The organism is Serratia sp. NPDC087055 (genome assembly GCF_044900985.1).
In the GTDB taxonomy this organism is placed as follows: Bacteria; Pseudomonadota; Gammaproteobacteria; order Enterobacterales; family Enterobacteriaceae; genus Serratia.
On the sequence record NZ_JBJDOG010000007.1, the window covers coordinates 173,015 to 215,294 of the forward strand.

The window sequence follows — 42,280 nt, forward strand, 5'->3', positions numbered from 1 at the left end:
TGGCGTGGTACGGGATATAGCCTGTTCTATAACTAAAACGCCTTCCTATTAAGACCCTAGGTCAAGGCGTTACATACTCAATGGATTTCAAGTTGCCGCGAGGCGGCCAGTTTGCTTATCCCCAGTGGCTTACTTTAGTCAGCTACTGGGGTAAGCATGTGCAGATAACAACGCTGCAGCTTGAAAGACGAAGAGTATGCCGATTACTCGTCGATAGAGGCCTGGTAAGCACCGGCATCAAGCAGGTTAGCCAGTTCACTTTCGTCTGACGCTTTAATCTGGAACAGGAAACCTTCACCGTAAGGCTCGCTGTTCACCAGCTCCGGGGAACCTTCCAGTTCAACGTTTACCGCAACGATTTCACCGCTGATTGGCGAATAAATGTCCGAGGCCGCTTTGACAGATTCAGCCACGGCGCAATCTTCGCCGGCGGCCACAACACGGCCCACTTCTGGCAAATCAACAAACACCATATCGCCCAGCAGTTCCTGCGCGTGTTCGGTGATACCTACAGTGTAAACGCCGTTACCTTCTGAACGAACCCACTCGTGTGAGGACGCATATTTCAATTCTGTTGGCACATTGCTCATAGCCAGCTACTCCTTCGAAGAAATAATTTCCCTGCGTCTTTCACACCGCAGCGTTGTTGGCCGCAGCGCAAAATCCATGGGGAATAACCAATAAAAAATTAATGAGTCAGGGGCTTACCGGCACGCACAAACCCAGGTTTGGTGACCTTAACCGGCATTTCGCGGTTGCGGATCTGTACGATGGCCTGTTCGCCGATGCCAGCAGGGACGCGGGCCAGGGCAATACTGAAGCCCAGGGTCGGCGAGAATGAGCCACTGGTGATCACCCCTTCGTGCGTCTGGCCTGCCGCATCGGTGAAACGCACCGGCAGCTCATTACGTAATACGCCTTTTTCCGTCATGATCAAGCCGACCAGTTGCTCGGTGCCCAATTCACGCTGTTTTTCCAGCGCGTCGCGGCCGATGAACTGACGATCTTCCGGCTGCCAGGCAATGGTCCAGCCCATGTTGGCGGCCAATGGCGAAATGCCTTCGTCCATCTCTTGCCCGTACAGATTCATGCCGGCTTCCAGACGCAGCGTGTCGCGTGCGCCCAGGCCCGCCGGCTTAACGCCAGCCGCCAGCAGTTTCTGCCAGAAGTCCACAACCTGCTCTTTTGGCAGCGCAATTTCATAACCCGCTTCGCCGGTATAACCGGTGGTCGCGATAAACAGATCCCCGGCCTGTACGCCGAAGAACGGCTTCATGCCTTCAACGGCGTTTTTTTGTTCTGGGGTAAATAAGGTGCCGGCACGCTCTTTGGCCTGTGGGCCTTGCACCGCAACCAGCGCCAAATCGTCACGCACCGTCAGGGCTACGCCGTACGGAGCGGCATGCTCTTCGATCCAGGCCAGGTCTTTGTCGCGCGTGGCGGAGTTCACCACCAGGCGGAAATAATCTTCAGTAAGGAAGTAAACGATCAGGTCGTCGATCACGCCGCCGGACGCATTCAACATGCCGGTGTACAGCGCTTTACCCGGTTGGGTGAGCTTGGCAACATCGTTTGCCAACAGGTAACGCAGGAACTCGCGGGTACGGGCACCGCGCAGATCTACAATGGTCATATGGGAGACGTCAAACATACCGGCATCCTGACGCACGGCGTGGTGCTCATCGATCTGGGAACCGTAATGCAGTGGCATCATCCAGCCATGAAAATCTACCATACGCGCACCGCACGCCACGTGCTGGTCGTACAATGGGGTTTGCTTTGCCATCTTTTCCCTCACTCCACAAATCCCCGCAATAATTCAAACCGCCGCGCTGTTGGCTGCTCTTCTCACCCGAATCACCTACTCATGCAAGCTCATCGTGCTCGATCGGTTGCCGCCGCGATACAACTCGAATTATTTAGGGTATTTAACATTACGATGATAGCGCCCAAAGACGGCTAACCGCCGTGACGCAAACGATACCTTTGCCCTGACGTTAGCACCGAACGCCCCCATTAACCATAAGATAAAATAGGTTTGGCGTCGTTCAGGGGCAGTAAAATACCGGGCTAGTGTGCAGAGTTTTTGACTGGAAAAATGCGCTTTAAGGCACAAAACCAACAATTAAAGCACCAAAAATCCAAAGTTATATAACAAACCCACGGTCGGATGCGGAATTTCGACTTTTGATAACCGAACATTGAATTAGAAAAACTAATGCTAAAATCGGCATGAAATTAGATTATTTCAAATGAAGAGTGATATAAGAAAAAGCGATGGGTAAAAGGCACAGGGTTATGCCTTCGAGATCGACGTTAATGCGGGGAAATGAGGCAGAGAGGCCTGATGACCTCTCTCAGAATACGGTCAGGCCAACCACTCCGGCAGATCGTTCAGGCCCATCGCCTGACGTACCAGCTTAGGCTTCACGCCTGGCAGGCTGTCGGCGAGGCGTAGCCCAACATCACGCAGCAGTTTCTTCGCGGGGTGGTTGCCATCGAACAGCTCGCGGAACCCCTGCATGCTGGCCAGCATGACCGCCGCGCCGTGCTTACGGCGGCGCTCATAGCGACGCAGATACAGATGCTGACCAATGTCTTTGCCCTGACGTTGCAAACGGCGCAGTTCGGCAATCAGCTCCGCTGCATCCATAAAGCCCAGGTTGACCCCTTGACCCGCCAACGGATGCACAGTGTGTGCCGCATCCCCCACCAACGCCAAACGGTGTGCAGCAAAGCTGCGCGCGTAACGCCCGGTCAACGGGAAGGTCTGACGTTCGCTTTCCAGGGTACAGCTACCGAGACGCAAATCAAACGCCATCGCCAGCTCACGGTCGAACTGCTCCGGTTCCAATTTTTTCAGGCGTTCAGCCTCTTCCGGCGACACCGACCAAACGATCGAGCTTAAATGCGGATCGTTGAACGGCAGAAACGCCAGGATGCCATCGCCATGAAACACCTGCCGCGCCGTCGCCAAATGTGGCTCCTCGGTACGGATGGTGGCGACCAGCGCATGATGACGGTAGTCCCAGAAGGTCAAAGGAATATCGGCATGCTGGCGCAGCCAGGAATGAGCTCCGTCGGCGCCAATCACCAGCCGGGCGGTCAGCATGCGGCCATCCTCCAGCGTGATAAAAGCGTCGTTTTCGCCCCAGGCGACTTGCTTGAGCTTGGCTGGGGTAATCAGCGTAACATCACTCAAGCTTTCCGCCCGCTTCCACAAGGCTTGTTGGATCACTGTGTTTTCAATGATATGGCCGAGATGGCTAAAGCCACACTCATCGCCACGGAAGGCAATCTTGCCAAAACTGTCGCGATCCCACACTTCCATCGCGTTATAGGCGCTGGCACGCAGGTTGAGGATCTCGTCCCACACGCCAATGTGTTGCAGCAGACGCTCGCTCGCAGCGTTGATAGCGGATACACGCAGCGCTGGCTGTGGCTGCAGCGGCGTCATATCTGGCTGCTGGTGCTCCAGCACGGCAACGCGCAGGCCACTGCCCTGCAAACCGCAGGCCATTGCCAACCCCACCATACCGCCACCGGCGATAACCACGTCAAATGATTGCATGCTGCTTAATTTCCTTAAATGACTCGCTATGCAGCCATTGCACAGCGATGTGGGCGTAGCACGCTACGCCCTTACTTAGACACCGCTTAACGATCTACCCAGCCCAACGTTCGCTTGGCAAAGGCATCTCGCACAGCCGGTAACTGGGCCATTGCCATCAGGCCCAGATTGCGCCCCACGACCAAGGGAGCGTAACGATTGGCAAACAACCGGATCAAACCGTCGGTCACGCCAATGGTCGCCTGCTGATCTTGCTGTCGCCGTTGTTGATAACGGCTCAACAACGCATAACCGCCGGGATCTTCCCCTGCATGCTGCGCTTCTGCCAGCGTTTCCGCCAGAGACATCACGTCACGCAGGCCAAGATTGAACCCCTGACCGGCGATCGGATGCAACGTCTGTGCGGCATTACCCACCAGCGCCAGACGATGGCTGACATGCTGATTGGCCGTCAGCAGGCTGAGCGGATAGCTGTGACGTTTGCCGGCGCGAAGAATACGCCCCAACCGCCAGCCAAACGCCTGCTGTAATTCACTGATAAAACGCGCATCGTCCCAGGCATCGACCTGTTGGCGATCCTCACGCGCGTGACACCACACCAGTGAGCTGCGCCCCTGGGACATGGGCAACAGCGCCAATGGCCCATGGCGGGTGAAACGTTCAAAGGCACGCCCCTGTGGATCTTCTGCGGTCGTGACGTTGGCAATGGTGGCAAACTGCGGGTATTCACGCTGCTGCCATTGCAGATTACAGGCCTGCGCCAGTGCCGAACGCGAACCGTCCGCCGCTACCAGCAGTTTCCCGCTGATACGCTGACCGTTATCCAGCAGCACTTCTGCCTGCTCTGCCGTGCGCACCACATCAACCACTTTGGCTGGGCAGTGCAGCGTGACGCCCGGCGCCTTGGCCAGCAGTGCAAATAGCCGTTGGCCTGCGTCGTGCAGCTCGATCACCTGCCCCAGTGCATCAACCTGGTAATCTTGCGCATATAAATTAACGAACCCGGCGTGGCCGCGATCGCTAACGTGCACCTGGGTGATGGCTGTCGCACAGTCACGCAGCGCCGGCCAAACACCAATGCGCGTCAACTGCTGGCAGGTGCCCTGCGCCAAAGCAATAGCGCGGGCGTCGAACCCCGGGTGGCTGCGATCGTCCGGCCGGGTCGCTTCGACCAAATCAACCGCCAATCGTCCCTGAGTAAGCGACGAGATAGCCAGCGCCAGGGTCGCGCCCGCCATGCCGCCACCAACGATAATTACGCTCATGCGATTACCTTGCCGCCGCCATCAGGGCTTCAATGGCGTCGGCGTCTTTCACTACGCTGGCGGTCAAGTTCTCATTGCCGTTAGCGGTGATCAAAATGTCGTCTTCGATGCGAATGCCCAGACCACGGTATTCTTCCGGCACGTCAGCATCCGGTGCGATATACAGCCCAGGCTCGACGGTAAACACCATGCCTGGTTCAAGCGTACGGTCGCGGTTTGGCGTACCGTAATGCCCGACGTCGTGCACATCCAGCCCCAACCAGTGGCCAAGCCCATGCATGTAGAACTGACGATGCGCCTGTTCGGCGATCAGCTGCTCGACGTCACCTTTCAAGATCCCCAGCTCAACCAGCCCGGTGATCATGATGCGCACGACCTCATCATTGACCTCACGGATGCTGGTGCCCGGTTTGAACAACGCCAGGGCTCGCGTCAACGACGCCAGCACAATGTCATACACCGCACGTTGTGGCCGGCTGAATTTGCCGTTGACCGGGAAGGTACGGGTAATGTCGCCCGCATAGCCTTTATATTCACAACCCGCATCGACCAGTACCAGGTCCCCATCACGCAATTCACTTTCGTTCTCGGTGTAGTGCAGGATGCAGGCGTTTTCACCCCCGCCGACGATGGTGTTATAAGACGGGTAACGGGCACCGAAGCGGGTAAATTCGTGATGAATTTCCGCCTCAAGCTGATACTCGAACATCCCGGGGCGGCATTTCTGCATCGCGCGGGTATGGGCCAATGCACTGATTTCGCCAGCCCGGCGCATTATCGCCATCTCTTCAGACGATTTGAACAGGCGCATTTCATGCACCCATGGACGCCAGTCAGTCAGGGTCGCCGGAGCCTGCAGGTTTTGGCGGAATCCCTTACGCAGCGTGTCCAGCGCAGTGAACAGGATCTGATCGGCATAGGCATATTGGCCCTGCGCGTGGTAAACCACGTCCAGTCCATTGAGCAGCAGGGGTAATTGTTCGTTGATTTCATCGAACGACAGCGCACGATCTACGCCCAGCTTCGCCGGGGCAGCATCTTGTCCCAGGCGGCGGCCAAACCAGATTTCCGCCGTCAGATCACGCACGCGGTTAAACAGTACGCTGTGGTTATGCGTCTCATCGCTCTTCACCAGAATCAACACCGCTTCCGGCTCGTTGAAACCAGTCAGATACCAGAAATCGCTGTTCTGACGGTAAGGGTATTCTGTGTCTGCACTGCGCGTTGCTTCCGGCGCAGAGAAAATAATTGCCGCGCTGGCCGGAGCCATTTTCGCCAACAGCGCCTGACGGCGGCTGTTGAATTCCTGCTGAGTCATCACCTTCTCCTGAAATCAATCTGCCTGTGCTCACGGCCATTTAAGGACGTGAATTCGGATGTTTAGTGCAAGGTCGGCTTGGCATTTTCCGGTGCCGTTGGTTTGCGGCGGGTAAATTCGGTATGGCATAAAATGGCGGCGACACGAACGTACTCCACCACTTCTTCCAGAGAGTGCTCAAGCTCTTCCTGATCTTCGTCTTCGTCATAACCGAGCTGGGCGATATTGCGCAGATCGTCGATCGCCTCACCCACTTCGTCTTTCACCTGGGCCAATTTCGGCTGCATCATGCCGAGCCCAAGCAGGAAATGATTTACCCAACCGGCCAATGCATCCGCGCGGTCGAACACGCTGACCGTTTCGCCTTCCGGCATCATCAGTTGGAACATGAAATCGTCGTCTTCTAAGGTTTCACGCGTAATTTCATAAAGTTGCTGCAACGGCAAGCTCAGTGCCTGCGGGAAGGCCACGCCTTCATTCGTCAGATCATAGACCAGAGATTGCCAGCCAGCGTCTTGGCTGCCACCGCACAACAGGCCGCTGAGCAGGCCGTGCATTTCTGCTGCGGTTAATGCCACCGCTTGCTGGTTAAGAGCAACGGTCAAAGATTGGTAACTTGGAAATGTATTCTGTATAGACATGCGCATTCGTCATCGTTGGCAGGATAAGTTCGTGTTATGCTACCACCAAGGTCCGTCGCTGTACCAGATAAGCGCGACACCTCAGTGGCTAGTTATAATCGTGATGTGCCAGATCTCACACACTGCCGGCAAGGATCAAAATGACGCTAAATACGCATTTTGAAACGCTTTTTTGACTGGTAATGTCTGTCGCAGTAGATTACAACCAGGTACTGAAAAAGGGGTTGTATCTTGGTACCGAGGTATATATAGTGGCGCCCGCTTTGGTTGGCCCGGTAAGGGTAGGCTGGGGCTGGCGCGAAATTTAGGCAGGAAGGTGGCATGTCTGCACAACCAGTAGATATTCAAATTTTTGGTCGCTCTTTAAGAGTCAATTGCCCGCCAGAACAACAAGATGCGTTGAACATGGCCGCGGTCGATCTTAACGAACGGTTGCAAGATCTTAAAGTTCGCACTAGAGTCACAAATACTGAGCAGCTCGTTTTCATCGCAGCATTGAACGTTTGTCACGAACTTGCTCAAGAACGGTTGAAAACCCGTGATTATGCGTCCAATATGGAACAACGCATTCGTATGCTGCAACAGACCATTGAACAAGCGTTGCTTGAACAAGGTCGCATCTCTGAACGTCAGGATGCACAATTCGAATAACTTAAGTTGCTGAGATCCAAGGTTTCGGCAACGAGTAAAAAATTTCTCTGAGATGTTCGCCAGCGGGCCAGTCCCCTGAGCCGATATTTAGTACCAACAGAATGTGATGATCCGCGATCGGTGTGCATGCTCGGCCCGCCGAGAAGCCTTAAGATTGCGACAGCACGTTCACCTTGAACCATGGGTTCAAGGGTTACAGCCTGCGACGGCATCTCGGAGATTCCCCTTCCTCAGCGGTAAGTGTGCTGACTATGTCCTTTCAAGCCCAATATGCCCAACAGCGGCAAAATATCCGACAGCAAATCCGCCAACGTCGACGTGCTTTAACACCAGAACAACAACACAACTTTGCCCAGCAAACAGCCGAACGCATTGCGGCACATCCGCGTATTCTGGCAGCGCAAAGCGTCGCGGTATTTTTATCCTTTGATGGTGAACTGGACACGCGCCCGCTGATTGAACGGTTATGGCAGTCAGGCAAGCGGGTTTATCTGCCCGTGCTGCATCCGTTCAGCCCCGGCAATCTGCTGTTCCTGCGCTATACCCCGGAAACGCCGCTGGCTAACAACCGCTTCAATATCCGTGAGCCGCAACTCGACGTGCGCCACGTGCTGCCATTAAATTCGTTAGACGTGGTGCTAACGCCATTGGTGGCATTTGACAGCACAGGCCAGCGGTTAGGGATGGGCGGCGGCTTCTACGATCGCACCTTGCAAAACTGGCAGCAAACTGGCCCTTACCCCATCGGGTTAGCCCATGACTGCCAACAAGTGGAACAGATACCGGTGGAACATTGGGATATCCCGCTGCCGGAAATCGTGACCCCGTCGCAGAATTGGGCTTGGCAGATAGCGCAATAGCAAAAGGCCGGATAAATCCGGCCTTTGCGTTACAACGTTTTCAATCAGAGCAGCAAGCGAGAACGGATGGTGCCGGCAATTGCCTTCATACGTTGCAGTGCAGCGTCGGCACGTTCGGTTTCCGCGTCAATGTCGATGACCACGTAGCCGATTTCCGGGCCAGTTTGCAGGTACTGCGCAGCAATGTTCACCCCTTCTTCCGCGAAAATCTGGTTAATTTGCGTCAGTATGCCAGGGCGGTTTTCATGAATATGCAGCAGACGGCTTACGTTAGCACTGTGTGCAGGCAACGACACTTCAGGGAAGTTGACCGCAGACAGCGTCGAGCCGTTGTCGGAGTATTTCGCCAGTTTGCCCGCGACTTCATCACCGATATTTTCCTGCGCTTCCTGAGTCGAACCGCCAATGTGCGGGGTCAGGATCACATTATCGAACTCGCACAGCGGTGAGTTAAACGGCTCGCTGTTGGTAGCTGGCTCTTCCGGGAACACGTCAATCGCCGCGCCGGCTAAGTGTTTGCTGGCCAGGACGTTACACAGCGCAGGGATATCAACCACTGTGCCGCGTGAGGCGTTGATCAGAATAGAACCTGGCTTCATCAGCGCCAGCTCTTCTGCACCCATCATGTTCTTGGTCGACGGAGTTTCCGGCACGTGCAGCGTCACTACGTCGCTCATGTTGAGCAAATCGGACAGGTGGCGAACCTGCTGTGCATTGCCTAATGGCAGCTTGTTCTCAATATCGTAAAAGAACACTTTCATGCCCAGGCCTTCGGCCAGGATGCCCAACTGGGTACCGATATGACCGTAGCCAATAATTCCCAGCTTCTTACCACGCGCTTCAAACGAGCCAACGGCCAGTTTTTGCCATTCACCCCGGTGCGCTTTGGCGTTAGCGGACGGAATACCGCGCAGCATCAGCAGCAGTTCGCCCAGCACCATTTCGGCCACGGATCGGGTATTAGAGAAAGGTGCGTTAAACACCGGAACGCCGCGTTTGGTCGCCGCTTTCAGATCAACCTGGTTAGTACCGATACAGAAACACCCCACCGCCACCAGCTTTTCTGCGGCAGCGAAAACCTCTTCGGTCAGATGCGTACGCGATCGGATGCCGACGAAGTGAGCATCGCGAATGGATGCCTTAAGCGATTCGGTGTCTAACGCACCTTTGTGATATTCAATGTTGGTATATCCGGCTGCCAGCAGATTATCTACCGTGCTCTGATGAACCCCTTCCACCAACAGGAATTTAATCCTGTCTTTCTCCAATGATACTTTTGCCATTTACCCGACCCTATGTTCAGACTTCAGAAGCGGCTGTTGTCAAACAGCACCCATCCAACATAACAAAAATAACGCAGGCGGCAATACAAACGATTGCCCGCCCGTCAGTACAAGGCTCAGGGTTGTCTGCGGTTTCTGGTAGAAAATGCCATAGGGAAAGAATTAGACAGGAGCTTCGTGGAGCTAACGCTCATAATGTGACATATGTCACCAAATTTGGCGCTTTTAATAAAAGATATTTTAGCCAGTGAATTATTCGGTCTGGTGGGATCCAAGATCCTATACCACAGGGGCACTGCCTGCTGCGCCCCTGCGGAGAGATTCTTTATTTGATGACTTTCACACCCTCAGGTGTCCCAACCAGCGCCACATCGGCACCACGGTTGGCGAACAGACCGACAGTGACAACGCCGGCAATACCGTTAATTTTATTTTCCAACGCAATGGCATCGACGATGTTCAGGTTATGTACATCGAGGATCACGTTGCCGTTATCGGTCAGTACATTCTGGCGATACTCTGGCAGACCGCCCAGTTTCACCAGCTCACGTGCGACGTAGGAACGCGCCATCGGGATCACTTCCACGGGCAACGGGAATTTACCCAGTACGTCGACCTGCTTGGTCGAATCGACGATACAGATAAACTTACGCGCAATGGCGGCAATGATTTTTTCACGCGTCAGCGCAGCGCCGCCGCCTTTGATCATCTGCATCTGGCGGTTGATTTCATCGGCCCCATCGACATAGATATCCAGCGAATCCACTTCATTGCTGTCGAACACGTGGATGCCGAGGCTTTTCAGCTTGGCCGTGGAAGCGTCAGAGCTGGACACCGCCCCTTCGATTTGGTGCTTGATCGAGCCGAGTGCATCAATAAAATGGGCGGCGGTCGAGCCCGTGCCAACACCGACGATGGTGCCTGGGGTAACGTAATCCAGCGCTGCCCAGCCAACCGCTTTTTTCAGTTCATCCTGCGTCATAATATGTCCCTTGCCTCTGTACGAAAACGTGTGCGTATTATAGGGTAAATCGCTATTTTTCACTCAGGCAGGATCACACTTCTTTGCCCTAAGCCGCATTTTTAGGCGCATCGCGGCAATATGCCCCGGTGATTTTCCACCTGTAAAACGCCAGAGATGTGGCATAGTGCCTGTATCAATTTACTTTAAGGGATATCTTTCCGATGAAACGCCCAGACTATCGAACGCTACAAGCGCTGGACGCGGTGATCCGTGAGCGTGGCTTTGAGCGCGCCGCGCAAAAACTTTGTATCACCCAATCGGCAGTATCCCAACGCATCAAGCAGTTGGAAAACCTGTTCGGCCAGCCGCTGTTGGTACGCACCGTGCCGCCTCGGCCGACCGAACAGGGCCAGAAGCTGCTGGCGTTGCTGCATCAGGTTGAATTGCTGGAAGAAGAGTGGCTGGGTAACGACACCGGCATTGATACGCCGCTGCTGCTGTCGCTGGCGGTTAACGCCGACAGCCTGGCGACCTGGCTGCTGCCGGCATTAAAGCCGGTACTGACCGATTCCCCTATCCGCCTGAATTTGCAGGTGGAAGACGAAACACGTACTCAGGAACGCCTGCGGCGCGGCGAAGTGGTCGGTGCGGTGAGTATCCAGCCACAACCGCTGCCAAGCTGCCTGGTGGATCAACTGGGCGCACTGGACTATCTGTTTGTCGCCTCAAAAGGCTTTGCCGAGCGTTACTTCCCGAATGGCGTTACGCGTTCCGCGCTGCTGAAAGCGCCCGCGGTCGCGTTCGATCATCTCGACGATATGCATCAGGCTTTCCTGCAGCAGAACTTTGATCTGTCGCCGGGCAGCGTCCCCTGCCATATCGTGAACTCATCGGAGGCCTTCGTGCAGTTGGCACGCCAAGGCACCACCTGCTGCATGATCCCGCATCTGCAGATTGAGAAAGAGTTGGATTCAGGTGAGCTTATCGATCTGACGCCGGGCTTGTTCCAACGCCGCATGTTGTTCTGGCACCGCTTCGCGCCAGAAAGCCGCATGATGCGTAAGGTGACCGATGCCCTGCTGGAACATGGCCGCCAGGTTCTGCGCCAGGATTAAATGCAAAAGGTTCGCCGTGGCGAACCTTTTGAGGGCGTTGACAAAGTGCTCTGTTGTATCATCGTAGGGGCGCCGCATGCTGCGCCCGTTAGCATCATCAATGGGTACATCGGGTCGAACATGTTCGACCCCTACCGGTTTAGCCCCTGCGTAGCTTTGCCAACACTTCGTACTATTGCGCCGCGTTGCGCTGCAACTCAAACACCACATCCACCTGATCGTCAAAGTGAATGCTCTGCTGTTCGTAGGTTTGTGCCACGTCGCTCTCTGCCGCTGCGCCCGCCGCTTTATACATACGCGCTACTGGCATCGGCTGGTAGTTAGCAACATGATAACGAATGCTGTAAACCGGCCCCAGCTTGGCGTTAAAGCCTTTGGCTAATGAAGCCGCCTGCTGCGTCGCATTCTCGATGGCTTTCTGGCGCGCCTGCTCACGATAGACGTCCGGTTTCGCGACGCCCAATTCCACGGCGCGGATCTCATTGAGGCCGGATTTCAATGCGCCGTCCAGCAGCTCATTCAGCTTATCCAACTGGCGTAACGTCACCTGCACCTGGCGTACGGCACGGTAGCCTTTCAGCACTGACTCACCGGTTTTCAGGTAATCGTATTCCGGCTGAGTGCGCAGGTTGGCAGCGCTGATGTCTTTCTTCTCAATATTGTTTTTTTGCAGGAAATCAAAGTATTGCGCGACACGTTCGTCGACCTGCTTTTTCGCCTGTGCCGCGTCTTTGGACGATACGCTCACCTCGATCGCCAGAGTGGCGATATCCGGTGTCGCATCAACGCTGGATGTGCCCGAGGTTACCACGTGTGGCCCTTCTGGCACTTCAGCCGCTTGCAGCGCCAGAGGTAATGTCCCTAATCCAATCATTGCGGCCATAGCCAATGCTTTAAGCTTCACAGTGTCTCCTTGATGACAGGCTGTAACTGATTACCGACCTTTCTCTACCGAGAACAGCCGGTTCCTTGGCATCAAACGTAGCATATCGCACGGGCTTTTGAATTCGGATTAGTGACAAATTCTTATAAACTTGCCCCCTGCCAGGCCAATTGCAAGGCAATGCCCCACATCACTACGCCGACCAGCGTATTGATGACGCGTTGCGCCATTTGAGTTTTCAACCACGGCGCCAGCCAAGAGGCCAGCAACGCCAACGCGAAGAACCAAACGATGGAAGCACTCACCGCCCCCAGCGCAAACCAGGAGCGCACGTCCGGTGCCAGTTGGCCTCCCAGGCTGCCCAGCACAACGAAAGTATCAAGGTAAACATGTGGGTTCAGCCAGGTTACCGCCAACATGGTGACCACCAGCCGCCAACGGCTCTGCTTCATTTCCTCCGCCGTGGCCAGCGTCAAATGGCGACTGAATGCGGTGCGAAATGCGCCCCAGCCATACCATAACAAGAAGGCCACGCCGCCCCAGGTAACCAATGCCAGCAGTAACGGCGAACGGCTCAGTAAGGCGCTACCACCAAAAATGCCGGCGCAGATCAACACAATGTCGCTCAATGCACACAGCGACGCGATCATCAGATGATACTGACGGCGTATCCCCTGATTCATCACAAAAACATTTTGCGGCCCCAACGGCAGGATCATCGCCGCGCTCAGGGCAAAACCCTGCAAAAAGACAGCTAACATGGAATTCCTCACAGAAAAAAGCACCGTTCAGCGGCGCGTGTCGGTCAACACGCGCATCATATGAGGAAAAAATTATTAGGTGAAATTGATACTTCTAATCAACTATCAGAAATACTAATAATCAGGCAGGAATGACAAACCCCAGTTCTTGAGAAATACGCTGCGCGGTCGCCAACACCGGTTTAATCAAGGCCTTAACACCAATCTGCTGCAGTTTGGCGGTGGGCAACGAGACCGACACCGCATAGGGAACCCGCTGCTGAATATCAAACACCGGGGCCGCCACGCAGGACACTCCCAGCTCATTCTCTTCACGGTCCATTGCCATGCCGCGCAGGCGAATATCGGCCAGTTCCTCATACATCTTCGGCAATTCGGTGATGGTATTACGCGTCAGCGTCTGGATCTCATGCTGATGAGTTTGCCAGTAGTGATCCGGGTAATCGCTGTTGCCGTAGGCCATAAAAATCTTGCCCATCGCCGAGCAATACAGCGGCATATGCTGGCCAATATAGGCACGGGTGCGCATCATGCCGGTCGTCGGCTCAAGCTTGTAGATCAAAATGACGTGGTCGTCTTCGCGGCTGGAGAAGTTTACCGTCTCCCCCACTTCCAGATTGAGCTGTTCCAGATGCGGCGCAGCAACATGGATGATATTCAGTGAAGACAGCGCCTTCTGCCCCACAGAAATAAACTTGGTCGTCAGCCGATAGCTGCCTGGTGACGGTGCCTGGGTGACATAGCCGCTGGTATGCAGCCCTTGCAGCAAGCGATGAACGGTACTTTTGTTCATGCCGGCCAGCTCAGACAGGTGCGCCAACGGGCAGCCATTCGGGAAGTTGCTCAGGATCTCAATCAATTGCAAACCACGGAACAGGCTTTGGCTGCCCATAGGCTTGTCTTTCTTGTCATCTTTCTCGTCAACAGCTTTCAGGCTCATAGCGCAATTTCTCCAGTGTCGAGCCGCCAGCCAACGCCACGGCGTGGTAAGCGGGCTCTTTGCCGGGAATGTTACCCCAAGGCCCGCATCAGGTGAAGACGGAACGCCGTTTCATTGTCCGTAGTGGGTTAAAAATGCGCAACATTTCGCTAACCGCCGAAGTGAGTTATACGTCACAATTCCGCAAAGAGACAAATAACCAATTGTTTTAAAACAATAATTAAAAACCGTCTGGCTTTGCTTTAGATCGGCGTTCGGCATATTATTTTTGAAATTGAATTTCGTATATTGAAATTTAATGACGATATAAACACCAATTCGCACACGCCGAACGCGTATGCAGGTACCAGGGGCGCATCACATGACACCAGATTATGCGGAACAACCCATTCTTACCCTCAGCCATATTGTTAAGCGCTTTGGCGGCAACGTCGCGGTGAATGACGTGAGTCTGCAGGTGATGCCAGGCGAAGTCCTGGCCCTGCTGGGCGAAAATGGCGCCGGCAAATCGACACTGATCAAAGTGCTGGCCGGGGTTTACCCACGTGATAGCGGCGACATCCGGTTTCAAGGGAACAGCATAGCCTCCGCCGCTGCGATAAAAAGTGACAGCCGCCAGCCTATTGCCTTTATTCATCAGGATCTCGGGCTGATCGAATGGATGACGGTAGCGGAAAATATGGCACTGGTCATGGGTTTTCCACGCCGCTTCGGCCTGATCGACTGGCGAGCCATTCGCCGCCGCGCCGTTCAGGCACTTCAGGATGTCGGTATCGCCTTGGATCCCGACGCCAGAGTCTTCGAACTGTCGCGTACCGAGAAATCCTTGCTGGCAATCGCCCGGGCCGTGGCGGTTAACGCAGAGCTGCTGGTGTTGGATGAACCCACAGCCTCTCTGCCTGCCAACGACGTACGTCACCTGTTTGCCGTGATCAACCGGCTGCGCGACAAAAAAGTCGGCATGATTTATGTCACCCATAGGTTGGATGAAGTGATCGAGATCGCCGATCGCGTTTGCGTAATGCGTGACGGACGTTACGTCGCGGGTGGCAATACCGCTGATTACTCACTGCGTGATCTGGTGCAGATGATCGTGGGCGAAGCCATGGCAGACGATCAACGCGAACCCTTACCGGAAAATCGCCCGCCGGTCCTGCAGATCAATAACGTCACCGTGGGTGATATCGGCCCGGTCAGCTTCAGCCTGCAACCCGGCGAAATGTTGGCGCTGGCTGGCCTACGCGGTGCCGGACAGGAAGAAATTGGCCGCTTACTGTTCGGCCTACGTCACGCCGACGAGGGTGAAATCCGCTTTCGCGACCAGGCCTATACCGCCGCGAGCCCGCAGCAAGCTATGGCCTGCGGGGTTTCGCTGGTGGCGGGCGACCGCACCGGCGAGAGCCTGGTGATGTCGATGAGCGTGCGTGAAAACCTGTTTATCAACCCCTGCGCCAGCGGCCACAAACTGTTGTCGCGCTACAGCCGCCGGGCCGAGATCGGCGCCAGCTGGTGGAAAGTGCAGCTGTTCGACGTACGGCCCAAGGACGTCAATATCGATATCAGTGCCCTGTCCGGCGGTAACCAACAAAAGGTGGTAATGGCGCGCTGGATGCATCTGGGCGCTCCGCTGCTGATCCTGGAAGACCCTACCGCAGGCGTAGACGTCGGTGCTCGGGCAGAAATCTATCATCTTTTAAATAAATCCCTGGCGGAAGGCGTAGCGGTGTTGGTGATCTCCAACGACTTTGAGGATATCGCCCATATCTGCAATCGCGCGCTGGTGTTCAACCGGGGGAAAGTGGTCGGCGAATTGAAAAATCAGCAGGTGTCATTCGCCAATTTATTGGAACTGGCTTCTGCCAGCGCCGGGGAAACGCCCGTGACAACGTTAGAATCTGAGGTGGGTCATGTCTAAAACATCTGTTAAATCAACGGCACTGGAGCAAAGAGTCAGCCTGTCGCAAGACGGTGCCGGCCCGTGGCTGATGCAGGTGCTCACACGCTACGGCCTACTGCTGCTGTGCATTGGGTTGGTGATCCTGTTTTCACTGATCACCCCTTCGTTCGCGTCGATGCTAACGCTGCAAGCGATCCTCTCCAGCAAAGCCAAGATCGCGCTGTTGGCACTGGCAGCCACCATCCCGATGATCGTCGGGAAAATCGACCTTAACGTTGGTTTTGGCATCGTGCTATGGCATATCCTGGCCATCACGTTACAGGTTGAATACGGTTTTTCTTGGCAGATGGCGGTGCTCACCGTTCTCGCGATCTCCGCCCTGTACGGCTTATTGAACGGCATTCTGGTGGCCCTGGCAGACATTGACAGCTTCGTTGCGACTCTCGGCTCCGGCACCGTGCTGTATGCCATTGCCCTGTGGCACTCCGGCGGCCGGCAGATCGTCGGCGATCTGCCAGACGCCTTTATCGCCCTGCACCACACCGAGATCGGCGGGATCCCGATCGTCGCGTTCTACGTGTTGATCGTCGCAGTGGTGCTGTGGCTGATCACCGAACACACCCCGCTGGGCCGCTGTATGTACGCCGTCGGCGGCAACCCGGCAGCCGCACGCCTGAACGGTATCTCGGTCAATCGCTTTACTATCGGCGCCTTTATTGCCTCCAGCGTCCTAACCGGTTTTAGCGGTGTACTGATCGCCGCCGAGCAGGGCGTTGGCCAGGCCAGCGTCGGCATGGACTACCTGCTACCTGCATTAGTCGGTGCTTTCCTCGGCAGCACCACCATTCGCCCCGGTCGGGTCAACGTCTGGGGTACCGTGGTCGGTATCGCCATTCTTGCCATCGGCATTGCCGGTATCCAGCAGTTCGGCGGGGAATTCTGGGTCGAACCGCTGTTCAACGGCGCAACGCTGTTGCTGTCCATCACTCTGGCGGGCTATGCCCAGCGCCGCCGGTTGCTCAACCAAAAAGCGGTACAACGCACTGCAGCCACCCCGGCTGATAAAAATAACCAAAAAGCGATCAATCCTTAACCAGGAGCTCACAGAATGAAACGTCTTTGGATATTACCCACTGCCCTGCTGTTGACCAGCGCCGCCTCCCCGGTCTGGGCCGATGCCTATCTCGATCAGGCCACGGCGGCTGTCGCCAAAGCCACCGCCAGCGTGACCCAGTGGGACGGCCCCACCAGCGGGCCCAAATTGCAGGCCAACAAGAAAATCATCTTTATCGCGTCGGACATGAAAAACGGCGGCGTGCAAGGCGTACAGGAAGGGCTGAGCGAGGCGGCGAAAGCCGCCGGATGGAAGCTGGAAACGCTCGATGGCGGCGGCTCGGTGAAAGATCAGCTCGCCTCACTGAATCAGGCAATTGCCCAGAAACCGGATGGCATCGTGATCGGCGGTTGGAACCCCAACGTGGCCAAAATCCCGCTGAAAAAGGCCATCCAGCAAGGCATTGTGCTCACCGCCTGGCACGCGGTGCCAGAGCCGGGGCCGATCGCCAAATACGACGTGTTTTATAACGTCACCTCTGACTCCAACGACGTGGCACGCATTGCCGCGCAATATGCGGTAGTGCAGTCCGGCGGCAAGGCCAATGTGCTGATCTTTACCGATTCGCTGTACCAGATTGCGCTGGATAAGGCCAACGTGATGAAAGAGGAAATCGGCAAATGCAGTGGCTGCAAAGTGGTGGAGTTTATCGATACGCCGCTGGCGGATACCGCCAACCGCATGCCGGCCATGACCTTCAGCCTGCTGCAAAAATACGGCGACCAGTTCCAGTACGCACTGGCCATTAACGATCTGTATTTTGATTTTATGGCTCCGGCCCTGAAAACTGCCGGTAAAGGTGGCACTCACGCCCCCTACAGCATTTCTGCCGGTGACGGCTCTATTTCTGCCTACCAGCGTATTCGCTCCGGCGGCAGCCAGTCGGCCACGGTGCCGGAACCGCTCAAACTGCACGGCTGGCAACTGCTGGATGAGTTCAACCGCGCCTTCGCCAAGCAGCCACCTTCCGGCTACGTGACCCCGGCGCACCTCGTGACTCGCGACAATATCGCTGCCGACGGCGGTGCCAACAACCTGTATGACCCACAGAATGATTATCAGGGCCACTACAAAGCCATCTGGGGCGTGAAGTAAACGGAGGTCAGCATGAACGAACTGATGGCAGACCCTCAGATTGAACGCCTGTGCGCACCGGCGATATGGGCCGAAGGCCCCGTGTGGCTGCCGCAGCAGGATGCGGTGGTGTTCAGCGACGTGAAGGGCAACCGCATGTTCCGCTGGTCGCGACAGGGGGAGCTGAGCCTATGGCGTTCCCCTTCGCACTATGCCAACGGCAATGCACGAGATGCCGAAGGACGCGTGATCAGTTGCGAACACGGGCGACGCGGCATCAGCCGAACCGAAAACGACGGTGAGGTGCAAATGCTGGTCGATCGGGTTGACGGCAAGCGTTTCAACTCGCCTAACGACCTGGCGGTACGTTCCGACGGCACAATCTGGTTTACCGATCCGCCCTATGGCATTACCGGTGACGAAGAAGGCTACAAATCTGAAAGCCAGGTGATCGGCTGCTACCTCTACTGCTTTGATCCGCGCGACGGCTCGCTGAACATTGCCGCCAGTGACCTGCAACGGCCAAACGGCCTGGCGTTCTCACCGGATGAGTCGCTGCTGTACGTGGCTGATATGTCGATAGTCGATTTCCCGACCCTGGGCCGCAGAGAGCTACGTGTGTATGAGGTCGACGGACGTGAACTGAACGCCGGACGACGCTTCGTCACCGTAGCCCCCGGCTTCCCGGACGGTTTCTGTGTCGATAAAGCCGGCAATCTGTTTTGCAGCTGTGCCGACGGCGTACTGATCTTCGACAGCCAGGGAAAGCAGCTCGGTAAGATAGAGGTGCCGGAACGGGTCTCCAATTGCACGTTCGGTGGACCTGACGGCAATGAGTTGTACATTACCGCCACCACATCGCTATACCGCAAGGTGCTGAATACCCGAGGTTAGCGAGTCAAAAAGGCGAAGGCAGAGCGGCCCCAAACCGCTCTGCTTTGCCACGCCTGAAGCACGGCAAAGGCCGAAAACGTGCCGCCGATCACAAAATCATCAGATTAATTTAACCAATTGTTTTATATAAATAATTTTCTCATGCACCGCTTTGACTTCGTTTAATCGCAGGTATAGCATTTATTTGAAATGTGATTTCACATAATGAAATTTAAAGAGCATAAAACAAACAAATGCGCCGTAGCGGAGAACCAGCATGAGAGTGAGTTACACCGATCTGAAACAGCAATTCAAACGCGTGTTACTGGCGCGAGGCGTGGCGGAAACCACTGCCGATGACTGTGCCGGCATGTTCGCCGACACCTCCGCCAGCGGCGTTTATTCCCACGGCGTTAACCGTTTCCCACGCTTTATTCAGCAGTTGGACGCAGGCGATATCGTGCCGAACGCCGAGCCCAGTAAGCTGCTGTCGCTGGGGGCTATTGAGCAGTGGGACGCACATCAGGGTATTGGTAACCTCACCGCACGCAAGATGATGGATCGCGCCATGCAATTAGCCGACAACCACGGTATCGGCCTGGTGGCACTGCGTAATGCCAACCACTGGATGCGCGGCGGCGGTTATGGTTGGCAAGCGGCGGAGAAAGGCTATATCGGCATCTGCTGGACCAACTCTATTGCCGTCATGCCGCCCTGGGGTGCCAAAGAATGCCGTATCGGTACCAACCCGTTGATCGTCGCGGTGCCGGGCAATCCGATCACCATGGTAGATATGTCGATGTCGATGTTCTCCTATGGCGCGCTGGAGCTGAACCGGCTGGCGGGTAAAACCCTGCCGGTGGACGGCGGTTTCGATAACGACGGTCAACTAACACGCGATCCGGCCACCATTGAAGAAAACCGACGCATTTTGCCGATGGGCTACTGGAAGGGATCGGCACTGTCGATCGTGCTGGATATGATCGCCACCCTGCTCTCCGGCGGATCGTCAGTGGCGGAAGTGACCGAAGACAACCGCGAAGAGTATGGCGTGTCGCAAGTCTTCATCGCCATTGAGATCGAACGCTTGATCGACGGCGCCACCCGCGATGCCAAGCTGCAGCGCATCATGGACTACATCACCAGCGCCGAACGCGATAACCCGGAGATAGCCATTCGCCTGCCGGGCCATAAATTCCCACGTATTCACGCGGAAAACATGCGTGACGGCATCCCTGTGGATGATCGTATCTGGGCGCGAATTCAGGCGCTGTAACAGGAGAATAACCATGATCTTCGGCCATATCGCCCATACCTCACCAGAGCAGTACCCGGTACCGGTGGCCAACGCCATCGCCTATCTGCAAAACACCGATTTCCGCGCCCTGCCCGCCGGACGCTATCAGGATCCTGCCAACGGCTACGTAGTACAGGTGCTGGATCTGCACACCCATCAACCGAGCGATCTCCGGCCTGAAGTACACCGCCAAAATGTCGACGTGCAGTTTCTGGTCAACGGTACCGAATTGATCGGCGTGGCGGCAGACCGGGGCGATAACGCGATCCACCAGGATTTATTGGCAGAACGCGACATTATTTTTTATCAGGACGTCGCGGATGAATCCTGGTTAACCATGCAGCCCGGTAATTTTGCGGTATTTTTCCCGCAGGATGTTCATCGCCCGGCCTGTATTAATCAGCAACCCGGCGCTATTCGCAAAGTGGTGGTGAAAATACCGCTGGCGTTGTTTAGCGTCTAATTAGCGGCAAAACATAACCTGTAAAAAACACCGGTCTCTGGGCCGGTGCTGGGCCCTTGTGCCCAAAAAAAACCAAAACAATAAAGTCCGACCCTACAGAATATTGAAAGGTGTATATATGAATACAGCCTCTGTTTCCGTTAGCCAAAGCCAGGCAATACCCAAATTACGCTGGTTGAGAATAGTGCCGCCTATTCTTATTACCTGCATTATTTCCTATATGGACCGGGTAAATATCGCCTTCGCCATGCCCGGTGGCATGGATGACGAGCTCGGTATCACCGCCTCTATGGCCGGTCTGGCAGGCGGCATCTTCTTTATTGGCTATCTGTTCCTGCAAGTGCCCGGCGGCAAGCTGGCGGTGTACGGCAACGGTAAAAAATTCATCGGCTGGTCGCTGTTGGCCTGGGCGGTGATATCGGTACTGACCGGGTTGGTCAGCAACCAGTATCAACTGCTGTTCCTGCGCTTCGCGCTGGGTGTTTCGGAAGGCGGCATGTTGCCGGTGGTGCTGACCATGATCAGCAACTGGTTCCCGGACAAAGAACGTGGCCGCGCCAACGCCATCGTCATCATGTTCGTGCCGATCGCCGGGATCCTCACCGCGCCGCTGTCCGGTTGGATCATCACCGCCTGGGACTGGCGCATGCTGTTCCTGGTGGAAGGTGCTCTGTCGCTGGTCGTGATGGTGCTGTGGTATTTCACCATCAGCAACCGCCCGCAGGAAGCCAAATGGATTTCGCAGGCGGAAAAAGACTATCTGATAAAAACCCTGCACGACGAACAACTGCTGATCAAAGGAAAAACGGTGCGTAACGCCTCACTGCGCCGGGTGCTGGGCGACAGGATCATGTGGCAGTTGATCATGGTGAACTTCTTCTACCAGACCGGGATCTACGGCTACACCCTGTGGCTGCCGACCATTCTCAAAGGGCTGACCAACGGCAATATGGAGCAGGTCGGCATGCTGGCTATCCTGCCCTATATCGGTGCCATCTTCGGCATGCTGATTATCTCCACCCTTTCCGACCGCACCGGCAAACGCAAAGTGTTCGTCGCGCTGCCGCTGGCCTGCTTCGCTATCTGTATGGCGCTGTCGGTGCTGCTAAAGGAGCACATCTGGTGGTCGTATGCGGCGCTGGTCGGCTGCGGTGTATTTATCCAGGCCGCCGCCGGGGTGTTCTGGACCATTCCTCCCAAACTGTTTAACGCCGAAGTGGCCGGCGGTGCACGCGGCGTCATCAACGCGCTCGGCAACCTCGGCGGCTTCTGCGGCCCTTATATGGTCGGCGTGCTCATCAGTCTGTTCAGCAAGGACGTCGGCGTTTACAGCCTGGCGGTGTCACTGGCTATCGCTTCGGTACTGGCGCTGATGCTGCCGAATAAATGCGACCAAAAAGCGGGAGCCGAATAATGGAATATTGGTTGGGGTTGGACTGCGGCGGCACCTTTATCAAAGCCGGGCTGTATGACCGTCGGGGCACAGAATTGGGCATTGCACGCCGCAATCTGGAGATTATCGCACCGCAGCCCGGCTGGGCGGAACGGGATATGCCCGCACTGTGGCACACCGCCGCCGAGGTGATCCGCGACGTGCTGACCCGTAACAACATCGCCGCCGGTGATATTCAGGCCGTCGGCATCTCGGCGCAGGGCAAAGGTGCCTTTCTGCTGAACAAGCAAGGGCAGCCGCTGGGCAATGCCATGTTGTCTTCTGACCAGCGCGCACTGACGCTGGTGCAAGAATGGCAGAAGCAGGGCATGCCGCAGACGCTCTATCCGCAGACCCGACAAACCCTGTGGACCGGTCACCCGGTATCGCTGTTGCGCTGGGTACGGCAACACCAGCCTGAACGCTACCGCCAAATTGGCAGCGTATTGATGGCGCACGATTATCTGCGCTATTGCCTGACCGGCGAGTTGGCCTGTGAAGAAACCAATATCTCCGAATCCAATCTTTACCACATGGCGGACGGGCGCTATGACACGGCACTGGCGCAGTTGCTGGGCATCGGCGACATCATGCCCGCACTGCCGCCCATCGTCGGCTCAGCCGAGATCGCCGGGCAGGTCAACGCTACCGCCGCGGCAGCCACCGGGCTGTTGGTGGGTACGCCAGTGGTCGGCGGGCTGTTCGACGTAGTGTCCACCGCGCTGTGCGCCGGGTTGCACGACGAGACGCGGCTCAATGCCGTGATGGGGACCTGGTCAGTCACCAGCGGCATCACCGACAGCATTACCGAAGGGTTCGAACACCCCTTTGTTTATGGTCGCCACGCCGAGGCTGGCAAATACATTGTGCACGAAGCGAGCCCCACCTCTGCCGCCAACCTGGAGTGGTTCTGCCGCCAATGGGGGCTAGACGATTACGCCCAGCTCAACGACTGGGTGGCAACGCTGCCGAAGGCCGACAGCAGCCTGCTGTTTGTTCCCTTCCTGTACGGATCCAACGCCGGACTTGGATTGAGCGCCAGCTTCCATGGCATGCAGGCCTTCCACCAGCGTGAACATCTGGTGCAGGCAATCTACGAAGGCGTGGTGTTCTGTCATATGACCCACCTCAACCGCATGCGGCAACGCTTCCCTGCGGCCACCGCCCTGCGCGTTACCGGTGGCCCGGCCAAGTCTGCCCCCTGGATGCAGATGTTCGCCGACGTTAGCGGCCTGCCGGTGGAACTGCCGCAGGTGGAAGAAACCGGCTGTCTGGGCGCCGCCATGGCAGCGATGGTCGGCAGCGGCGCATTCAGCGATTTCACCGCCGCCCAGCGGGCACTGGCACCGCGCATCGAACAGGTGCTGCCTGACGCCACCGCCGCCGAGGCTTACGGTAAAAAATATCGCCGTTATCAGGCACTGGTGGCGACGTTACACACGCTGCAATCCCCCCAAAAGGAGGCCCTATGAGCAATAAACCCCGCTTGCAACTGGCGCTCGATCACACCCAGCTGGGCACCGCCCTGCAGACGGCAGAGCGTCTGCAGCCGCACGTCGACATCATCGAGGCCGGCACCATTTTATGCATCAGCGCCGGTATTCAGGCAGTAAGCGCACTGCGCGAACGCTGCCCGCAACATACGTTGGTGGCCGATCTGAAAGTCGCCGATGCCGGTGGCACGCTGGCGCAGCAGGCCTTCGGTCACGGGGCCAATTGGATGACCGTCATCTGTGCCGCCCCGCTGGCCACCATGGCCAGCGCACTGGACGTGGCGCAACAGCACCAGGGGGATATCCAGATTGAGCTGTTTGGCCGCTGGACGTTGGAGGATGCCAAACAGTGGCGTGCGCTCGGCATCCGTCAGGCGATTTATCACCGTGGCCGCGACGCGCAGGCCAGTGGACAAACCTGGGGCAAACAAGATTTGGATCTGATGAAAGCCTTGTCGGATCTGGGCATTGAACTGTCGGTTACCGGGGGGATCACGCCGCGCGATTTACCGCTGTTTAAAGACATCGCCGTTACCGCTTTTATCGTCGGCAGAGCGTTGGCGGAGGCTGCCGATCCGCTGGCCGCCGCCGATCAGTTCCGCGCCGCCATTGATGACATCTGGAGAAGTTGATATGCGTCAGCACCCATTGGGAATTTATGAAAAAGCCTTGCCGAAGCACCTGACCTGGCCCGAGCGGCTGGCATTGGCTAAAGCCTGCGGCTTTGATTTTGTCGAAATGTCGGTGGATGAAAGCGATGAACGGCTGGCACGCCTGAGCTGGAGCAAAGAACAGCGGCTGTCGCTGGTCAGCGCCATGCTGGAAACCGGCATCAGTATCCCGTCGATGTGTCTGTCCGGCCACCGCCGCTTTCCGTTCGGCAGCCATGACGATGCACTGCGCCAACGCGCCTTCGAGGTAATGGAACAGGCGATCCAACTGGCGAAGGACGTCGGTATCCGCACCATTCAGCTGGCCGGTTATGACGTCTATTACGAACAGCAGGACGAAAGCACCCTCGCCCGCTTCACCGAAGGCATGCAGTGGGCAGTCGAACGCGCGGCCGCCGCCCAGGTGATGTTGGCGGTGGAGATTATGGACACCGCCTTTATGAACTCGATCAGCAAGTGGAAGGCCTGGGACGCCTGCCTGGCATCGCCGTGGTTCACGGTCTATCCGGACGTTGGCAACCTCAGCGCCTGGGGCAATGACGTAGGGCAGGAGCTGGCGCTGGGCATTGACCGCATCGCGGCCATCCATTTGAAAGACACCTATCCGGTCACTGAAAACTCACCGGGGCAGTTCCGCGACGTGCCCTTTGGTGAAGGCTGCGTCGACTTTGTCGCCGTCTTCAGCACCTTGAAACAGCTTAACTATCGCGGCGCTTTCCTGATCGAAATGTGGACCGAAAAAGCCGAAGAACCGGTGGCCGAGATTGTCCAGGCACGCCGGTGGATCGAACAAAAAATGCAACAAGGGGGTATGACATGCTAACGCTGCCACAGCTTAAACAACAGGTGCTGGAAGCCAACCTCGACCTGCCGCGCCACAACCTGGTGACCTTCACCTGGGGCAACGTCAGCGCCGTCGATCGCGAGCGCGGGCTCGTGGTGATCAAACCCTCCGGCGTGGAGTATGAACACATGACCGCCGAGGACATGGTCGTGGTCGATCTCGCCAGTGGCCAAACCCGGGAAGGCACCAAAAAGCCCTCTTCCGACACCGCCACCCATCTGGCGCTTTACCGTGAGTTTGCCGACATTGGCGGCATCGTTCACACCCACTCACGCCACGCCACCATCTGGGCCCAGGCCGGGTTGGACATCCCCGCCTGGGGTACCACTCATGCCGACTACTTCTACGGCGCGATTCCCTGCACCCGCCTAATGACCGAAGACGAAATAGAGCATGAATACGAACTGGAAACCGGCAAGGTGATTATCGACACCTTCCGCCGCCGCGGTATCGATCCAAATGCCATTCCGGCGGTATTGGTCAATTCACACGGGCCCTTTGCCTGGGGCAAGGACGCACACAGCGCGGTGCATAACGCCGTGGTACTGGAAGAGATTGCCTATATGGGGATTTTTTCACGTCAGCTGACGCCCGGTATTCACAGCATGCAACCGGCGCTGCTGGATAAACATTACCTGCGTAAGCACGGTAAAAATGCTTATTACGGACAGTAAGTCGGATTAGCCCGCACTCACAGACAACCCTTTTCATAAATATCCTTCGTGGCAGACGCCGCCAGGCGTCTGCCAGACATATCAAAGCGCGAGAATTGCGGCCGGTTCTTCAAAACCGGGGGGACGCCCTCCTCTTTCTCGCCCTCTCAGCATCTTTCAACCTCAACCCCTCGTATGATCCTTATCACAAAACACGCACGCAGTTTTTAGCGTGCTGCCAGCAAAGTAAAACAAGGCACGTGTGTTAATGGCACGTTACAGCTTGTCGCGCGCAATTGTTAATATCAATTCATGCGTTACACGCATCAGTTTATGAGTTTAATGCGCTTATTTACTTCATTTTCCTGATCCAGTCTGCAGTAACAGGCGCAGTAAAAGCGTCAATGACAAACTGGAGATAAAGATGCATCCCCCTAACGCACCAATGACGACTCGGGCAAGAACCAGCGCGATACTGCGCGTTACCTCTGGCAACTTTCTGGAGCAATTTGATTTTTTTCTGTTCGGATTTTATGCCACCTACATCGCTCATACATTCTTTCCAGCCAGCAGTGAGTTTGCCTCGCTGATGATGACCTTCGCGGTCTTTGGCGCGGGTTTTCTGATGCGTCCTATCGGTGCCATCGTACTGGGGGCGTACATTGATAAAGTCGGCAGACGTAAAGGGCTGATTGTAACCCTGTCGATCATGGCTGCTGGGACCTTTCTGATTGTCCTCATCCCGTCCTATCAGACCATCGGCCTGTGGGCACCACTGCTGGTACTGGGCGGCCGTTTATTGCAAGGCTTCTCAGCGGGGGCTGAGCTGGGCGGCGTATCCGTTTACCTGGCTGAGATTGCCACACCAGGCCGTAAAGGATTTTACACCAGTTGGCAGTCAGGTAGTCAGCAAGTGGCCATTATGGTGGCCGCGGCTATGGGGTTCGCACTGAATGCAGCCATGGAAGAAAGCGTCATTCGCGAATGGGGCTGGCGTCTGCCTTTCCTGTTCGGCTGCTTGATTGTGCCTTTCATTTTTTTCCTGCGCCGTAATCTGGAAGAGACCCAAGAGTTTAACGCCCGTCGCAAGCATCTGGCGATGCACGATGTGTTTAAGACCCTCTTGGCAAACTGGCAGGTGGTTATTGCCGGCATGCTGATGGTCGCCATGACCACCACCGCGTTTTATCTGATTACCGTGTATGCACCCACCTTCGGTAAAAAAGTGTTGATGCTCAGCGCCTCTGACAGCCTGCTGGTGACCCTGCTGGTCGCGGTATCTAACTTCTTCTGGCTGCCGGTAGGGGGTGCGCTATCAGACCGTTTTGGCCGTAAGTCGGTGTTGATTACCATGGCGTTGCTGGCGCTGTTCACTGCGTATCCGGCCCTTAGCCTGCTTGCTGAAGCCCCCAGTTTTTCCATGATGCTCAGCGTATTGCTGTGGCTGTCCTTCATCTATGGGCTCTACAACGGTGCCATGATCCCGGCGTTAACAGAGATCATGCCTACAGAGGTCCGGGTTGCCGGTTTCTCGCTGGCCTACAGTCTGGCAACCGCTGTCTTTGGCGGATTTACGCCAGTTATCTCTACCGCACTGATCGAGTACACCGGCGATAAAGCCTCCCCCGGCTACTGGATGAGTTTTGCTGCTCTGTGTGCCTTACTGGCGACGCTGTATTTGTACCGTCGTCGCACGTTATCACTACAAACCGCACGTTAAATCAGGGATTTCGTCATGCAAAAAATTTATCGCCCACTCTTCGCCACCCTGGTGCTCCTCTCTGTCAGCACGGGTGCGATGGCCAAAGAGGTGACCGTCATGATGTCAGGCGGCTTTAAAGCCGCACTGGAAAAACTGACTCCGCAATTTGAAGCAAAGAGTGGCGACAAAATCATCTTGGTGTCCGGTCCCTCTATGGGCAAGACGCCCCAGGCGATCCCCGCGCGCCTGGCTCGCGGAGAAAAAGCCGATGTAGTGATTATGGTGGGTGATGCACTAACGAATTTGGAAAAGGATAACTGGATCCAACCGGGTTCGCGCGTGGAACTGGCCGATTCACCGATTGGTATGGTGGTTAAACAAGGCGACCCTAAACCCAATATCAAACAAGAAGCAGATCTGCGCAAAACCCTGCTACAGGCTAAGTCCATTGCCTATTCTGACAGTGCCAGCGGCCTGTATATCAGCAACCAGCTATTCAAAAAGCTGGGTATTGAAGACAAGGTGAAAGAAAAAGCACATAAGGTTGAACGCATTCCGGTGGCCAGCGAGGTAGCAAAAGGGAAATATGCGATAGGCTTCCAGCAAGTCAGTGAGTTGCTCCCTGTTCCGGGCGTCACCTTTATTGGTGAATTGCCTGAAAATGTCCAGTACATCACCCGCTTTGCCGGCGCGGTCATCCTCAAGGCAGAACATCGCCAGGAAGGCAAAGCGCTATTGGACTTCCTGTCTTCCGCCCAGGCGCAAGACATTATTCGCGCCACCGGGATGAGAACGGTGAAAACTGCGCCACCCGTTAAGCAGAGTGATACTGTTCAGTGATTAGCTTTTCCAACTCGGCGGCAACATAGGATTGCATACGCCCGCTGCGCCTGATCAGGCCAACCGTGCGCTTCACTACCGGATCTGTCAGTGGCAGGTGTGTCAGTACCGAATGCTCTGAGGCAGGCATCGACATGGCGGGTACCGCAGCAATGCCTATCCCCGCTTCAACCATACCCAGCATGGTCGTGACATGCCGGGTTTCGCAGATGCTGGGGCGCTCAGGAATGATGTGCTCCAGCATCTGATCGAGCAAATTGCGATTACCTGACGTCTTATCCAGCCCTACATAGTCTTGCTGATAAAACTCGCGCCAGGTCAGACTTTTTTTACCGGCGATGGGGTGATCGCGCCTGCAGGCAGCCACATAAACATCCGCGACCAACGGCAGAAACTCGATATTGGATTGCAGGGTTCTGGCAAAACAGATACCGAAATCAGCCTGCCCACTGGCAACGGCTTCAATGACGTTACCTGCACTGCTATCGATAAGCTTAACCCGTACCCGAGGATAGCGGGCCTGGAAACTGCGAATCACGTCAGGCATAAAATAGTAGGCCGCCGAGGGCACGGTCGCGACCGTTACCAGCCCAACGCGATCCTGACTGACCTTATTGATATCAGCCAGAACCAGCTCAACATTCATCAGTAGCTGATCTGAGCGCTCGGCGAAGGTTTGCCCATAAAGTGTCAGCGTAACGCGCCTGGTTGTTCTGTCGAACAACTTAATACCCAGCGCAGATTCCAGCTTCTCTATCCTGCGGCTCAATGCTGACTGTGAAAGGCAGATGGACTCTGCGGCAAGCCGAAAATTACCGTATTCAACCAACGCACGGAAAGCATAGAGATCGTTCAGATCAAAATTCACGGGCATAGCGGCAGGCAGTCCTTTCAGGGCAGTTTAAAGAAAAGATGATAGCCACATCTTGGACAACAGCAACTTTTTAAAGATTGACCTGCCACCCTCATCGCCGACACCTTACATACCGGCGGCCATGACTGGAAATGACCCCCTGCCACACAATGAAAGCCTGATGATGCCCAAAAAGCATGATACCGGCGGTCAGCTATAGCGAGAAGTGGACGTTGAGTGCTCTGTTCAACATCGCCAAACTCAGCCTCAAACATTCAGTTTTTCGCGAGTTGGACCTTCAAAGTAGATGCTACTGATATGGCAACTACGCGGTTGAGCCAGCACAAAACGAATTGTTTCCCAGATCGAGCGCCCATTCATTAGACGTTCCCCCATTCTGGGCTGGCTATCGACAAATGTATCTAATCCGGTTAGTTCAAAATCCGGGGGATACAGCCCGGTCACACGTATATTCTCTTCAGACAACTGGTTAGAAAGTTTAGTTGTAAAGCCGCTAAGCCCGTGTTTGCTAGCAAAAAAAGCGGGGTGCGCAATTGAATCTGTAAAATTCGGGATCCCACATGAAGATATAATTGAGACGATATCCGCGCTTTCAGAACGTCTTAATCCAGATAGCAAAGCCTGAGTCAGTAGAATTGAACCTGTCAGGCCTGAACTGACGGTATTGATGATTTCTGTATCGGGTTGATCGTCTAACGTGCCTGACAGCCACTGAGCGGCATTGAGAATTAAAATGTCTATGGGCTTGTCGGAAAATAACAGCTGTGAAGAAAACTGAGAAATGGATTCAGGCTGGGTTAAATCACAGATATACCCTTTTGCAATCCCACCTTCAGCCGTGATGATGCTGCAAGTTTTTTGAATATCATCAGCACGCCTCGCGGAAAAATGCACCTCGACGCCTTCTCGCGCCAACCACACGCACAGCGCTTGCCCAAATCCCGCGCCGCCACCGGTAATCACAGCTCTTTTACCTCTCAGCATCTCCATCCATCCTTTCATAATGACTATGTGTGGATGTAGATATACATGAGGCGATGAACTGGCATCTTTCAGTTAGTGCCATTTTTCATGAGAGGCAGGAATAAGCCGCACCGCAATCTGTTTAATCGTGTTCTAGGGGACATGCAACATCTGTTTCTGGCACTGAGCTGACGCTAGGATTTGAGGCTGCCGGGTTGGTTACGTGTCAGAGTAATTGCCAGTCACTGCAAGCTCACCCGCATCATCTCCCCCACGCCCCCTCTCAACGTCTCCTCTCTGAGGTATACTCGTATTTCTATACCACGCCAGCCAAAGCGGCTTTGGATCAGGCCCGTTTCAGAAGGAACCTGACGCCTACTCTGCCCTCCAGCCAGCTCCACACCAGACGAATAAAGTGGAACTATCATGAGCCAAAACACCGCTCGTATCAGCGAGATCATCGACAGCGCCAAGATCTCACCCTATCAGATTCTGATCCTCACGCTGTGTTTTCTGATCGTCTTGCTGGACGGTTTTGACACGGCCATCATCGGCTATATCGCCCCGGCCTTGCGTGAAGAGTGGGGCCTACTGCCTGCGCAGTTATCTCCCGCATTCGGTGCCGGGTTATTCGGCCTGTTGATTGGCAGTTTAGTCTTCGGCCCGGTCGCCGATGCCATCGGCCGCAAACGCGTACTGCTCGTTTCGATACTGATCTTTGGCGGCGGCACTCTGGCCTCTGCCTATACCCATTCAATCGAGTCGCTGACTCTGCTGCGGTTAATCACCGGCATCGGTTTAGGCGGTGCGATGCCCACCTGCATCACCCTCAGTTCGGAGTACTCGCCGGCGCGTCGCCGTATGATCATGGTCACACTGAGTTGGAGCGGCTTTACCGCCGGTTTGGCGCTGGGTGGCCTGCTCGCCGGGCAAATTATCCCTGCATTCGGTTGGCGTGGCCTGTTGATGTTCGGCGGTATTGCCCCGCTGCTGTTGCTGCCGCTGCTGGCCTGGCAAATGCCCGAATCAGTACGCTTTATGACTTCCAGCCCAAAACATGCCGATCGCCTGCGCCACGTGGTCGAACGCATCACCGGCAAAAACTGGGCAGGCGTAACGATTGTCGATGACGAACGTCCAGTACAGGCCAGATCGCCGATATCGCACCTGTTTATCGAAGGCCGTGCGGTGCGCACCCTGTTGCTGTGGGTGGCGTTCTTCTGTTCGCTGTTCGTGTTTTACCAGCTCACCAGTTGGCTGCCGAGCATTCTCAAAGATGCCGGTTACGATATCGTTCACGCGTCGCGCATTGGGGCAATGGTGCCACTGGGCGGGACGCTCGGAGCTATCCTTATGGCGCTGCTGATGGACCGCGTCGGGCCATACCGGGTACTTGCTCTGTCCTACCTGGGTGCAGCGCTGGTTGTCGGCGCCACCGGTTACCTGATGGGGGATGTCTACACGCTGGCGACCACGGTGTTCCTGATCGGTTTCGGCGTGGCTGGTGCACAGAACGGCCTGAACCTGGTGTCCGCCACGATCTATCCCACCGCGGCCCGCGTCACGGGGGTCAGCTGGGCGATGGCGAGCGGGCGCTTCGGTTCAATCGTGGGATCCATGCTCGGTGCCTGGATGATTGTCACTGCGGGTTCGTCTGAGGTGTTCTTTATCTGGCTGGCGATGCCGGTGTTGGTGGGTTCTGCCGCCATATTCCTGCTCTACCGGCTCAGCTCGCACCGCCGCGTACCCACGTCAGCGTCCGCTTTGCCACACTGATCCAACAAAAAAGCCGAGGCGACATCCCTGGGATCTCGCCTCGGCCTGCAGTAAAAAAGGGGCCGTGGCCCCTTCTCACTTATTCTGCTTTCGCTGTGGTCGCATCGTTGCGATACAGATGAACATCCATCTGCGGGAACGGAATGCCGATGTTGTTGGCATCCAGCGCACGCTTGAAGTTTTCCATCAGATCAAAGTACACGTTCCAGTATTCTGCATTGGTGGTCCAGGAACGGGTCACAAAGTTCAGTGAGGACGGTGCCATCTCGGTCAGCCGCACAGTCACGCCTTTGGCGTGCATGATGCGCTTGTCGGCCGCGATCACATCGCCAAGTACCTTTTTCACTACATCAATGTCAGCGTTATACGCCACGCCAACCACGATATCTACGCGACGATTTGGCTCGCGGGAATAGTTGATGATGTTACCGGCGATAATTTTACCGTTCGGCACCACGATGGTCTTGTTGTCTGCCGTACGCAGCGTGGTAGAGAAAATCTGCACCTGGTCGACAGTACCGGCCACACCGCCCAAATCGACATACTCACCGGCACGCAACGGACGGAAGGCCACCAGCAACACGCCTGCGGCGAAGTTGGACAGCGACCCTTGCAAAGCCAGACCCACAGCCAAACCCGCAGCACCCAGCACCGCGATCACTGAGGTGGTCTGTACGCCAACGCGCCCCAGCACAGCGATAAAGGTGAAGGCCAGAATACCGTATCGCGCCATTGCCGACAGGAAATCAGCGACTGTGGCGTCGATACCGCGCAGCTTCATTACCCGATTTACCGCATTGCTGACCACACGAGCAATGATCGAACCGATGATGAAGATAACGATCGCCGCAACGATGTTCACTGCATACTGAATCAATAAATCCTGGTTCTGCACCAGCCAGTTACCGGCACCATTAATGCCGTCTACTACGTTCAGATCTTTCATTCGTGTCGTCCTAACTCAGCCCCTAAAGGGGTAAACTCTCAAAAATACACCGACATCAGATGTCAGTAGGAAACCACCGCCATAGGTTAACCAACATTCACGCAGCATGCCAAGCGTAAGCGCTAAAAATAGCCAAAACGGTGGCTCGACTTCTTCTATGCTGAACACAGCACCCTCACTTTTTTAAGACAAGGAACCTGTCCCGCAATGCGTATACTTTCCCCGCTCAGGCACTACTGGCAGGTCCGTCCGCGGCTGTTACTTTCTGTTGGCGCAGGTATTCTGTGCTATCTGTTACTCCCCGCCCAGCTGTCTCAACTGCAACGGCTGATGCTCGGCTGGAACGTGCTGGCCTGGCTCTATCTGTTGTTTCTCTGGCGGCTGATGCTGGTTAGCACTCCCAAGCACATTCGCCAACGTGCCCGCGCGCAGGACGAAAGCGCCAGCATGGTTTTGGCGTTGGTCAGCATCGGCTGTCTGGTGAGCATTTTGGCCATTCTGTTTGAACTGAGTACGGCCAAGCAGGTCAGCGACTCACTGAAAACACTGCACCTGGTGTTAACCGGCACCACGCTTGTGGTGTCATGGCTACTGCTACCGACGGCATTTACCATGCACTATGCGCACCAGTTTTACCGCCAGGGCGCACCGCAGGATCCTCTACCGCTGCTGTTCCCCGGTAACCTTCAAGAGCCGACCTATTGGGACTTCGCCTATTTCTCTTTTACCATTGCAGTCGCTTCGCAAACCGCCGACGTCGCGGTTGGCGCAGCAGAAGTACGCAAAGTCGCCCTGCTACAGTCGGTCATTTCCTTTGTCTTCAACCTGGTGATCCTGGGGCTGTCGATCAACGTCGGCGCCAGCCTGCTGAGCTAGAAACAAAAAAGGCTCCCCGAAGGGAGCCTTTATGGCTAACAGCTAGGCAAGATTACAGAACGTCAACTGCGTTCAAATCTTTGAAAGCCTGTTCCAGACGAGTAATCATGGAAGTCTGAGCTGAACGCAGCCATACGCGTGGGTCATAGTATTTCTTGTTCGGCTGGTCGGCGCCTTTCGGGTTGCCCAACTGGCCCTGCAGGTAAGCTTCGTTCGCTTTGTAGTACTGCAGGATACCGTCCCAGGTTGCCCATTGGGTATCGGTATCGATGTTCATTTTGATCACGCCGTAACCTACGGATTCTTTGATCTCTGCATCGGTAGAACCGGAACCGCCGTGGAACACGAAGTTCAGGCTGTTGTGTGGCAGATTGAATTTCTTGGACACGTAGTCCTGAGAATCACGCAGAATGGTCGGTGTCAGTTTAACGTTGCCTGGCTTATAAACGCCGTGCACGTTACCGAAGGACGCTGCGATGGTGAAGCGTGGGCTGATCGCGTTCAGTTTTTCGTACGCGTAAGCAACGTCTTCTGGTTGGGTGTACAGTGCAGATGCGTCCATGTGGCTGTTGTCCACGCCATCTTCTTCACCGCCGGTGCAGCCCAGTTCGATTTCCAGGGTCATACCGATCTTCGCCATGCGAGTCAGGTATTTGCTGCAAATTTCGATGTTTTCTTCCAGGGACTCTTCAGACAGGTCGATCATGTGAGAAGAGAACAGTGGCTTGCCCGTCGCTGCGAAGTGTTTTTCGCCAGCGTCCAGCAGGCCGTCCAGCCATGGCAGCAGTTTCTTGGCACAGTGGTCGGTGTGCAGAATAACCGGCACGCCGTAATGCTCAGCCAACTGGTGAACATGATGTGCACCAGAGATTGCGCCCAGAATTGCTGCACCCTGAGGAACGTCAGTCTTCACGCCTTTACCGGCGATGAACGCAGCACCGCCGTTAGAGAACTGTACGATAACCGGAGCACGTACCTTCGCTGCTGTTTCCAGCACGGCGTTGATAGAGTCGGTACCTACACAGTTAACTGCTGGCAGCGCAAAGTTGTTCTCTTTAGCTACTGCGAATACTTTCTGAACGTCATCACCAGTGATGACACCCGGTTTTACGAAATCAAAAATTTTAGACATGTTACTTTGTCCTGTTTCGTCGGCCGTAGATGGATGTAAATCGATTTTTTCATGCCGCGCCGCAGTATGCCGCGCGGTATAAAACAAACGGGCGGCTTTCGCCTCCCGTTGTCTGAATTACTGCTTAGCGCGCTCTTCCAGCATCACTACCGCTGGCAACGCTTTACCTTCCACGAATTCCAGGAAGGCGCCGCCGCCGGTTGAGATGTAGGAAATCTTATCCTCGATCCCGAACAGATCGATGGCTGCCAGAGTGTCGCCGCCGCCGGCAATTGAGAAGGCTTCGCTGTCTGCGATAGCTTTTGCGACAATTTCGGTGCCCTTACGGAAGTTAGGGAACTCGAATACGCCAACCGGACCATTCCACAGAATGGTTTTGGCTTCTTTCAACAACTTAGCCATAGCCAGCGCAGTTTCGTCACCGAAGTCCATGATCTCTTCATCATCTTTGACTTCACTGACTTTTTTCAAGGTAGCAGGTGCAGTTTCAGAAAACTCCGTCCCTACGCGAGAATCGGTAGGAACCGGGATTTTGAACTCGTCACGCAGTTTTCTCGCTGCCTCGACGAAGTCAGGTTCGTACAGGGATTTACCGACGTTATTATCGATAGCCACGAAGGTGTTAGCGATACCGCCGCCCACAATCACCGTATCGGCGATTTTCACCAGCGAGTTCAGCACATCAAATTTAGTCGAAACTTTAGAACCGCCAACCACGGCAACCATCGGACGAGCTGGGGTTTTCAACGCTTTACCCAGTGCTTCCAGTTCTGCGGACAGCAGCGGACCCGCACAAGCTACAGGTGCGAACTTACCTACACCGTGGGTAGACGCCTGCGCACGGTGTGCAGTACCGAAAGCATCCATCACATACACGTCGCACAGCGCCGCATATTTTTTGGACAGGGTTTCGTCGTCTTTTTTCTCGCCCTTGTTGAAACGGACGTTTTCCAGCACAACCAGTTCACCTTCTGCAACGTCAACGCCATCCAGGTAGTCTTTCGCCAGACGAACCGGGGTTTTCAGGTGATCTTTCAGATAGTTAACAACTGGCAGCAGGGAGAATTCTTCGTTGTACTCGCCTTCGGTAGGACGGCCCAGGTGGGACGTTACCATCACGCGGGCGCCTTGTTTCAGCGCAGCTTCAATAGTCGGCAGGGAGGCACGGATACGTGCATCGGAAGTCACTTTACCGTCTTTCACTGGAACGTTCAGATCGGAGCGGATCAGAACGCGTTTACCTGCCAGATCCAGATCGGACATGTTAATTACAGACATGGTGAACCCTCTTGGTTGATTCTCTAGAAACTATAAAGTTGCCTGAGCGGCGCATCGACCAATGCCGATGCCGCCGTACTAGAAACCGCTTGCGGCCATTGCCCGTGTTGTATCCAACATCCTATTGGCAAAGCCCCATTCATTATCACACCAGACCAAGGTCTTGATGAGGTGCTGACCGCTGACCCGGGTCTGCGTACCGTCGACGATAGCGCTATGCGGGTCATGGTTAAAATCGATCGAGACTAATGGTAGTTCTGTATAGTCAACTATACCACGAAAAGATCCCCGTGCGGCCATTTGCAACAACTGGTTGACCTCTGCCACTTTCACCGCCGAACTGACGCTGACGCTGAGATCTATCGCCGTCACGTTGATGGTCGGCACGCGTACGGAAATCGCTTCGAAACGATCGCAAAACTGCGGGAAAATACGGGTAATTCCGGCAGCCAATTTGGTGTCGACCGGAATAATCGACTGGCTCGCCGCACGAGTACGCCGTAAATCCTGATGATAGGCATCTATCACCGGCTGATCGTTCATCGAAGAGTGAATGGTCGTTACCGTGCCGGATTCGATGCTGAAGGCATCGTCCAGCAGCTTAATGACCGGAATAATGCAGTTGGTGGTGCATGACGCATTGGAAACGATGCGGTGTTCCTGCAGCAGCGTCTGATGATTGACGCCAAACACGATGGTGGCATCCAGATCGTTACCGCCAGGGTGGGCGAACAACACTTTCTTCGCCCCCGCAGCCAGATGGGCCTCGCCATCGGCTCGGCTGCCGTAGACACCGCTACAGTCCAGCACCACATCTACACCAAGCTCACCCCAGGGAAGCTGTTCCAGCGCGGGCTGATGCAGCAAGCGAATGCGGTCGTCCCCGACGGTCAGCATGTCGCATTCCTGACGCACATCCCAGGCAAAGCGGCCATGGCTGGAGTCGTATTTCAGTAGATGGGCCATCCCCTCGGCGTTTGCCAATTCGTTAATTGCCACCACGGAAATTTCCGCTCGTCGTCCCGATTCGTACAGTGCGCGTAAAACGCTGCGGCCTATGCGGCCAAAACCGTTTATCGCTATGCGGATTGTCATGCTGCTCCTGAAAAAGGGCCTTCTCTCCCCGGGCGCGTTCACCGTTATTGAGAGGGCGCTGACTGGGTCATCTAGATAACCCGCATAGAGTACTTTAGCGCACCACCTGCTGTGAATCGTCGCGTCGCATTATTCCTTCGGTCCAGCCTTCACTCATTACCTTCACTCTGACGTTTCTGTTGAATACAGCTACAACTGAAACGCTTCAGCCGAGCATAAACCAAAGTTTTGCCAAAAGGAACAGATGCGACAGCCTGCCTGACAACCGAACGGCACTTTGCGAGAATAAGATGATCTAGCGCACACTTTTTCAATCTCAATCCGCTGTGATACGCCAGATATCTTGGTAACGATGAGGTGTGGACCGCTAGGCTTTCGGGAATATCCACAGATGCTCGGCCGGCAGGGAAAGCCGGCACAGCGTCTGGCCGCGCACTTCAGTGCCATAGGCCCGCACGACAAAATCCTCAGCCACGGTGCGGAACAGGTACTCCCAACGATCGCCCAGATACATGCTGGTCAGCAGCGGCAACTCAAGCTGGTTACCCTGCGGGTCATCCCCCAGGCGTACGCGCTCCACGCGGATCACCGCCGTGGCCTCTTCGCCGGCTTTTACCCCTGCCCCCGCCATGCCCCACAACGCCCAGTCTTTCCCTTCAATGCGCGCTTTGCCGTCAACCACCTCGGTGACCTTGCCGTTCAGGCGATTATTGCTGCCCATAAACTCGGCGGTAAACAGGGTCGACGGCGAACCGTACATTTCCTGCGGCGTGCCCTGCTGCTCAATTTTTCCGTTGTTAAGCAGCAAAATGCGATCGGAAATCGCCATCGCCTCGTTCTGATCGTGCGTCACCATCAGCGCCGAAAGCCCCAGCTTGATGATCAGCTCACGCAGGAAAACCCGCGCCTCTTCGCGCAGCTTGGCGTCAAGGTTCGACAAAGGCTCATCCAGCAGAATGACCGGCGGGTTGTACACCAGCGCCCGGCCAATTGCCACGCGTTGCTGCTGGCCACCGGACAACTGATGCGGATGGCGCTTACCCAAATGCCCCAGCCCCAGTTGATCAAGCACACCTTGTACCCGTTGGGTCATTTCCGCCGAAGCCACTTTGCGTAATTTCAGCGGGTAGGCAACATTCTCAAACACCGTTTTATGCGGCCACAGGGCGTAGGACTGGAATACCAGCCCTAGGTTGCGCTCTTCCGCCGGGATCTCGCTGCGCGAGGTACCGTCGTAAACGGTATTGTTGCCAATGATAATGCGGCCCTGAGTCGGTTTTTCCAGCCCGGCGACCGCACGCAGCAACGTGGTTTTACCACTGCCCGACGGCCCCAGCAACGAAACCACTTCGCCACGCTTTAGCTGCATCGAGACGCCCTTCAGTACCGGGTTGTCGCCGTAAGTTAAATGCAGATCCTCTACCGAAAGTTCAATCATGTAATTTCACTCCAAAGCGCAGGGCAATACCCAGACCTAACACCACCAACAGGATGTTAATGAAGGAAAGTGCAGCGACAATATCAATGGCACCCGCCGCCCACAGAGACACCAGCATCGAGCCTATGGTTTCAGTGCCCGGAGACAACAGATAGACCCCGGTGGAATACTCACGCTCGAAAATCAGGAACATCAGCAACCACGAACCAATCAAGCCATAACGCGACAGCGGAATGGTGACGTGGCGGGTGATCTGGCCACGGGATGCACCAGCGCTGCGCGCCGCTTCTTCCAGCTCAGGGCCGACTTGCAGCAACGTCGACGAGATCAGCCGTAGGCCGTACGCCATCCAAACGACGGTGTACGCCAGCCAGACACTGAAGATGGTGCTGCGTAAGGAACGTAGCCAGACGATCAGGTTTTCCCGCAGCCATTCAGCCATCGGTAGCACCGAAAGCCAGCCCTCTTTCAGCGACTTATCCAGCCACATTGGCAAGAACAGGAAGACCCACAAGAAGGCTAACCCCGCCAACAGGCCAGGTACCGCACGCGGCACCAGCACGCTGTAATCAAGAAAACGGGTAGCCCCGTCAGGTTTGCGATGCATGGCAATGCCGATGAACAAGTAACAGACCACCGCCAGCGCGCCACCGAGTACCCCAATCGCCATCGAGTTGACAATGGCCCGCAGCAGGTTCGGCTGCTGCCAGATAGTGCGGAAAGTGTTGAGCGACAGCTCATCCCAGATTGAAACGCCCACCCCCCAATTAGAAATAAAGGCACGCAGCACCACACCCACCAGTGGCACACCGATAGTCACCGTCAGCCAAAACACCACCACCGCACCGGCCACCCAGCGCCATTTTCCCAGCGGCAGCGCCCGCGCCTGCGAGGCCTTACCCTTAACCGTGACAAAACGGTTGGCGGTACGCATCAGGCGGCGCTGCAACATGACCAATGGAATGGTGATACAGATCAGCACCACCGCTACCGCCGCCATCAAATGATAAGACGGTGTCCCCAGCTTGTTGGTTAATTGATACAGGTAGGTTGCCAGCACCAGATTGCCCTCTGGATCCCCCAATACCAGCATCAGGCCGAACACTTCCAGCCCGAGGAAGAACAGCAAAACCCCGGCGTACAGAATCGAAGGCCGCACCATCGGCAAGCTAACGGCAGTCATTACCTGCAAAGGTGAAGCACCCGCCGTTCGGGCGGCTTCTTCTACGTCAGAACCCACGCTGCGCAACGCCGAGGAGATATAGAGATAGGCGTGCGGTACGTGCGTCAACCCGGCGATCACCACGATGCTGGCCATCGAATAGATATTCCAGGGCACAAACCCCAGCAGCGATTCCGCCCACAGTGAAAAGAAGCCGACCGGCCCGGCGGCCACCACGTAGCCAAAGCCCAAGACCATCGGCGAGACAAAGATTGGCACCAGGATCAGCGGTTCAATAAATCGGCGGCCGGGCAAATCGGTTCTGACCATTAAAAAGGCCAGGATCCCCCCCAGCGGAATCGCGATCACCACCAGGCCGAAAGCCAGGATAAACCCGCTTTTCAGCGCCTTGTAAAAGTCCGGATCGGTGAAAATAAATTGGAACGCCTCAAGGCTAAAAACCTTGGAGGGAGAGAAAAAGGGAGCGGAGAGGAAACTTTGAATCACGATAAATGACAGTGGCACATAAATAACCAGTGCGGTTATCACCACCACCAAGCTGCGCGGCAGGCTCTGCCACTTTCTGCGCCATGCATTCATAATTTATCCCTGGTCATAAACCACCAAAGGACGCGCGCCACGGTGGCAGACACGCGTCCGGATATTGAACTTATTTGGCCGCGGCGGCACGCCACTGTTTAATGTAATCCAGACGTTTGGCCGGTTGCAGATACTCCAGCAGGCTTTCATCCACCGGAATCGGCTTCAGCGCATTACCGAGCATTTTGGTCATGCCATCGATATCGTTTTTGCCTTCAATGTCATTACGGATGGAGGGAATATCCGCCTGATTGGCGAGAATGCTCTGGCCCTTTTCCGACAGCACAAAGTTAAGCCACAGTTTTGCTGCATTCGCGTTGGTCGCCTCTTTACTGATAAAGGACACGCGCGACAGCACCAGGGTATAGTCCTTCGGATAAGAGATACCGAGTGAAGGGTCGGTTTTGGCGCGAGCTTCAGCGTATGAACCCAGGATATTGAAACCAATCAGATTCTCACCGGATGACACCCTTTCCATCATGGTCCCGGTAGACGACTGAACCGCCAGCCCCCCTTTAGCAATGTCTGCCAACGTGGCGAAATAATGGGGATCTGCCTTAAAGTCCTGTACCGACAGCATGAACCCCAGCCCCGACTTTTCAATGTCATAGGTCGTGACTTTCTTTTTGAACTTGTCGGTTTGGCTGGCGATCAGTTTTGCCAGTGCAGCATGTGAGTCCGGCACATCACCCTGCGGGATGAGTCGTTTGTTATAGATGAAGACCACCGGCTCATAGGTTGTGCCGTAGGCTTTCTCTTTCCATACCGCCCACTTGGGCAGTTGGCCCTGCTCTGGCGAGGCATATTCTTGCGCGTAGTCAGTGGCCAGTTTCAGCGCCGTGTCCATCGACGAGCTCCATACCACGTCGCCGCTGGTGCCACCTGCAGCCTGCTCGCTGATATAGCGGTTGTACAATTCGGTGCTGTTCATATCGTTGTATTCGACTTTAACGCCCGGGTACAACGCTTCGAATCCCTGGATCAGCGGCCCGGCAGCTTTGGTATCTGTGGTGGAATACACCACGACCTTGCCCTCTTTCTTCGCACCGTCCACGATTTTTTGATAGTCAGCGGGATAGCCTGCCGGGAACTCAGCGTAAGCAGGCACTGCGCCCAGCACAGCCATCGCTACGACCGACATGCTGATTCTTGTTAACATGATCAACTCCTGGTTACATTTAATAAACCAAAAATTAACATATAGTTAATAAGTGTTCTTAAGCAACGCCGTTGATTTTTTATCTTCGTGTTTTGTGAGGTTGGACGATTTTTGGGCAAGAAAAAGCCCGGCAATGTGCCGGGCTTAGGGTAACGCGACAGGGCAGGGCTTATTTCAGCAGTGCCTGCGCCTTGGCCACCACGTTTTCCACGGTGAAGCCGAACTCTTTGAACAGCTGTTCTGCCGGCGCCGACTCACCAAAGGTGGTCATGCCCACGATAGCGCCGTTCAGGCCCACGTACTTGTACCAGTAGTCCGCAATACCCGCTTCTACCGCCACGCGCGCAGTCACTGCCGCCGGCAGCACGGATTCACG

39 protein-coding genes and 1 other RNA gene are annotated in these 42,280 nt (G+C 55.5%); 19 read left to right on the top strand and 21 right to left on the bottom strand.

Going from position 1 to position 42,280, the window contains the following annotated elements:
* Positions 1-203 precede the first annotated feature (203 nt).
* The 6 genes from gcvH to ACI2J2_RS22775 form a co-directional block, all read right to left on the bottom strand.
* Positions 204-590 (bottom strand): glycine cleavage system protein GcvH, encoded by a 387-nt coding sequence (gcvH, locus tag ACI2J2_RS22750; RefSeq protein ID WP_209639586.1) that lies wholly within the window; start codon positions 588-590, stop codon positions 204-206.
* Positions 591-688: 98 nt separating this feature from the next.
* A complete protein-coding gene (gene gcvT, locus ACI2J2_RS22755; RefSeq protein WP_209639582.1) occupies positions 689-1,786 on the bottom strand; it encodes a glycine cleavage system aminomethyltransferase GcvT in 1,098 nt (365 codons plus the stop codon).
* 582 nt (positions 1,787-2,368) lie between these two features.
* Complete coding sequence (gene ubiI, locus ACI2J2_RS22760; protein WP_404760900.1) at positions 2,369-3,571, bottom strand: FAD-dependent 2-octaprenylphenol hydroxylase; 1,203 nt, start codon at positions 3,569-3,571, stop codon at positions 2,369-2,371.
* Between the two features lie 86 nt (positions 3,572-3,657).
* Complete coding sequence (gene ubiH, locus ACI2J2_RS22765) at positions 3,658-4,836, bottom strand: 2-octaprenyl-6-methoxyphenyl hydroxylase (protein WP_404760901.1); 1,179 nt, start codon at positions 4,834-4,836, stop codon at positions 3,658-3,660.
* Between the two features lie 4 nt (positions 4,837-4,840).
* Complete coding sequence (gene pepP / locus ACI2J2_RS22770; protein WP_209639574.1) at positions 4,841-6,154, bottom strand: Xaa-Pro aminopeptidase; 1,314 nt, start codon at positions 6,152-6,154, stop codon at positions 4,841-4,843.
* A gap of 62 nt (positions 6,155-6,216) precedes the next feature.
* The gene (locus ACI2J2_RS22775) at positions 6,217-6,795 is read right to left on the bottom strand and encodes a YecA family protein (RefSeq protein WP_209639571.1); all 579 of its coding nucleotides are present in this window, start codon (positions 6,793-6,795) and stop codon (positions 6,217-6,219) included.
* Positions 6,796-7,116: 321 nt separating this feature from the next.
* On the opposite strand from ACI2J2_RS22775, the gene zapA reads away from it, so the two are divergent.
* From zapA to ACI2J2_RS22790, 3 genes are all read left to right on the top strand, one after another.
* Positions 7,117-7,446 carry a cell division protein ZapA gene (gene zapA, locus ACI2J2_RS22780; protein WP_012146623.1) on the top strand — a complete coding sequence of 110 codons (330 nt, stop codon included), beginning with the start codon at positions 7,117-7,119 and terminating at the stop codon, positions 7,444-7,446.
* A 41-nt stretch (positions 7,447-7,487) separates the two neighbouring features.
* Positions 7,488-7,670: non-coding RNA, 6S RNA (gene ssrS, locus ACI2J2_RS22785), on the top strand.
* Between the two features lie 27 nt (positions 7,671-7,697).
* Positions 7,698-8,306: a 5-formyltetrahydrofolate cyclo-ligase gene (locus ACI2J2_RS22790; RefSeq protein WP_404760902.1), complete on the top strand. Its 609-nt coding sequence runs from the start codon at positions 7,698-7,700 to the stop codon at positions 8,304-8,306.
* A 44-nt stretch (positions 8,307-8,350) separates the two neighbouring features.
* On the opposite strand, the gene serA is transcribed toward ACI2J2_RS22790, so the two are convergent.
* Both serA and rpiA read right to left on the bottom strand, forming a co-directional pair.
* Positions 8,351-9,589 carry a phosphoglycerate dehydrogenase gene (serA, locus tag ACI2J2_RS22795; protein ID WP_209639563.1) on the bottom strand — a complete coding sequence of 413 codons (1,239 nt, stop codon included), beginning with the start codon at positions 9,587-9,589 and terminating at the stop codon, positions 8,351-8,353.
* A gap of 325 nt (positions 9,590-9,914) precedes the next feature.
* Positions 9,915-10,571 (bottom strand): ribose-5-phosphate isomerase RpiA, encoded by a 657-nt coding sequence (gene rpiA / locus ACI2J2_RS22800; RefSeq protein ID WP_209639560.1) that lies wholly within the window; start codon positions 10,569-10,571, stop codon positions 9,915-9,917.
* 203 nt (positions 10,572-10,774) lie between these two features.
* Here rpiA and ACI2J2_RS22805 point away from each other — a divergent pair, with 203 nt between their 5' ends.
* Complete coding sequence (locus ACI2J2_RS22805) at positions 10,775-11,668, top strand: LysR family transcriptional regulator ArgP (protein ID WP_037418226.1); 894 nt, start codon at positions 10,775-10,777, stop codon at positions 11,666-11,668.
* Positions 11,669-11,840: 172 nt separating this feature from the next.
* Here the strand turns inward: ACI2J2_RS22805 and ACI2J2_RS22810 are convergent, their stop codons facing one another.
* From ACI2J2_RS22810 to ACI2J2_RS22820, 3 genes are all read right to left on the bottom strand, one after another.
* Entirely contained in the window at positions 11,841-12,572 is a 732-nt protein-coding gene (locus ACI2J2_RS22810) for an oxidative stress defense protein (RefSeq protein ID WP_209639556.1), read from the bottom strand.
* 122 nt (positions 12,573-12,694) lie between these two features.
* Complete coding sequence (gene argO / locus ACI2J2_RS22815; protein ID WP_209639553.1) at positions 12,695-13,312, bottom strand: arginine exporter ArgO; 618 nt, start codon at positions 13,310-13,312, stop codon at positions 12,695-12,697.
* Positions 13,313-13,433: 121 nt separating this feature from the next.
* Positions 13,434-14,252 carry an IclR family transcriptional regulator gene (locus ACI2J2_RS22820; RefSeq protein ID WP_209639550.1) on the bottom strand — a complete coding sequence of 273 codons (819 nt, stop codon included), beginning with the start codon at positions 14,250-14,252 and terminating at the stop codon, positions 13,434-13,436.
* A 361-nt stretch (positions 14,253-14,613) separates the two neighbouring features.
* Here ACI2J2_RS22820 and ACI2J2_RS22825 point away from each other — a divergent pair, with 361 nt between their 5' ends.
* The 13 genes from ACI2J2_RS22825 (at position 14,614) to ACI2J2_RS22885 (ending at position 28,605) form a co-directional block, all read left to right on the top strand.
* Positions 14,614-16,167, top strand: coding sequence for a sugar ABC transporter ATP-binding protein (locus ACI2J2_RS22825; RefSeq protein WP_404760903.1), 1,554 nt, complete (start codon positions 14,614-14,616; stop codon positions 16,165-16,167).
* Positions 16,160-17,242, top strand: a complete 1,083-nt coding sequence (locus tag ACI2J2_RS22830) for an ABC transporter permease (RefSeq protein WP_209639544.1) — start codon at positions 16,160-16,162, stop codon at positions 17,240-17,242. The genes ACI2J2_RS22825 and ACI2J2_RS22830 overlap by 8 nt, the downstream gene beginning before the upstream one ends.
* Before the next feature lie 15 nt (positions 17,243-17,257).
* Positions 17,258-18,358, top strand: a complete 1,101-nt coding sequence (locus ACI2J2_RS22835) for a substrate-binding domain-containing protein (protein WP_265557035.1) — start codon at positions 17,258-17,260, stop codon at positions 18,356-18,358.
* A gap of 12 nt (positions 18,359-18,370) precedes the next feature.
* The gene (locus tag ACI2J2_RS22840; protein WP_404760904.1) at positions 18,371-19,231 is read left to right on the top strand and encodes an SMP-30/gluconolactonase/LRE family protein; all 861 of its coding nucleotides are present in this window, start codon (positions 18,371-18,373) and stop codon (positions 19,229-19,231) included.
* Between the two features lie 256 nt (positions 19,232-19,487).
* Positions 19,488-20,486, top strand: a complete 999-nt coding sequence (yiaK, locus tag ACI2J2_RS22845) for a 3-dehydro-L-gulonate 2-dehydrogenase (RefSeq protein ID WP_404760905.1) — start codon at positions 19,488-19,490, stop codon at positions 20,484-20,486.
* A gap of 13 nt (positions 20,487-20,499) precedes the next feature.
* Positions 20,500-20,970 (top strand): YhcH/YjgK/YiaL family protein, encoded by a 471-nt coding sequence (locus ACI2J2_RS22850; RefSeq protein WP_404760906.1) that lies wholly within the window; start codon positions 20,500-20,502, stop codon positions 20,968-20,970.
* A gap of 118 nt (positions 20,971-21,088) precedes the next feature.
* Positions 21,089-22,384, top strand: a complete 1,296-nt coding sequence (locus tag ACI2J2_RS22855) for an MFS transporter (RefSeq protein WP_265557038.1) — start codon at positions 21,089-21,091, stop codon at positions 22,382-22,384.
* On the top strand, positions 22,384-23,874 hold the full coding sequence (locus tag ACI2J2_RS22860) for an FGGY-family carbohydrate kinase (protein WP_404760907.1): 1,491 nt from the start codon (positions 22,384-22,386) through the stop codon (positions 23,872-23,874). The genes ACI2J2_RS22855 and ACI2J2_RS22860 overlap by 1 nt, the downstream gene beginning before the upstream one ends.
* Positions 23,871-24,527 (top strand): 3-keto-L-gulonate-6-phosphate decarboxylase UlaD, encoded by a 657-nt coding sequence (gene ulaD, locus ACI2J2_RS22865; RefSeq protein ID WP_404760908.1) that lies wholly within the window; start codon positions 23,871-23,873, stop codon positions 24,525-24,527. Before ACI2J2_RS22860 ends, ulaD begins: the two co-directional genes overlap by 4 nt.
* A gap of 1 nt (position 24,528) precedes the next feature.
* Entirely contained in the window at positions 24,529-25,389 is an 861-nt protein-coding gene (locus ACI2J2_RS22870) for an L-ribulose-5-phosphate 3-epimerase (RefSeq protein WP_265557039.1), read from the top strand.
* Positions 25,383-26,084, top strand: coding sequence for an L-ribulose-5-phosphate 4-epimerase (gene araD / locus ACI2J2_RS22875; RefSeq protein ID WP_209639519.1), 702 nt, complete (start codon positions 25,383-25,385; stop codon positions 26,082-26,084). Before ACI2J2_RS22870 ends, araD begins: the two co-directional genes overlap by 7 nt.
* A gap of 403 nt (positions 26,085-26,487) precedes the next feature.
* The gene (locus tag ACI2J2_RS22880; protein WP_265557040.1) at positions 26,488-27,783 is read left to right on the top strand and encodes an MFS transporter; all 1,296 of its coding nucleotides are present in this window, start codon (positions 26,488-26,490) and stop codon (positions 27,781-27,783) included.
* Positions 27,784-27,798: 15 nt separating this feature from the next.
* Complete coding sequence (locus tag ACI2J2_RS22885) at positions 27,799-28,605, top strand: substrate-binding domain-containing protein (protein ID WP_404760909.1); 807 nt, start codon at positions 27,799-27,801, stop codon at positions 28,603-28,605.
* On the opposite strand, the gene ACI2J2_RS22890 is transcribed toward ACI2J2_RS22885, so the two are convergent.
* Together ACI2J2_RS22890 and ACI2J2_RS22895 are read right to left on the bottom strand one after the other, a co-directional pair.
* Positions 28,580-29,479, bottom strand: coding sequence for a LysR family transcriptional regulator (locus ACI2J2_RS22890; protein WP_265557042.1), 900 nt, complete (start codon positions 29,477-29,479; stop codon positions 28,580-28,582). The genes ACI2J2_RS22885 and ACI2J2_RS22890 overlap by 26 nt on opposite strands.
* A gap of 246 nt (positions 29,480-29,725) precedes the next feature.
* A complete protein-coding gene (locus ACI2J2_RS22895; RefSeq protein ID WP_404760910.1) occupies positions 29,726-30,463 on the bottom strand; it encodes an SDR family oxidoreductase in 738 nt (245 codons plus the stop codon).
* A 405-nt stretch (positions 30,464-30,868) separates the two neighbouring features.
* Between ACI2J2_RS22895 and ACI2J2_RS22900 the strand changes: the two genes are divergently transcribed.
* Complete coding sequence (locus ACI2J2_RS22900; protein WP_404760911.1) at positions 30,869-32,218, top strand: MFS transporter; 1,350 nt, start codon at positions 30,869-30,871, stop codon at positions 32,216-32,218.
* Positions 32,219-32,297: 79 nt separating this feature from the next.
* On the opposite strand, the gene mscS is transcribed toward ACI2J2_RS22900, so the two are convergent.
* Positions 32,298-33,164, bottom strand: coding sequence for a small-conductance mechanosensitive channel MscS (mscS, locus tag ACI2J2_RS22905; RefSeq protein ID WP_209639504.1), 867 nt, complete (start codon positions 33,162-33,164; stop codon positions 32,298-32,300).
* A 207-nt stretch (positions 33,165-33,371) separates the two neighbouring features.
* Here mscS and ACI2J2_RS22910 point away from each other — a divergent pair, with 207 nt between their 5' ends.
* Positions 33,372-34,040, top strand: a complete 669-nt coding sequence (locus ACI2J2_RS22910; RefSeq protein ID WP_209639502.1) for a DUF1345 domain-containing protein — start codon at positions 33,372-33,374, stop codon at positions 34,038-34,040.
* A 52-nt stretch (positions 34,041-34,092) separates the two neighbouring features.
* Here the strand turns inward: ACI2J2_RS22910 and fbaA are convergent, their stop codons facing one another.
* The 7 genes from fbaA to ACI2J2_RS22945 form a co-directional block, all read right to left on the bottom strand.
* A complete protein-coding gene (gene fbaA / locus ACI2J2_RS22915; RefSeq protein WP_037426794.1) occupies positions 34,093-35,172 on the bottom strand; it encodes a class II fructose-bisphosphate aldolase in 1,080 nt (359 codons plus the stop codon).
* Positions 35,173-35,289: 117 nt separating this feature from the next.
* Positions 35,290-36,450, bottom strand: coding sequence for a phosphoglycerate kinase (gene pgk, locus ACI2J2_RS22920; RefSeq protein ID WP_404760912.1), 1,161 nt, complete (start codon positions 36,448-36,450; stop codon positions 35,290-35,292).
* Positions 36,451-36,528: 78 nt separating this feature from the next.
* Positions 36,529-37,545 (bottom strand): erythrose-4-phosphate dehydrogenase, encoded by a 1,017-nt coding sequence (gene epd / locus ACI2J2_RS22925; RefSeq protein ID WP_209639496.1) that lies wholly within the window; start codon positions 37,543-37,545, stop codon positions 36,529-36,531.
* 367 nt (positions 37,546-37,912) lie between these two features.
* Positions 37,913-38,983 (bottom strand): ABC transporter ATP-binding protein, encoded by a 1,071-nt coding sequence (locus ACI2J2_RS22930; protein ID WP_404760913.1) that lies wholly within the window; start codon positions 38,981-38,983, stop codon positions 37,913-37,915.
* Positions 38,976-40,745 (bottom strand): iron ABC transporter permease, encoded by a 1,770-nt coding sequence (locus ACI2J2_RS22935; RefSeq protein ID WP_209639491.1) that lies wholly within the window; start codon positions 40,743-40,745, stop codon positions 38,976-38,978. The genes ACI2J2_RS22930 and ACI2J2_RS22935 overlap by 8 nt, the downstream gene beginning before the upstream one ends.
* A gap of 70 nt (positions 40,746-40,815) precedes the next feature.
* The gene (locus ACI2J2_RS22940) at positions 40,816-41,886 is read right to left on the bottom strand and encodes an ABC transporter substrate-binding protein (RefSeq protein ID WP_404760918.1); all 1,071 of its coding nucleotides are present in this window, start codon (positions 41,884-41,886) and stop codon (positions 40,816-40,818) included.
* Between the two features lie 187 nt (positions 41,887-42,073).
* The coding region (locus ACI2J2_RS22945; protein ID WP_404760914.1) for a transketolase-like TK C-terminal-containing protein at positions 42,074-42,280 on the bottom strand (207 nt) is incomplete at its 5' end.

Coding starts and splice junctions, on each gene's coding strand:
- ACI2J2_RS22830 (WP_209639544.1), top strand. CDS start 16,160: ATGTCTAAAACATCTGTTAAATCAACGGCACTGGAGCAAAGAGTCAGC.
- fbaA (WP_037426794.1), bottom strand. CDS start 35,172: ATGTCTAAAATTTTTGATTTCGTAAAACCGGGTGTCATCACTGGTGAT.
- zapA (WP_012146623.1), top strand. CDS start 7,117: ATGTCTGCACAACCAGTAGATATTCAAATTTTTGGTCGCTCTTTAAGA.
- yiaK (WP_404760905.1), top strand. CDS start 19,488: ATGAGAGTGAGTTACACCGATCTGAAACAGCAATTCAAACGCGTGTTA.
- epd (WP_209639496.1), bottom strand. CDS start 37,545: ATGACAATCCGCATAGCGATAAACGGTTTTGGCCGCATAGGCCGCAGC.
- ACI2J2_RS22910 (WP_209639502.1), top strand. CDS start 33,372: ATGCGTATACTTTCCCCGCTCAGGCACTACTGGCAGGTCCGTCCGCGG.
- ACI2J2_RS22855 (WP_265557038.1), top strand. CDS start 21,089: ATGAATACAGCCTCTGTTTCCGTTAGCCAAAGCCAGGCAATACCCAAA.
- ACI2J2_RS22850 (WP_404760906.1), top strand. CDS start 20,500: ATGATCTTCGGCCATATCGCCCATACCTCACCAGAGCAGTACCCGGTA.
- ubiI (WP_404760900.1), bottom strand. CDS start 3,571: ATGCAATCATTTGACGTGGTTATCGCCGGTGGCGGTATGGTGGGGTTG.
- ubiH (WP_404760901.1), bottom strand. CDS start 4,836: ATGAGCGTAATTATCGTTGGTGGCGGCATGGCGGGCGCGACCCTGGCG.
- ACI2J2_RS22805 (WP_037418226.1), top strand. CDS start 10,775: ATGAAACGCCCAGACTATCGAACGCTACAAGCGCTGGACGCGGTGATC.
- gcvT (WP_209639582.1), bottom strand. CDS start 1,786: ATGGCAAAGCAAACCCCATTGTACGACCAGCACGTGGCGTGCGGTGCG.
- argO (WP_209639553.1), bottom strand. CDS start 13,312: ATGTTAGCTGTCTTTTTGCAGGGTTTTGCCCTGAGCGCGGCGATGATC.
- rpiA (WP_209639560.1), bottom strand. CDS start 10,571: ATGACGCAGGATGAACTGAAAAAAGCGGTTGGCTGGGCAGCGCTGGAT.
- ACI2J2_RS22935 (WP_209639491.1), bottom strand. CDS start 40,745: ATGAATGCATGGCGCAGAAAGTGGCAGAGCCTGCCGCGCAGCTTGGTG.
- ACI2J2_RS22870 (WP_265557039.1), top strand. CDS start 24,529: ATGCGTCAGCACCCATTGGGAATTTATGAAAAAGCCTTGCCGAAGCAC.
- ACI2J2_RS22930 (WP_404760913.1), bottom strand. CDS start 38,983: ATGATTGAACTTTCGGTAGAGGATCTGCATTTAACTTACGGCGACAAC.
- ACI2J2_RS22880 (WP_265557040.1), top strand. CDS start 26,488: ATGCATCCCCCTAACGCACCAATGACGACTCGGGCAAGAACCAGCGCG.
- araD (WP_209639519.1), top strand. CDS start 25,383: ATGCTAACGCTGCCACAGCTTAAACAACAGGTGCTGGAAGCCAACCTC.
- gcvH (WP_209639586.1), bottom strand. CDS start 590: ATGAGCAATGTGCCAACAGAATTGAAATATGCGTCCTCACACGAGTGG.
- ACI2J2_RS22860 (WP_404760907.1), top strand. CDS start 22,384: ATGGAATATTGGTTGGGGTTGGACTGCGGCGGCACCTTTATCAAAGCC.
- ACI2J2_RS22825 (WP_404760903.1), top strand. CDS start 14,614: ATGACACCAGATTATGCGGAACAACCCATTCTTACCCTCAGCCATATT.
- ACI2J2_RS22820 (WP_209639550.1), bottom strand. CDS start 14,252: ATGAGCCTGAAAGCTGTTGACGAGAAAGATGACAAGAAAGACAAGCCT.
- ulaD (WP_404760908.1), top strand. CDS start 23,871: ATGAGCAATAAACCCCGCTTGCAACTGGCGCTCGATCACACCCAGCTG.
- ACI2J2_RS22840 (WP_404760904.1), top strand. CDS start 18,371: ATGAACGAACTGATGGCAGACCCTCAGATTGAACGCCTGTGCGCACCG.
- ACI2J2_RS22790 (WP_404760902.1), top strand. CDS start 7,698: ATGTCCTTTCAAGCCCAATATGCCCAACAGCGGCAAAATATCCGACAG.
- ACI2J2_RS22895 (WP_404760910.1), bottom strand. CDS start 30,463: ATGCTGAGAGGTAAAAGAGCTGTGATTACCGGTGGCGGCGCGGGATTT.
- ACI2J2_RS22890 (WP_265557042.1), bottom strand. CDS start 29,479: ATGCCCGTGAATTTTGATCTGAACGATCTCTATGCTTTCCGTGCGTTG.
- ACI2J2_RS22900 (WP_404760911.1), top strand. CDS start 30,869: ATGAGCCAAAACACCGCTCGTATCAGCGAGATCATCGACAGCGCCAAG.
- ACI2J2_RS22940 (WP_404760918.1), bottom strand. CDS start 41,886: ATGTCGGTCGTAGCGATGGCTGTGCTGGGCGCAGTGCCTGCTTACGCT.
- ACI2J2_RS22835 (WP_265557035.1), top strand. CDS start 17,258: ATGAAACGTCTTTGGATATTACCCACTGCCCTGCTGTTGACCAGCGCC.
- mscS (WP_209639504.1), bottom strand. CDS start 33,164: ATGAAAGATCTGAACGTAGTAGACGGCATTAATGGTGCCGGTAACTGG.
- ACI2J2_RS22885 (WP_404760909.1), top strand. CDS start 27,799: ATGCAAAAAATTTATCGCCCACTCTTCGCCACCCTGGTGCTCCTCTCT.
- pgk (WP_404760912.1), bottom strand. CDS start 36,450: ATGTCTGTAATTAACATGTCCGATCTGGATCTGGCAGGTAAACGCGTT.
- serA (WP_209639563.1), bottom strand. CDS start 9,589: ATGGCAAAAGTATCATTGGAGAAAGACAGGATTAAATTCCTGTTGGTG.
- ACI2J2_RS22775 (WP_209639571.1), bottom strand. CDS start 6,795: ATGTCTATACAGAATACATTTCCAAGTTACCAATCTTTGACCGTTGCT.
- pepP (WP_209639574.1), bottom strand. CDS start 6,154: ATGACTCAGCAGGAATTCAACAGCCGCCGTCAGGCGCTGTTGGCGAAA.